This is a genomic window from Ensifer sp. Root1252 (assembly GCF_001425885.1).
GTDB classification, from domain to species: Bacteria; Pseudomonadota; Alphaproteobacteria; order Rhizobiales; family Rhizobiaceae; genus Ensifer; species Ensifer canadensis.
On the sequence record NZ_LMDT01000013.1, the window covers coordinates 1 to 56,081 of the forward strand.

General features: G+C 61.5%; 57 protein-coding genes (1 of these 57 running past the window's edge). 34 read left to right on the forward strand and 23 right to left on the reverse strand.

Features of this window, described 5'->3' with window-relative positions; all coding sequences use genetic code 11:
- From ASD02_RS16720 to ASD02_RS16750, 7 genes are all read left to right on the forward strand, one after another.
- On the forward strand, positions 1-431 hold a 431-nt coding region (locus ASD02_RS16720; protein ID WP_057258470.1), incomplete at its 5' end, for a nuclear transport factor 2 family protein.
- Positions 432-434: 3 nt separating this feature from the next.
- On the forward strand, positions 435-975 hold a 541-nt coding region (locus ASD02_RS16725; protein WP_244494229.1), incomplete at its 3' end, for a TetR/AcrR family transcriptional regulator.
- A 174-nt stretch (positions 976-1,149) separates the two neighbouring features.
- Complete coding sequence (locus ASD02_RS16730) at positions 1,150-1,623, forward strand: AraC family transcriptional regulator (RefSeq protein ID WP_082555551.1); 474 nt, start codon at positions 1,150-1,152, stop codon at positions 1,621-1,623.
- A gap of 146 nt (positions 1,624-1,769) precedes the next feature.
- Entirely contained in the window at positions 1,770-2,102 is a 333-nt protein-coding gene (locus ASD02_RS16735) for a hypothetical protein (RefSeq protein WP_156407923.1), read from the forward strand.
- Positions 2,103-2,133: 31 nt separating this feature from the next.
- Complete coding sequence (locus tag ASD02_RS16740) at positions 2,134-2,958, forward strand: LssY C-terminal domain-containing protein (RefSeq protein WP_025429584.1); 825 nt, start codon at positions 2,134-2,136, stop codon at positions 2,956-2,958.
- Positions 2,959-3,061: 103 nt separating this feature from the next.
- Positions 3,062-4,138, forward strand: coding sequence for an AI-2E family transporter (locus ASD02_RS16745; RefSeq protein WP_057213083.1), 1,077 nt, complete (start codon positions 3,062-3,064; stop codon positions 4,136-4,138).
- Between the two features lie 873 nt (positions 4,139-5,011).
- Positions 5,012-7,498 carry a hypothetical protein gene (locus ASD02_RS16750; RefSeq protein WP_057220912.1) on the forward strand — a complete coding sequence of 829 codons (2,487 nt, stop codon included), beginning with the start codon at positions 5,012-5,014 and terminating at the stop codon, positions 7,496-7,498.
- Between the two features lie 383 nt (positions 7,499-7,881).
- On the opposite strand, the gene ASD02_RS16755 is transcribed toward ASD02_RS16750, so the two are convergent.
- From ASD02_RS16755 to uxuA, 3 genes are all read right to left on the reverse strand, one after another.
- Positions 7,882-8,676, reverse strand: a complete 795-nt coding sequence (locus ASD02_RS16755; protein WP_057213088.1) for a L,D-transpeptidase — start codon at positions 8,674-8,676, stop codon at positions 7,882-7,884.
- 554 nt (positions 8,677-9,230) lie between these two features.
- Positions 9,231-9,923: an RraA family protein gene (locus ASD02_RS16760; RefSeq protein ID WP_057213090.1), complete on the reverse strand. Its 693-nt coding sequence runs from the start codon at positions 9,921-9,923 to the stop codon at positions 9,231-9,233.
- A complete protein-coding gene (gene uxuA, locus ASD02_RS16765) occupies positions 9,920-11,134 on the reverse strand; it encodes a mannonate dehydratase (protein ID WP_057220913.1) in 1,215 nt (404 codons plus the stop codon). The genes ASD02_RS16760 and uxuA overlap by 4 nt, the downstream gene beginning before the upstream one ends.
- Before the next feature lie 196 nt (positions 11,135-11,330).
- On the opposite strand from uxuA, the gene ASD02_RS16770 reads away from it, so the two are divergent.
- From ASD02_RS16770 to ASD02_RS16805, 8 genes are all read left to right on the forward strand, one after another.
- Positions 11,331-12,086 (forward strand): FadR/GntR family transcriptional regulator, encoded by a 756-nt coding sequence (locus ASD02_RS16770; protein WP_244494230.1) that lies wholly within the window; start codon positions 11,331-11,333, stop codon positions 12,084-12,086.
- 95 nt (positions 12,087-12,181) lie between these two features.
- Positions 12,182-13,147, forward strand: a complete 966-nt coding sequence (locus tag ASD02_RS16775) for a substrate-binding domain-containing protein (RefSeq protein ID WP_025429553.1) — start codon at positions 12,182-12,184, stop codon at positions 13,145-13,147.
- A gap of 60 nt (positions 13,148-13,207) precedes the next feature.
- Positions 13,208-14,743: a sugar ABC transporter ATP-binding protein gene (locus ASD02_RS16780; protein ID WP_057213092.1), complete on the forward strand. Its 1,536-nt coding sequence runs from the start codon at positions 13,208-13,210 to the stop codon at positions 14,741-14,743.
- Positions 14,740-15,735: an ABC transporter permease gene (locus ASD02_RS16785; RefSeq protein WP_057213094.1), complete on the forward strand. Its 996-nt coding sequence runs from the start codon at positions 14,740-14,742 to the stop codon at positions 15,733-15,735. Before ASD02_RS16780 ends, ASD02_RS16785 begins: the two co-directional genes overlap by 4 nt.
- A gap of 17 nt (positions 15,736-15,752) precedes the next feature.
- Positions 15,753-16,538: an SDR family oxidoreductase gene (locus ASD02_RS16790; protein WP_057213096.1), complete on the forward strand. Its 786-nt coding sequence runs from the start codon at positions 15,753-15,755 to the stop codon at positions 16,536-16,538.
- 20 nt (positions 16,539-16,558) lie between these two features.
- The gene (locus ASD02_RS16795; RefSeq protein WP_057213098.1) at positions 16,559-17,677 is read left to right on the forward strand and encodes a mannonate dehydratase; all 1,119 of its coding nucleotides are present in this window, start codon (positions 16,559-16,561) and stop codon (positions 17,675-17,677) included.
- 9 nt (positions 17,678-17,686) lie between these two features.
- Positions 17,687-18,589 carry an SMP-30/gluconolactonase/LRE family protein gene (locus ASD02_RS16800; RefSeq protein ID WP_057207643.1) on the forward strand — a complete coding sequence of 301 codons (903 nt, stop codon included), beginning with the start codon at positions 17,687-17,689 and terminating at the stop codon, positions 18,587-18,589.
- On the forward strand, positions 18,586-19,605 hold the full coding sequence (locus tag ASD02_RS16805; protein WP_057213100.1) for a hypothetical protein: 1,020 nt from the start codon (positions 18,586-18,588) through the stop codon (positions 19,603-19,605). The genes ASD02_RS16800 and ASD02_RS16805 overlap by 4 nt, the downstream gene beginning before the upstream one ends.
- Before the next feature lie 82 nt (positions 19,606-19,687).
- Here the strand turns inward: ASD02_RS16805 and ASD02_RS16810 are convergent, their stop codons facing one another.
- Positions 19,688-20,278: a 3'-5' exonuclease gene (locus ASD02_RS16810; RefSeq protein ID WP_057207667.1), complete on the reverse strand. Its 591-nt coding sequence runs from the start codon at positions 20,276-20,278 to the stop codon at positions 19,688-19,690.
- Between the two features lie 282 nt (positions 20,279-20,560).
- On the opposite strand from ASD02_RS16810, the gene ASD02_RS39210 reads away from it, so the two are divergent.
- Positions 20,561-20,722 carry a hypothetical protein gene (locus ASD02_RS39210; protein ID WP_164474919.1) on the forward strand — a complete coding sequence of 54 codons (162 nt, stop codon included), beginning with the start codon at positions 20,561-20,563 and terminating at the stop codon, positions 20,720-20,722.
- 496 nt (positions 20,723-21,218) lie between these two features.
- A complete protein-coding gene (locus ASD02_RS40420) occupies positions 21,219-21,350 on the forward strand; it encodes a hypothetical protein (RefSeq protein WP_272953725.1) in 132 nt (43 codons plus the stop codon).
- Positions 21,351-21,413: 63 nt separating this feature from the next.
- On the opposite strand, the gene ASD02_RS16815 is transcribed toward ASD02_RS40420, so the two are convergent.
- From ASD02_RS16815 to ASD02_RS16855, 9 genes are all read right to left on the reverse strand, one after another.
- Positions 21,414-22,199: a DUF899 domain-containing protein gene (locus ASD02_RS16815; protein WP_057213202.1), complete on the reverse strand. Its 786-nt coding sequence runs from the start codon at positions 22,197-22,199 to the stop codon at positions 21,414-21,416.
- A 174-nt stretch (positions 22,200-22,373) separates the two neighbouring features.
- A complete protein-coding gene (locus tag ASD02_RS16820) occupies positions 22,374-23,159 on the reverse strand; it encodes a MurR/RpiR family transcriptional regulator (RefSeq protein WP_057207641.1) in 786 nt (261 codons plus the stop codon).
- A 59-nt stretch (positions 23,160-23,218) separates the two neighbouring features.
- Positions 23,219-24,076: an inositol monophosphatase gene (locus tag ASD02_RS16825; protein WP_057213102.1), complete on the reverse strand. Its 858-nt coding sequence runs from the start codon at positions 24,074-24,076 to the stop codon at positions 23,219-23,221.
- Positions 24,073-25,182 carry an ABC transporter ATP-binding protein gene (locus ASD02_RS16830; protein WP_057213104.1) on the reverse strand — a complete coding sequence of 370 codons (1,110 nt, stop codon included), beginning with the start codon at positions 25,180-25,182 and terminating at the stop codon, positions 24,073-24,075. Before ASD02_RS16830 ends, ASD02_RS16825 begins: the two co-directional genes overlap by 4 nt.
- An 82-nt stretch (positions 25,183-25,264) precedes the next feature.
- On the reverse strand, positions 25,265-26,875 hold the full coding sequence (locus ASD02_RS16835; protein WP_082555553.1) for an iron ABC transporter permease: 1,611 nt from the start codon (positions 26,873-26,875) through the stop codon (positions 25,265-25,267).
- A gap of 20 nt (positions 26,876-26,895) precedes the next feature.
- Positions 26,896-27,912 carry an ABC transporter substrate-binding protein gene (locus tag ASD02_RS16840; protein WP_057220914.1) on the reverse strand — a complete coding sequence of 339 codons (1,017 nt, stop codon included), beginning with the start codon at positions 27,910-27,912 and terminating at the stop codon, positions 26,896-26,898.
- Positions 27,913-28,148: 236 nt separating this feature from the next.
- Positions 28,149-28,922: a sulfite exporter TauE/SafE family protein gene (locus tag ASD02_RS16845; protein ID WP_025429540.1), complete on the reverse strand. Its 774-nt coding sequence runs from the start codon at positions 28,920-28,922 to the stop codon at positions 28,149-28,151.
- A 97-nt stretch (positions 28,923-29,019) separates the two neighbouring features.
- Entirely contained in the window at positions 29,020-29,841 is an 822-nt protein-coding gene (locus ASD02_RS16850) for an MBL fold metallo-hydrolase (RefSeq protein WP_244494231.1), read from the reverse strand.
- Positions 29,842-29,901: 60 nt separating this feature from the next.
- Positions 29,902-31,383, reverse strand: coding sequence for an aminotransferase class V-fold PLP-dependent enzyme (locus ASD02_RS16855; protein WP_057213110.1), 1,482 nt, complete (start codon positions 31,381-31,383; stop codon positions 29,902-29,904).
- Positions 31,384-31,491: 108 nt separating this feature from the next.
- Here ASD02_RS16855 and ASD02_RS16860 point away from each other — a divergent pair, with 108 nt between their 5' ends.
- Positions 31,492-31,965 (forward strand): Lrp/AsnC family transcriptional regulator, encoded by a 474-nt coding sequence (locus ASD02_RS16860; RefSeq protein WP_038577978.1) that lies wholly within the window; start codon positions 31,492-31,494, stop codon positions 31,963-31,965.
- A 62-nt stretch (positions 31,966-32,027) separates the two neighbouring features.
- On the opposite strand, the gene ASD02_RS16865 is transcribed toward ASD02_RS16860, so the two are convergent.
- Positions 32,028-32,936, reverse strand: coding sequence for a LysR family transcriptional regulator (locus ASD02_RS16865; protein ID WP_057213112.1), 909 nt, complete (start codon positions 32,934-32,936; stop codon positions 32,028-32,030).
- A 110-nt stretch (positions 32,937-33,046) separates the two neighbouring features.
- On the opposite strand from ASD02_RS16865, the gene ilvD reads away from it, so the two are divergent.
- A complete protein-coding gene (gene ilvD, locus ASD02_RS16870) occupies positions 33,047-34,720 on the forward strand; it encodes a dihydroxy-acid dehydratase (RefSeq protein ID WP_057213114.1) in 1,674 nt (557 codons plus the stop codon).
- A 279-nt stretch (positions 34,721-34,999) separates the two neighbouring features.
- Positions 35,000-35,494, forward strand: a complete 495-nt coding sequence (locus tag ASD02_RS16875; RefSeq protein ID WP_234907849.1) for a DUF2809 domain-containing protein — start codon at positions 35,000-35,002, stop codon at positions 35,492-35,494.
- On the opposite strand, the gene ASD02_RS16880 is transcribed toward ASD02_RS16875, so the two are convergent.
- Positions 35,495-36,070 carry a TetR/AcrR family transcriptional regulator gene (locus ASD02_RS16880; RefSeq protein WP_057213116.1) on the reverse strand — a complete coding sequence of 192 codons (576 nt, stop codon included), beginning with the start codon at positions 36,068-36,070 and terminating at the stop codon, positions 35,495-35,497.
- Positions 36,071-36,203: 133 nt separating this feature from the next.
- On the opposite strand from ASD02_RS16880, the gene ASD02_RS16885 reads away from it, so the two are divergent.
- Positions 36,204-37,409: an MFS transporter gene (locus tag ASD02_RS16885; protein WP_057213118.1), complete on the forward strand. Its 1,206-nt coding sequence runs from the start codon at positions 36,204-36,206 to the stop codon at positions 37,407-37,409.
- Positions 37,410-37,512: 103 nt separating this feature from the next.
- On the opposite strand, the gene ASD02_RS38270 is transcribed toward ASD02_RS16885, so the two are convergent.
- The 3 genes from ASD02_RS38270 to ASD02_RS16900 form a co-directional block, all read right to left on the reverse strand.
- Positions 37,513-37,809 carry a hypothetical protein gene (locus ASD02_RS38270; protein WP_063978396.1) on the reverse strand — a complete coding sequence of 99 codons (297 nt, stop codon included), beginning with the start codon at positions 37,807-37,809 and terminating at the stop codon, positions 37,513-37,515.
- Between the two features lie 100 nt (positions 37,810-37,909).
- Complete coding sequence (locus tag ASD02_RS16895; RefSeq protein ID WP_057213119.1) at positions 37,910-38,623, reverse strand: DUF6065 family protein; 714 nt, start codon at positions 38,621-38,623, stop codon at positions 37,910-37,912.
- Positions 38,624-38,752: 129 nt separating this feature from the next.
- Positions 38,753-40,075, reverse strand: a complete 1,323-nt coding sequence (locus ASD02_RS16900; RefSeq protein WP_057213121.1) for an MFS transporter — start codon at positions 40,073-40,075, stop codon at positions 38,753-38,755.
- 264 nt (positions 40,076-40,339) lie between these two features.
- On the opposite strand from ASD02_RS16900, the gene cyoA reads away from it, so the two are divergent.
- The 6 genes from cyoA (at position 40,340) to ASD02_RS16930 (ending at position 46,800) form a co-directional block, all read left to right on the forward strand.
- Entirely contained in the window at positions 40,340-41,530 is a 1,191-nt protein-coding gene (gene cyoA / locus ASD02_RS16905; RefSeq protein ID WP_057213123.1) for a ubiquinol oxidase subunit II, read from the forward strand.
- Positions 41,531-41,562: 32 nt separating this feature from the next.
- Complete coding sequence (gene cyoB / locus ASD02_RS16910) at positions 41,563-43,566, forward strand: cytochrome o ubiquinol oxidase subunit I (protein ID WP_057213126.1); 2,004 nt, start codon at positions 41,563-41,565, stop codon at positions 43,564-43,566.
- A 1-nt stretch (position 43,567) separates the two neighbouring features.
- On the forward strand, positions 43,568-44,191 hold the full coding sequence (gene cyoC / locus ASD02_RS16915) for a cytochrome o ubiquinol oxidase subunit III (protein WP_025429525.1): 624 nt from the start codon (positions 43,568-43,570) through the stop codon (positions 44,189-44,191).
- Positions 44,188-44,595 (forward strand): cytochrome o ubiquinol oxidase subunit IV, encoded by a 408-nt coding sequence (gene cyoD / locus ASD02_RS16920; RefSeq protein ID WP_057213128.1) that lies wholly within the window; start codon positions 44,188-44,190, stop codon positions 44,593-44,595. Before cyoC ends, cyoD begins: the two co-directional genes overlap by 4 nt.
- A 15-nt stretch (positions 44,596-44,610) precedes the next feature.
- On the forward strand, positions 44,611-45,360 hold the full coding sequence (locus ASD02_RS16925) for an SURF1 family protein (protein WP_057213130.1): 750 nt from the start codon (positions 44,611-44,613) through the stop codon (positions 45,358-45,360).
- 129 nt (positions 45,361-45,489) lie between these two features.
- Entirely contained in the window at positions 45,490-46,800 is a 1,311-nt protein-coding gene (locus ASD02_RS16930; RefSeq protein WP_057213132.1) for an MFS transporter, read from the forward strand.
- 47 nt (positions 46,801-46,847) lie between these two features.
- Here the strand turns inward: ASD02_RS16930 and ASD02_RS16935 are convergent, their stop codons facing one another.
- Entirely contained in the window at positions 46,848-47,135 is a 288-nt protein-coding gene (locus ASD02_RS16935) for a barstar family protein (RefSeq protein ID WP_057213134.1), read from the reverse strand.
- A 236-nt stretch (positions 47,136-47,371) separates the two neighbouring features.
- Between ASD02_RS16935 and minC the strand changes: the two genes are divergently transcribed.
- The 4 genes from minC to ASD02_RS16955 all read left to right on the forward strand — a co-directional run bounded on the left by minC (position 47,372) and on the right by ASD02_RS16955 (position 50,482).
- Positions 47,372-48,115 (forward strand): septum site-determining protein MinC, encoded by a 744-nt coding sequence (gene minC, locus ASD02_RS16940; RefSeq protein ID WP_057207625.1) that lies wholly within the window; start codon positions 47,372-47,374, stop codon positions 48,113-48,115.
- 31 nt (positions 48,116-48,146) lie between these two features.
- Entirely contained in the window at positions 48,147-48,962 is an 816-nt protein-coding gene (gene minD / locus ASD02_RS16945; protein ID WP_025429519.1) for a septum site-determining protein MinD, read from the forward strand.
- On the forward strand, positions 48,959-49,222 hold the full coding sequence (gene minE, locus ASD02_RS16950; RefSeq protein ID WP_025429518.1) for a cell division topological specificity factor MinE: 264 nt from the start codon (positions 48,959-48,961) through the stop codon (positions 49,220-49,222). The genes minD and minE overlap by 4 nt, the downstream gene beginning before the upstream one ends.
- Positions 49,223-49,381: 159 nt before the next feature.
- Positions 49,382-50,482, forward strand: a complete 1,101-nt coding sequence (locus ASD02_RS16955) for an NAD(P)/FAD-dependent oxidoreductase (RefSeq protein ID WP_057220915.1) — start codon at positions 49,382-49,384, stop codon at positions 50,480-50,482.
- A gap of 13 nt (positions 50,483-50,495) precedes the next feature.
- Here the strand turns inward: ASD02_RS16955 and ASD02_RS16960 are convergent, their stop codons facing one another.
- Entirely contained in the window at positions 50,496-51,965 is a 1,470-nt protein-coding gene (locus tag ASD02_RS16960) for a PLP-dependent aminotransferase family protein (protein ID WP_057220916.1), read from the reverse strand.
- 74 nt (positions 51,966-52,039) lie between these two features.
- Here ASD02_RS16960 and ASD02_RS16965 point away from each other — a divergent pair, with 74 nt between their 5' ends.
- Positions 52,040-52,678 (forward strand): FMN-binding negative transcriptional regulator, encoded by a 639-nt coding sequence (locus tag ASD02_RS16965; RefSeq protein ID WP_057213140.1) that lies wholly within the window; start codon positions 52,040-52,042, stop codon positions 52,676-52,678.
- Between the two features lie 9 nt (positions 52,679-52,687).
- Complete coding sequence (locus tag ASD02_RS16970) at positions 52,688-53,251, forward strand: GNAT family N-acetyltransferase (protein WP_063978397.1); 564 nt, start codon at positions 52,688-52,690, stop codon at positions 53,249-53,251.
- A gap of 287 nt (positions 53,252-53,538) precedes the next feature.
- Here ASD02_RS16970 and ASD02_RS16975 read toward each other — a convergent pair whose 3' ends face one another.
- Positions 53,539-53,919, reverse strand: a complete 381-nt coding sequence (locus ASD02_RS16975) for a YciI family protein (RefSeq protein ID WP_025429513.1) — start codon at positions 53,917-53,919, stop codon at positions 53,539-53,541.
- 257 nt (positions 53,920-54,176) lie between these two features.
- Here ASD02_RS16975 and ASD02_RS16980 point away from each other — a divergent pair, with 257 nt between their 5' ends.
- The gene (locus tag ASD02_RS16980; RefSeq protein ID WP_210178850.1) at positions 54,177-54,356 is read left to right on the forward strand and encodes a hypothetical protein; all 180 of its coding nucleotides are present in this window, start codon (positions 54,177-54,179) and stop codon (positions 54,354-54,356) included.
- Positions 54,357-54,584: 228 nt separating this feature from the next.
- Here the strand turns inward: ASD02_RS16980 and ASD02_RS16985 are convergent, their stop codons facing one another.
- On the reverse strand, positions 54,585-55,436 hold the full coding sequence (locus ASD02_RS16985; protein ID WP_057213144.1) for an alpha/beta hydrolase: 852 nt from the start codon (positions 55,434-55,436) through the stop codon (positions 54,585-54,587).
- A 529-nt stretch (positions 55,437-55,965) separates the two neighbouring features.
- Positions 55,966-56,081, reverse strand: the 3' end of a protein-coding gene (locus tag ASD02_RS16990; RefSeq protein ID WP_057213146.1) for an RraA family protein. The gene runs 562 nt beyond the window's last position; only the last 116 of its 678 coding nucleotides appear in the window; its start codon lies off the right edge, out of view — the gene reads right to left on this strand; it ends in the stop codon at positions 55,966-55,968.

Genomic DNA, 56,081 nt, shown 5'->3' on the forward strand with positions numbered 1-56,081 from the left:
CGGCAGCGGCCAAAGTCCGAGCTGCAGAGGACGGATGGAACAGTTGCGATCCGCACCGCGTGTCCCTCGCCTACAGCGTCGACAGCTATTGGCGTAACCGCGCGGAATTTGTCCAAGGACGCGARCGTATCGTCGAGTTCCTGGCGAGGAAGTGGACAAAAGAACTCGAATACCGGCTGATCAAGGAGCTGTGGGCTCATGACGGCGACCGYATCGGGGTGCGCTTCGCCTACGAGTACCGCGACGACTCCGGGAACTGGTACCGGGCATACGGCAACGAAAACTGGGAGTTCGACGAAAACGGGCTGATGCACCACCGTTATGCCTGCATCAATGATCTGCCGATCGAAGAATCTGAACGCAAATTCTTCTGGGATCGGTCTGGGCCCAGGCCAGCGGACCACCCGGGACTTTCCGAATTGGGACTGTAGCACATGCCAAAGATCGTCGCCGAGCGCTCGGACGTAATCCCATCCCTCGCCGAGATCTTTCGGGAGTATGGCTTCGACGGTGCAAGCCTATCGACCATCACCGAAAAGACCGGCCTCGGAAAGGGAAGCCTTTATCACTTCTTTCCCGGYGGGAAGGAAGAGATGGCCGCAGCCGTGCTCGGCGAGATCGACGAATGGTTCGCGACGCAGGTCTTCGAACCGCTACGGAGCGCGGATGATCCGCGTTCCGCAATCACCAGCATGTGTAGCTCGGTTGCCGGCTACTTTCGCTCCGGCCGCCGTGTRTGCCTCATTGGCGCGTTTGCACTGGACAACGTCCGGAACCGCTTCAGCGATCGGGTCAGGGATTACTTYGCCGAGTGGCGTGGTGCGCTCGCCTCTGCTCTCGAGAGGGCCGGATGCCCTGAACGTGACGCCCTTGCGCTTGCCGAGGAGACAGTAGTTGCCGTCCAGGGGGCCTTGGTGCTCGCCAGGGCGCTCGACGAACCGGAAGTCTTCGAACGAACCAGATCGGAAGAGCGTCNGAGAGGGCCGGATGCCCTGAACGTGACGCCCTTGCGCTTGCCGAGGAGACAGTAGTTGCCGTCCAGGGGGCCTTGGTGCTCGCCAGGGCGCTCGACGAACCGGAAGTCTTCGAACGAACCCTAGAGCGGATCCAGTCCCGGCTTATTGCGGCGACCGGTGGAGACGAGCAAAGATGAAGGATCGCAAGACAAACTCCGTCGTGCTCGCACCATGGCGGCTCAAGCGCGCCGTAGAGTTCATCGAAAGGAACCTAGCGACCCCGCTTCAACTCGTAGACATCGCGCGCGCCGCGGGCCTCAGCCCCATGCATTTCGCTGCCGGCTTCCGGTTCGCGACAGGCCGGAGCCCGCATGCCTATCTGCGCGACCGTCGAATAGAGCGCGCGAAAACGAAATTGTTGAGCGAAGACCTGAGCATCGACGAAATTGCGATTGATGTCGGCTTTCGTTCACAGACCCATTTTATCACAGTGTTCCGACGTCAAACGGGGCATCCACCCGCACGCTGGCGGCGTTGCAGCGCTTGCATCGGCGAGCCGTCCGAAGTTGTATGGCGGATGTCTCGTGGCACACATACGAACTGCGCTCCGGTTATCGCTGCTCCAGTCTCGACATCAGCTCTCGCGCTGCGACAAGATCTGCTGTGACGGCTCATTCCATGAACCTCGAGCAGACGTCAGCGACGCTTTGCTCCATCAAATGCCGGGACTAAACATCTCGCTTCCTTGCAGAGCTTCCAGGCTCTGCTCGACCTCAACGCGCAGCACGATAACGAACGATAGGTGCTCGCATGATGAGCCAGAAACGAATCTTCGGCCTCTCCACGGTCGCAACACTCCTGCTCGGCGCGGGCGTGGCGCTCTATGCCGAGCCGGGCGTTGCGGTCTTCAATCCAACGCAGGCCGGATCGACGACGGGCCGGATCAGCGATCCGGCCCCGCAACGGTTCGAGGTTGCTCAGGCCCAGACCGGCGGCGGCTCGACGCTGCCGGGCGGTGCATCCTCGCTCAACGAGACCCGCGCTTCCCCAAAGAACAATATCGTTTCGACGACATGTGGCGTAGAACTTAGCCTACAGCGTCTCTGTTCGGCCGGCGGGACAAGGTACGAGCAGCGAAGTCGATAGCGAACCAAGGTCCTGCACGGGATAAGAAATTTTGAGAATGCTTACGCGCCTTTTCCAAAGGTTTCTCATCTTCTGTCTGGGGGCAGTTAGCGTTTGGCTGATCGTCTTTGTCGTTTTTGACACTGCGGACCACAGACTTCCCTGGATCCTGGCGGTAGGTCTTACCTATGGGCTTGCTGCCTACGTCATTTTGCCAAACGTGGTCCGAATGGGCTTAAAGATTCTCCACCGGAGACTCATCCCTAGATACACCATCACTGGCGACGGCTTGCCCGGGGATCCAGTGAATCTCGTGCTGATAGGCACTCTTCAACAACTTTGCGATGCGTTTGCAACAGCGGGCTGGTCAACAGCCGACAGTTTGGGGGTTGCAAGCTCGTGGCGAATGGTACGAGCGTTTCTGCTCAACACTCCGTATCCGACGGCTCCTTTCAGCACGCTCTATCTCTTCGGACGAAAGCAGGACATAGGTTTCCAGCAGCCCATCGACAACAGTCCGCGCAAGCGCCACCATATCCGCTTCTGGGCGCTGAGCCCCGCTCATACGGGCGACGATATCACAGCAGCAAGCTTCTGGCTGAATACGGATAGGCCATCGACTGATCAGCGCGTCTTGTGGGTTGGGGCGGGCACCAGGGATACTGGATTATCGCTGACCAAACTGACGCTCCAAGTGACACACGCTACCGATTCAGATACGAATGCTGAACGAGATCACATAGTCACCCAGTTGAAGTCAAAGCGGGTGATCGGGGATGTCGTCTTGCATCAATCCGGCTCACGTCTACAGACCGGAAAGGTCAACCATTACATTACCGATGGTGAGATCGCCTTCGCCAGCTTGATGGATAATTGACAAGGAGGATCCTTACCGTCTCTACCCTCCTTGGATCCGAGGATCGATGCGCTGAGATCAGCAAAGTCCGGCAGAACTCGAAACAAGACTGCGCAGGGGTCCCATGAGAATTGTGCAACCAGCTACATTCTGGATTGCGGTTTCCGCAGTCGCCTTGGTTGCACTAGTGCTTTTGCGCGAAATCCTGCTGCCATTTGTTGTTGGCGCATTGCTCGCCTATCTTCTCGTTCCCGCAGTCGACAGGTTAGAGCGGTTCGGGATCAATCGAAGCTTTGCGGCACTAGCCGTCATCTTGCCGCTGATCGTGGGTATTATCGCGGTCATGCTGGTTATGTTCCCGGTTATCATTGGTGAGCTTAGATTTTTTATTGATGAATTTCCCCGCTACATCACGCGTCTGCAGTCCCTTATGACTGAAGCAAGCGGACCCTGGATGCATGACATCATGGGTGAGAATCTTCACATCGAGCAATCTTCCGTCGATGTCGTGAGGGCGATGGGCAGCAAATGGCTCGACGGTTTCCTCAGTTCGCTGTGGTCGAGCGGACGAGCATTGATTTCCCTTCTTTCGCTCCTCGTTGTCACTCCAATCATCGCCATCTATCTCGCCATTGACTGGCACCGAATGATTGCGACAATTGATGGCTGGCTCGCTCCGGAGTACCGCGATGATGGTCGGGCGCTCGGGCGCGAAATCCACGATACTGTTGCCGGCTTCGTGCGCGGTCAGGTTGCCATCTGTCTCATTCTTGCCGTGCTTTATACGGCAGCGTTGAAGCTGACCGGACTCAACCATGCCATTTTGATTGGTATAGCTGCAGGCCTCATCAGTTTCGTTCCCTACCTTGGGGCAGCCACCGGTATCTTGATATCGGTATGCGTTGCGGTGGACCAGTTCTGGCCCACTTGGGCACCTGTCGCTGTTGTGGGGGGCATCTTCATTGTCGGTGAAATGCTTGCCGACTATGTTCTGTCTCCGCGCCTCATCGGTCGGCGCGTCAACCTCAATCCAGTCTGGATGATGTTTGCGCTATTCGCCTTCGGGTGGTTATTCGGCTTCATCGGTGTCTTGCTGGCGATACCTATTGCGGCTTCGCTGGGTGTGGTCCTGCGCTTCGCGAGACGGAAATCACTAGCAAGCGCAGGTCACAACGTTTTGAACAGTCCAGGTACTGAATAGTGAACCCATCACGCCGGCGACGCTGTCAGGCCAGCCTTAACAAGAGCGAGCAGCGCCACGCCCTCACCCAGGCGATAATCGCTGCAGTGATTTGCGACCTGATGGAATTTGCTTTGGGGCAGGTTGCAAGCGCTCCGCCGGTCCGATCGCGAAGTCTTTCAGTTAGACAGGTACCCATCAGGTCGTGTCACCATGAAATCATTCAGAGTGTCTGTCCCAAGCCAAGGACGATCCAAAAGCAGTTGCCGATTTCAGTGCAGGGATCGCAGCATATCAAGCCAACGATCTTCCACTCGCCTTCAAAGAGTGTCGCCTGACACGCGCTGCGATCTCGGGATCAGCTGCGGGGCCAACATAGGTTAGCACGATCGCGAACGCGTTCACCCACCTGCGCACGGGCCGGTCCGCCCGACAACAGGCTTGCGCTGCTCACCGCCATCTTGGCGATGGCATCAATCTCGGCCTGACCCGCATGGCAGATGTTTCTCCAGGCCCGACGATGCGGCAGCCTACGTAGGCTCATGAATGGCACATCCGGGTCAATGCTCAAAGAAACCTGGCCCTCACGGCGATCTGGGGTACATTAATGGTCTTGATCGCAATCTCCGGCTGCATTATTGCGCTAGGCGAAACTGTCTTCAGCCGGGCGCTCAAAACATCAATCGACGATGTGCCGCCCTTGAAGATAGGCAGAGCGCCAAGACCGACTTAGAGGAACTTCACTCTCGCTGGTCGCTACGCCTGTTGGACTGGTCGACGGGCGCCGTAGCATGATTGCCAGTTCATCTGCCTTCATTCCGGTTAGTGGCCTAGCGCGCATCTAGGCGACGTCGCGGTTGCAGCGGTTTCAACGAAACATTTCGGGACGGTCTGATGTCGAAAGGCAATCGTTTCGCAGTGATTGCAATGGACCGTCGTGATGTCGGTCGCAAAGTCGCCGTCACACAGGGAGGCGGTGAAAGGATGGATGATTTGGAACAGGTAAAATCGGTCACAGGAAAAGGTCGGCGCAAGGCGCTGTGGTTGAGCGCCGCGTTTGTGGCGGTGCTGGCTGCCGGGGCGACGGGTTACAAGATCACGCTGGAGCGCGGCGTCAAGCAGCATATCACAGCGCGCGGGGGAACAGTCGGCTCCGTCCATGTGGATTATCTCGGCCGATTTCATCTGCGTGACGTGATGCTGCCGCTAAAGGACGGCCTTAGCGCAAAGATCGCCGGCATCGACGGTCGCCCAAAATTTCTCTTCCTGAATGCCGAGCTCGAGATCGCCAACCTGAGCGCCGAGCTTGCGGGTTACAAAATCGCTGTGCCGCGCGCGAGTGTCGAGCAGCCAAATTTCGACCGTCAGACGGTCGCCGAGATATTCGCAAACAAGAGCGGTCTGTCATTGCCGGAGCGTATCCAGCGCTTCCAGGCCAATCGCATCTTTCTGCCCGAGGTCGCGATGACCAAGATCGTTGAGGGGGATGAAGACAGGATCGTCTACAAAAACATCGCGCTCGAGGATATCAGGGATGGCCGCGTAGCACGCTACAGCTCATCCAATGCCAGCCTGGACATGCATGTGGCTGAGGCGACTGAAGACGGGAAGACGAAAAACGCGCGCATGAACGGCTCATTTGGGGCGATGACCGGCAAGGACCTGGACGTGGCCTATGCGGCACGTCTGTATACGCAAGTGGCCGGGCCACAGGACAAGCAGGCCAAGGCCCTTTACGGCCCCTTGTCGATCAAGGACGTCACTCAGACAATAGGCGAGGGCAGCTTCCAATATGGTGAGTTGCGCAGCAATGGTCTTAGCATTCGTATGCCGGCTGAGCCGCTTTTGGACACGCTGAGCATGCTGCGTTCGGTCAAAGCCCCCGACGAATTGCCTGCTGCCGAACGAAACGCCTTTTACATGAAGGTTCTCTCCCTGCCCGATATGATTGGCCAGGGCGATATCCAATTGCTTGGACTCAAGGTCAAATCCCCGGGCAAGGACATTGGCAAGCAGATCAGCCTTGATGTCGAACGCACGTCGCTTCACCTGAACGGGCGCGAAGTGAACGCGAGCCTCAACGGGATCTCGATGGAAGAAGGCGATGATCATTTCCGGCTCGCTGAAGCCAGCGTCAGCGGTTTTTCCTGGCACCCGACAATGGAGGCGTTGAAACAACTCCTTGTTTTGAACGAAGATCAGGCTCAAGAATTTGCCTATTCCACATTGCTGCCCGAGTTCGGGACATTCCGGCTTGCCGGTCTCGATGTCGATCTGCCGAGCGGGCCGGCCGACGTTGAAGAGATCGCAGCGGTCGATGACGAGGCGACGGCGCCGAGCGAGACGACGTCTGACGATCGTCTGGATGCTGCAACCGCTGCACCGGCAATCGACGCGCCCGATCCCAGCGATAGCAGCCAAGGCAGCGATGTCGCCGTTGAGGGCGCGGACGCCGGGCCCGAAGTCTCAGCTGTACCGGTTGACGCGGACAAGGACGGTTCGGCCATCGATGATGGCGCAGACGCTGCGGCAGATGTGGCCGCTGCTGAAATTGCGGACGATGCTGCCGATCAGGCGAGAGATCCTGATCCTGTGGATGGTGCCGGTGACGATGCCCTTCCTCAGACTGCGCTCAACGATGATGCAGGTGAAGTTGAAGCCTCTGAAACAATGTCGTCGGACATCGCATCGCTCGTTCCGCAGCGCGTGAAATTTTCGCTGAAATCTTATGAAGCGGCGCTCGGCAAACCGTACAACGGAATCCCTACCGATATTCGTATTGTCTACGAGGACTTGAGTGTCCCGATGCCGCCAGACGCCAAGGACGAGACGTTTGAGCAATTGCGAAAGCTCGGCTACGACAAGCTCACCTTGTCGGCAGGGGTTGAGGGACATTGGGACGAAGCGGGCAAAAGCTTCGTCATCAAGGATATCTCCCTTGGGGGCGAAGGGATGGGCAGTGTTTCGCTGTCTGGTGTCTTGGCCGGCGTCTCAAACGATTTGTTTTCTGCTGACACGATACGCATGCAAACCGCAGCACTCGGCGTTACTGCACGGGAATTGAAGCTCCGGATCGAGGACAAAGGGCTCTTCGACAAGGCGCTGACTTTGTATGCCCGGCAAAACGACATGACGGCGGAGCAGGCGCGCGGCATGCTGGTGCTGGTCGGATCCACCATGCTGCAGCAGTTCGTGGCCGATCAGCCGAAGCTTCAAAGTGTCGCCGGGGCAGCCTCAACTTTCCTGGGAAGAGCGGGGACATTCACCCTGTCTGTCAAATCGAAGGACGCCGCAGGCATTGGTGCGATTGAACTGATGACAGCCTCCGACGATCCGGCAGGTTTCCTGGAGCGGCTCGATATCGAGGCAAAGGCCGAATAGATCCTCGTCAACGCAGCGCCGGCAGTCGTTTGACGTCGGCGTTGCATCTTGTTGCGTATGGGATCGAAACCCATGCCTATGTATTTCGTTTTTCCGGCAGCACTGCTTTCGACGGGCGCATCGGATTACCGCGTTGGGTTAACATGTTGTTGGCTGACATCGCGCCTGCAACGGACCGACGCTTGACCCCTCGCTCTTGCGGCTCAAGAGGCGTTGCGTCCTCAGACACTAGGAGAGATCCGGGACGCCTCCCTCTAAAGATCGCGGTCAGAGAGCTTGTCGCGAAGGGCAGACGGGTGCGGCAGGATTGAACGACTGAATTTTTTTGGTAGGGACTGTCGTGGCTCTTCTCGATTCCCTACTCGCTCGGCGCGAAGCGCCTTTCACGCCACCACAATCGGGACTTTGGTCGGCGACGCCTTGACCCGGTTGTAGAGGTCGATGACGTCCTGGTTGATCATGCGCACGCAACCGGAAGATGCCTGAGTGCCGATGGTCCACCATTCGGGTGAGCCGTGCACGCGATAGCCAGTGTCGTGGCCGTCCTTGTAGATATAGTGTGCGCGGGCGCCGAGCGGGTTGTCGAGGCCACCCGGCTGACCGCCCGTCCATTTCACCAGCTCCGGCTTGCGTGCGATCATCTCTTTGGGCGGCGTCCAGGTCGGCCATTCCTTGGTGTACTGGATCTCGGCGCGGCCGCTCCATTCGAAGCCGGCCTTGCCGATGCCGACGCCGTAACGGATCGCTTCGCCGCCTTCCTGCACCCAATAGAGATGCCGCTCGTTGAGCCGCACCACAATCGTGCCCGGCGCCTCGCCGGTCGGATCGATAACGATCTGACGGCGGAATTCCGGCCTGATCTTCTGGAATGGAACTGCCGGGATCACGAGGCCATTGTCGATCAGCGAGGCATACATCGTGCCGTTATCGGTGATGTTGCTGTCGACGCTGAGCGGTGGGATCGAACCGGTCGGCATGCGGTCAACGCCCCCAGGCGGCATACCACCCGACGGCTCGATTGATCCCAGCTCCGGGAATTCGAGCGTCTGCGAGCAGCCGGAGGCGCCAAGCAGTGTCATGACACCGAGGCCCGAAAGCACGGCGCGGCGGGAGACGAAGTAGCCGGACTCCGGTTTGGTGGCGCCGGAGGACAGCGCCTGATCTTGCGGCTTACGCATGCACTCATTACCCCAAACGAACGGTCGGCATCATGCCCACCGGATGGGCCGCATTTTCACAATTCGTAGTTAAGAAAGCGTGAAACCATTGCCGGCCGTGCCCCACCCTTCGGCGCGTTCGACATGCCGCTCGTGCGCCGGTGGTGATGATGTCGGCGACATTTGTCAGCGTGCCCGCATATTTCCTTCTGTTGATGTCTCCGTTGTGGTGGATCGGCGGCTCCGCATTTGCACAGCCTCAGCGCGGGCTTCCTGTTCGATTATCTCTGCTATGCCACGGTTCATCATCTCGTGCATTATCGACCGGGACGCCAAGGATCGCTGTTTTTCACGCTCAAGCGACGCCATGCGCTGCACCACCACGTGACGCCGGAGGGCAATTTCGGTGTGACCTCCGGCCTCCGGGAATGGGTGTTTGCAACCGACATCCAGCCGCGCCGTAATCCACGGCGCGCCCAACCCAACGGGCGTCACCTCGCAGAGAGATGGACGCGTTCGTGCCATAGATTTACCGCTCGTAAGGACGATGACGACGTCGTCCCGCCACTGAGCGGCTACATGACGCCGAAGCGTTCGAATGCCTCGACCGTGGACATGCCGGCCTCGATGGCAAGGCGAACCTTGTTTTCAGTTTCTGCCTTTTCGAACGCCAGCGCGATCGCTTCCCGTTCCGCCTCGCGCGGAATGACCAGAACGCCGTCGCGGTCGCCGAACAGCATGTCGCCGGGCCGAATGCGGATGCCGCCGATCTCGATCGGAACCGCATAGTCGACGACCTTGCCGCGCGGTCCCTGATCCTGAGCATAGGATCCGTAGCAGAAGGTCGGGAAATCGAGGGCGAGGATGCCGCTGCTGTCTCGGCAGTATCCGTCGCAGATCGCACCTGCGGCTTTCAGCTGAATCGCGCGTGTCGACATCAACTCGCCCCAGACAGCGTAGCGCGGCGAGGCGCCTGAACATACGTAGATTTCGTTGGGTTTCAGGCTGTCGAGCGCATGGAACATCAGGCCGAAGGGCTTGGAGCTGATCTCGGCGTGGCCGCCGGCTCCCGCGGTCGCAAAGAAATCCGCCTCAAGCACCGGCATGGCACGGCCGACTGTCACCATGTCGTCGCGCAGGGCCCGGATCTTCGGCGGCAGGAACTGATGCTGCAGCCCCATCGTATCAAGAATATCGCCGACAACGGCGGTGAAGAGCCGGCTTCGCATCGCCGCGAACAAGTCGGCATCGTCTTCAAAAGTCTTCATCGTGTCACCTGTTTGTTCCGTGCGGCCTCGACCGCTGAAATGCCGTGCATCACGCCGCGGATCTCGGCGAGCCCCTTCAGTCGGCCGATGAGCGAGTAGCCGGGATTGATCCGTTCCTTGCCGATGTCGTCGGCAAGCAGATGCCCATGGTCTGGACGAACGGGGATCTGCCAATCGTCGCGCCCCTCGGTACGCCGGCGCTCTTGCTCCTCGAGAAGGGCGAGAATGACGGCCGGAATATCGCTCGAGCCACCAAGATGGTCGGCTTCATGAAACGACCCGTCAGCTTCGCGCTGAACGTTGCGCAGATGGGCGAAATGGATGCGGGAGCCGAACTCACGCACCATGGCCGGCAGGTCGTTTTCGGCGCGGGTGCCGTAGGATCCGGTGCAGAAGGTCAGGCCATTGGCGGGACTGTCGGCGGCTGCCAGGATGCGGCGCGCGTCATCCGCAGTGGATACGATCCGCGGCAAGCCGTAGAGCGGGAAGGCCGGATCATCAGGATGAATGCAGAGCTTCACCCCGACCTCCTCGGCGACCGGCACGATCTCGCGCAGGAAGCGTGCGAGGTTTTTATGCAGGTCCTCGGCGCTGACGCCATCGTACTCCGCGAGCGCTCCAAGAAAGCCGGCGCGATCGAACTTGCGCTCGGACGCCGGCAAGCCGGTAATCAGATTGCGTTCGATCCGGTCGACCTTTGCAGCATCCATTGTTGCAAAGCGAGCTTGTGCCGTGTCGATCTGGGCGGGCGAATAGCTCTGCTCGACGCGCGGCCGTTTCAGCACAAAGAGATCGTAGGCGGCGAAATCGATAGCATCGAAGCGCAGCGCATATCCGCCGGTCGGCAGCGGATGCATGAGTTCAGTGCGGGTCCAGTCAACCACCGGCATGAAATTGTAGCAGACCGTGCCAATGCCGCAGCGCGCCAGCGCGCGCATCGTGTCCTTGTACCAGCCGATGTAGCGTGCGCTGTCTGACGATGCCAGCTTGATCGAATTGTGCACCGGAATGCTCTCGACCACGCTCCAGCGCAGACCCGCAGCCTCGATCAAGCCCTTGTGCTTCAGGATCTGATCGTCTGACCAGGGCGAGCCGTCATAGACGTGATGAAGCGCTGAGACGATGCCTGTCGCCCCTGCCTGCCTGATGTGGCTGAGCGGCACCGGGTCATCCGGGCCATACCAGCGAAAGCACTCTTCCGTCGGCCTCATCTCTTAAACTCCTGCGATCTCGGGATGATCTCTATTGTTGGACCAGATAATGCATTAAGGGTCGGCGTGGGCGCAAATTCAAGCGAAAATACGCTTACATCGTCGTTTTTCTGAAAGGATGGCGAAAATTCTGACGCTACCCTTGACTTATCATTCAATCTGGACCAACAAATAGAACCGCACACAGGAGGAGAGCGTGGCGCACAATTTGGCAAAACCGGAGCATTCGACAGGTGTCGAGCCAGCTGAGGTCGGCAAGACGTCGGCGGTCGACAGGCTCGTCGAACAGATCAGGGATCTGATTGCCGAACGCGGCCTCGGGATTGGCGATGCGCTGCCGACCGAGCGCGATCTTGGTGAGCAGTTTCAGGCCGGACGGAATACGGTTCGCGAGGCGCTGCAGGTGCTGCGCGCCTATGGCCTCGTCGAAACGCGGCCCAAAGTCGGTGCCGTCATCAGCGGTGGTCATGGCGAGGCGATCCGCCGGCTTTTTGCCTTTCACAACGGCATATCGCCCGATTCCTTCCGCGATCTTCAGGGTTTCCGCCGCATCATCGAGACCGGCGTCGGCGACCACATCATTCTTCATGCAAGCGAAGCCGACCTCGACAGGCTGGAGGCGGCCAATGCTCGCATCCGGACGGCTGAGAGCGTCGAGGAAGCGGCCCGCTACGATTACGAATTCCACGAGGCCATCGTCGAACTGTCAGGCAACAGGACAACCCTTGCTGCCTACCGGATGATGCGCACCGTCATCGAGGAAGTCATGCGCCTCGGCAAGGCGGAGCGGCCGGTCCAGTCGGCGACCTACGAGGCCCATGCCGAAATCATCGGCGCGCTGAGGGCGCGCGACCGAATTGCCTATGCCTATCTCATGAGCCGCCATCTCGAATTCGGCCTCAAATTCGTCGGCGCGCCGACCAGTGGACAGTCCGCCGCGACCAAGACTTGAGGCTGCGACGGCATCGTGTTCCGCATTCAGTCAGAACCGGCCCCTTAGCCCGCGGGCCGGCAACACGATCAAGGGCATAGGGGAGGAGACCCGTTATGATCAAAACAAAACGCCACGTCCTGACGCTCGCAACACTTCTGGTGAGTGTCAGCTTCGCGCCGAGCGCGGTTCTTGCCGACGGCAAGGCCATCGCCGGCATCGTCTTCCAGCAGGACCAGTATTTCCGCGGCATTCAGATCGGGATGGAGAAGGCGGCGGAAGCCGCCGGCGACGAACTTCTCGCCGGAAACAGCGACAGCAAGCTCGAAAAGGAAGCGCAGCTGATCGACACCTATATCGCCCGCGGCGTCAACTCGATCGTGGTCGCGCCGCTGTCGGCCGACGCGTCGGTTCCCGCGCTCAAGAAGGCACGCGATGCCGGCATCACCGTGGTCACCTACGGCACGTCTGCCAATGGTGACGTTGCCCAGGCGACGGTGACCAGTTCGGACCGCGATATCGGCATCGGCACCGGCGAGGCGGCCGCCCCGTTTCTGAAAACCCTCGGGAATGGCGAGAAGGTCAAGATCGGTACGCTCGCCTTCAAGGCGCTCCTGCCGGAACAGTCGAACGCTCGTGTCGACGGCTTCCTTCACGTGGTGTCCTCTCAGGTCGAGATCGTCGCGCAGCAGGATGCCTGGCTCGCCGAGAAGGCCTTGGCTGTTGCCAGCGACATGCTGACCGCCAATCCGGATATCAAGGTGATCTATGCCGCCAACGAAGGCGGCACGATCGGCGCGGTCCAGGCGGTGAAGAAGGCCGGGCTTGAGGGCAAAGTGTTCGTCTTCGGCACCGATGGCTCCGAGCAGCTCGCCAACATGCTTCTCGACAAGGACAACGTGCTCCAGGCAACGACGGCGCAGCAGCCTCTAGAGGTCGGCAAGCAGGCGATCGAGGCAGCGCAGAAACTGCTCGAAGGCAAGACGTTCGAGACCAAGGTCAATGTTCCCGTCCTTCCCTTGACGCGCGCGAATGCCGACGGGGTCGCCGCCTACAAGGAAGGCCTGAAGGCTCTGAAGTAAGGTTGCGTGGCAGGGCCACTCGGCCCTGCCACCATTTTCTGCGCCAACCGGGAACCACCGATGACCTACTCTCAGCCCCGGACAGATACCGCCCAAGGGCGGCTCGAGTTCCGATCCGTCACAAAGCGTTACGGCCCGACGGTTGCCCTGTCGGAGTTTACCCATGATTTTACCCCAGGGCGCGTTCATGCCCTGATGGGAAAGAACGGCTCCGGCAAATCGACCCTGATCAAGCTTCTTGCCGGCGTGACCGAGCCCACCTCCGGCACGATCAGCGTCAACGGAAGAGACCAGAGCTTTACTTCGCCGCACGACGCGTTTGATGCCGGCATTGTCACGGTGCACCAGGAACTCTCGCTGGTTCCCGAACTGTCCGTCGGCGAGAACATTTTTCTCGGTCGCCTGCCGCACACCAGGCGCGCGGGCTTGCGTGTCGTCGATTGGAAGGGTTTGCACAAGCGCGCGACCGAGCTTCTGTCCGACATGGGGCTCTCGATCGATTCCCGCCAGCCGGTCTCGGGCCTCAGCGTCGGGCAACAGCAGGTCGTCGAGATCGTCAAGGCGATGTCCTTCAACCCATCGATCCTGCTGCTCGACGAACCGACATCGGCGCTCGCCTCGAAAGAGGTCAAGCAGCTTTTCGCGCTGATCGAGCGATTGCGGGCACGCGGCGTGACGATGATCTACATCACGCACCGCATGAGCGAGCTTTTCGAGATCGCCGACACCTGCACCGTCATTCGCGACGGCCACTATATCGGTGCCGTCGAGATGTCCGTGACCTCGCCCGCCGAGATCGTCGGCATGATGTTTGGCGACGCCGCCCGCACGAAACGGCCGCCGCGCCAGGTGATCGACAGGCTCAAGCCGCTGCTCGAAGTGCGCGGCCTGACCCGTGCAGGACACTTCAACGACGTCTCCTTCGACCTTTATCGCGGCGAGATTCTCGGGATCGCTGGCCTGCTAGGCTCGGGCAGGACCGAGTTGATGCGCGCGATCTTCGGCGCCGACCGGACAGACGCCGGCACGGTGCACCTTGCCGGGCAATCGATGACGGGCGCCACGCCGCGCCAGATGCGCGCCGCCGGTCTTGGCTATACGCCGGAGAACCGCAAGGAGGTCGGTCTCGTGCAATCGCTGCCGACGGCCGACAATCTCTGCATGGCAAGTCTCGGCCCCATTGCGCGAAACGGACTGATCTCCCGTCGCCGCGAACAGCCACATGTCGATCGGCAGATCGCCGATTTGCATATCAAGTGCGGCGATCCGGAATTGCCGGTGTCTTCCCTGTCGGGCGGCAACCAGCAGAAGGTGGTGATCGGCAAGTGGCTGAACAGGGCTCCCTCGGTGATGTTCTTCGATGAGCCGAGCCGCGGCGTCGACGTCCAGGCCAAGCGACAGATCTTCGACATCATCTGGCAAAAAGCCTCGGACGGCCTGGCAAGCATCTTCGTTTCGACCGAACTCGAGGAGGTCCTCGAAGTGGCAGACCGCATTCTCGTGATGCACCACGGTAATGTGGTGGCGGAGGTGGATCCCACTAGGACCGATCTTACCCAACTCTACGGCCTATGCATGGAAGGGGCCTCCCAATGACACTTGTCAGCCAACAAACAGCTGAAGGCGGCGGACAGAACGTCTCGCTGCGTCTCCTCAAGACCTATCCGATGGAGATTATCCTCGCGGGTCTGGTCCTGTTCCTCATCCTGATGGCGCCGGGCTTTGCCTCGACCGCCAATATCCTCAACGTGCTGCGAACCGTGGCGATGCTGGGGATCATCGCCTTCGGCATGACGGCCGTGATCATTTCGGGCGAGATCGATCTTTCTGTTGGCGCCGGGGTCGCACTGGCGGGATGCATCGTTGCCTGGTTCGCCGACGCCTACACGGACGCAATCGGCGGCTGGAACGCCGTTATCCTCGGCTTTGCCGTCGCGCTTACCGTCGGCTTTTCGCTTGGTTACCTCACCGGCCGCTTCCGGCAGTGGTTCAACGTCCCGACTTTCATTACCACGCTCGCTTTGTTTGCCGCCCTTCGCGGTGTTGCGAACCTCATCACCGGTGGATTTCCGCTGTCGACGTTTCCGACCGGCTTCGATTTCCTCGGTGGCGGCTACCTCTTCGGCATTCCCTTCCCGGTCTATATTTTCGTGCTCACCTTCGCGGCCATGCACTTCCTGATGAAATACACCAGCTTCGGCCGCGAGGTTTATGCCGTCGGTGGCAACATGGAGGCGGCTCGGCTCTCGGGTATCGACATCTGGAAGGTCAAGGCGCTGACGCTCGGCCTCACCGGCGCACTGACGGCGATTTCGGGCACGCTGATCGCCTCGCAGATCGGAGCCGGTACCGGCACGACCGCCACCGGCATGGAGCTTGACGTAATTGCGGCCGTCATCATCGGCGGCACCTCGCTGTTCGGCGGCAAGGGCCGCATTTGGGGAACCCTGATCGGGGTGCTGTTTCTCGGCTGCATCTCCAACGGCATGACCCTGATGAACGTCAGCGAGTACTGGCAGTACGTCGTGCGTGGCGGGATCATCCTTGGCGCCGTGCTTCTCAATCAAGTCCTGGAACGTGTGCGTTAGGGAGTTCGGAGCCGATCATGACTGAATTTGCAGGAAAAGTGGCGCTGGTTACCGGAACCTCCGGTATCGGGCTGGCATCGGCCATAAGGCTTGCCACGGCCGGCGCCAAGGTCTTGGCTTGCGGCAACGATGCCGCGGCCAACCAGACGTTCGACCGGATCGCACAGGAGCGTGGCCTGGCAATGGCCTCACGATTGGTCGATGTGTCGGTCGAGGCAGATGTGGCGGCTGCCGTCGCGGCGGTTGTGTCGCGCGATGGTGGTCTTGATATCGTCGTCAACGCCGCCGCCGTTCATCCCTTCGGCACCGTGCTCGACACCAGCTTCGAGACTTGGAACCGGTGCTTGTCCGTCAATGTCGGTTCGATCTACCTGACGGGGCGCTTCGCCATCCCCGAGATGACCAAGCGCGGCGGTGGGGCGATCGTCAACATTTCCTCGGTCCAGGGCCATAGCTGTCAGCAGAATGTCGCCGCCTATGTCGCCACCAAGGGCGCCATCCATGCGCTGACCCGCGCGATGGCGCTCGATCATGCCGACCTCAAGGTGCGGGTGAATTCAGTCAGCCCCGGTTCCGTCCGCACTCCGCTCCTGTCGCTGGCCGCGCGCACCTATGGCGGCGAGGGCGTCAGCGAGGAGGAAGCCTTCGCCCGCTTCGGCGCCGCCCATCCGATTGGCCGCATCGGCGAGCCGGAGGAAGTCGCGGACCTCGTCGCCTATCTCGCATCCGATCGTGCCGGTTTTATCACCGGATCGGACTTCCGCATCGACGGCGGGCTCACCGCCGGCATCGGCGTGAAATAATCGCACAGGGAAAGAACAAGATGAAAATCGGCCTTGGCCTCTATCGTGAACAGCTCACGCCCGACAACTACCGCTTCGCGCTCCAGTCCGGCGCAACCCACATCGTCGCGCATCTGACCAACTATTTCGCCGGCAAGGATCCGAAGATCGACAGCGGCGACAATGGTGGATGGGGCGATTGCTCCACCGACCGCATTTGGACCTATGAGGAGCTGTCGGCTCTGGTTCGGGACGTGCGGGCAGGCGGGCTCGAACTTGCCGCCATCGAGAATTTTTCGCCGCGCTTCTGGCACGACATCCTGCTCGACGGACCGGAGCGCGATGCGCAGATCGACGCGCTGAAGCAACTGATCCGCGATGCCGGGCGCGCAGGCGTTCCCTGCATCGGCTACAATTTCTCGCTCGCCGGCGTCTATGGCTGGACCCGTGGCCCCTATGCGCGCGGCGGTGCTGAATCCGTCGGCTTCGGCGTCGAAGATGCGCCGGGCGCCGTGCCCGATCCGGACGCGCCCATCCCCGACGGCATGGTCTGGAACATGCGGTATCGCCGCGCCGTGCCCGGCGCCAAACCGGTATCGGTCAGCAACGCCGAGATCTGGGATCGCCTCTCGCGTTTTCTGAAGGATGTGGTTCCGGTCGCCGAGGAAGCCGGTGTCATGCTCGGTGCTCATCCCGACGATCCGCCGGCCGAGGCGCTGCGTGGCACGGCCCGGCTCGTCAACCGGCCGGAAAAGTACGATCGGTTGATGTCGATCGTCGATTCCCCGTCGAACGGGCTGGAGTTGTGCCTGGGCTCGCTTCAGGAAATGCCCGGCGGCGATATCTACGAACATGTCCGCCGTTTCGCGCGATCAGGGCGCATCGGCTACATCCACTTCCGCAATGTGAAGGGCAAGATGCCGCGCTACGTCGAAACCTTCGTCGACGAAGGCGATATCGACATGGCCGAAATCGTGCGCATCCTGCGCGATGAAAACTATCAGGGCGTGATGATCCCCGACCATACGCCGGCAATGACCTGTGCTGCCTCTTGGCATGCGGGCAAGGCCTTTGCGCTTGGGTACATGCGCGCGTTGGTGCAGAACGCCCATGCCCTCGGACCGTCGCGGTCGCTTGTCCACGATCTCGCGGCTGAATAGGAGGCGCGGATGGTGAGGTCGGTTACCTGTGTTGCCCCGGTCGGCGACAAATGCGGCGAGGGCGCCGTCTGGTCGGCATCCGAGCAGGCGCTCTACTGGAGCGACGTCAATCGATTTCTCGTCCATCGGTATGATGAGGCGAGCGGTTCGGTCCGCTTTTGGATATTCGACGAGCCGGTGGTGGCGGTCTCCCTCACCGACGAGCCAGGGCGGTTGCTTCTGGCGCTAGCCTCAAAACTCGTCTGGTGGTGGCCGGAAACCGACCGGCGCGAGGATCACGGCTTCCGCTTGCCCGGATATCCGCGCGTGCGCCTGAACGACGGTCGTCCCGACCCGGCGGGAAACTTCTGGGTCGGGTCGATGAAGAACAATGTTCTGCCCGACGGCGAGCTTGGCGAGACGGCAGAAGGCGAGGGCATCCTCTACCGCATCGCGCCTGATGGAACGGTGAGCGAGTGGCGGCATGGGCTCGGCATCTCCAACACGCTTTGCTGGAGTCCCGATGGCAGCACCTTCTATTTCGGTGATACGCTCGCCAACGAGATCTACGCCTTCGATTACGCAATAGCGGACTGTTCGATCTCGAACGAACGGACATTCCTTGCTGACTTCTCCCGCGGTTCACCTGACGGCTCGGCGATCGATAGCGATGGCTATCTCTGGAACTGCCGTTTCGGCGGCGGCTGCATCGCGCGCATATCGCCTGAGGGTTCCGTGGCGGAGATCATCGAAATGCCGGTCACCAATATCACGACCTGCACCTTCGGCGGTGCCGACCTGAAGACGCTCTATGTCACGACGGCCAGTATCCTCTCAAAGCCCGGGGAACGGCTCGCCGGCAGCCTTTATGCCCTGACGGTCGACACCCCCGGACTGGCGGAGAACCGTTTTGGCGGGGCGGCATCGAGATGACTGAGACGACAAGGCGCGGCCTGGCCTGGGCGCATGGATGCCTGGCGGTGCAATCCCTGGGCGGCATGCTGGGGCCGGTCACTTTCCTTTTGCCTGATGGACGACAGGTAAGCCCGCTGCATGTCGCACCCTGGGGTTCGGATCCCGACAGAACGACGCTGCCGCCGATCCTGCAGGAATTGCGCGGCGAATGGCCCTGCGTGCCCTTCGGCAGCGACGGCTCGCGCCCGCTGCCGAAAGGCTGGTCGGACGCTGGCGAGACCTTCGCTGGAGCGGATGTGCCGCACGGCCACGGCTCGAACGCACATTGGAGTTGGGGCGACTGCGACGAGCGGCAGATCGTCCTGACGTGCAGCTATCCGGACGGCCATCCCGTGCGCCAATTGCGCCGGCGCATCGTGCCGGACCCGCGGGCCGCCGCCGTCGACATCACGCTCGAGATCGAGGTGCGGCGACCCTGCAGGCTGCCGATCGGCCTGCACCCCACCTTCCGCCTGTCACCCCGGCCCGGATCGGTCAGGCTCGAGCCCGGAGCCTATGGCGAGGTTCGCAGTTTTCCCGGCGACGTGGAGCCGGTGGCGACGCTGTTTGCGCCGGGCGGACGATGGTCGAAGCTTGAGAGCGTCGACGCCCGCGATGGCGCCACCATCGATGCGGCGTCCGTTCCGCTTGACCAGAATGCCGAGGAACTGCTGCAGCTGGTCGGCATCGATGGCGCGATCGCCTTGCACTACCGTGACGAGGGGTTTCGTGCCCGCCTTGAATGGCAGAAAGAGCATTTCCCAAGCCTGTTGCTCTGGTACAGCAATCGCGGCCGGAAGGCCTATCCATGGGATGGGAAACATCTCGCCCTTGGCGTTGAGCCGGTTTGCTCGGCCTTCGATTTCGGCCCGGCGGTCTCGTCAGCCGACAACCCCTTGGCATCGCCAGCCGCGCCCACGTCACTGCCCTTCTATCCCGATCAGCCGTTCGTCACGCGCTACCGGATCTCGGTCGAGGCCGCACCCATGGGGTGAAGCCATCATGGGGTGAAGCCATATCTCGCGGGCGATCTGGTGTATCGGGCTGAACCACTCCGGGCATGCCTGCCCAGCGGGCTTATTTTTTCCGGCAGGTGCAAGGGTCGTAGCCGTTGGCAAACAGCCGTCCGGCCCGCATGCCGATCATGGTCGGAATGTCGCGGACCTGCGAAATGCCCAGAGACCCGGCAATCGCAATCGCTGCCTCGGCACAGATCGCCGCGTCCTCGGCAGCGTTGTGATGTGCGAAGGTCAAGCCGAGATGACCGGCCAGGATGTTTAACTTGTGCGATCCGAGATGCGGCCAGACCTTTTGCGCCATCTTCACCGAGCAGAGATAGGACAGTTCCGGATAATCCTGCCGGTAGAGATCGAGACAGGAGCGCCAGACGCTGAAGTCGAAGGCCGCATTGTGGGCGATCATGGTGGCGCCGCGAAAGTCGTCGGCGAATTCGTCCATGACTTCGGGAAACTCGCCTGCGTCCTCCACATGCTCCGGGCGGATGCCGTGGATTGCGATGTTGAAGGAGGAGAAGCGCATGGTCTTCGGACGGATGAGCCGCTCCTCGATCCGCACGACCCGGCCATCCTCGACCCAGGCCAGACCGACCGAACAGGCGCTGCCGCGCTGCTCGTTGGCGGTTTCGAAATCAATGGCGATGGTCTTCAACGTGGTGTCCCGACTGGTCTTGCGCGGCAAGGGTAAAGCCCTACAGCATCCTTCGCGCGCCCTTTGCACGCAGGAAGTATGCTGTAGCGGTGTGCGGGCGATTCGGCAAAGAGTGCAAAGGGTTCCGGTCAGTCGACCTGGCGCTCGCGACAGCTGTGATCCTGCGCGAATACCACTTGCGTTTCCCGTCAGCGTAGGAGAATCTCCGGATCAGGACAAAACAGGCTTAGGTCGCTGCCGGATACCCCAGGCTGCAACGGCAGCCCCCAAGTGGAGAAAACCATGCCCACCAGATTTCTTACGGCGATTGCAGTCACGGCACTTCTGGCGATCTCAGGATGCGCGACCAGTGGCTCCGGCAACACGACCTACGCGCAATCACAAGGGGTCGACCCCGATATCGATCCTACCGGCACCGGCGATGAAACCATGGACGCCGACTAGCCGGCTACTACCGCATGTTTCGTTAAATCGTATTCGCTTTAAGGATAAAAACATGGAACAATTCAAAGTCCTACAGCGACCTTTGCACGTTTAAAAAGACGCGCGGCGCTGCAGAATGTCTCCAGTTTAGACTGAGTGGCAGAAACGCTCTACCTCCTTGTTCTTAGACGTTCCTGTCTAAGAGCCGCTTCGCACTTTTTCCTGGAAGTGCTGTAGCACCCTACCTTGTCCGCTTCCCTTCGCCCGTTTCTCGTGGAGGGGGCGGGCGAGTATCGATGCCGCAATGCTTGTCCAGGCCTGAAGAGAGCGCTCCGCTGCAGGGCATGCCGATGAGGCCGGCCGTTCCGCGCCGGGAAATAGCAAATTCTAAACATCCCCCGAACAGGTGCAGAACGGTTCGGGTGCGGAACATGTCCTGCGGTCGCTGCCTAACCAATTGGGAGAGGAACATTTCTCTCGTCTCGATTTCCCCACATTGAAGGCTTGATGTAAGGCGATGGACAAAACCGGTATCGCCTTCCTCATCCTTATCTGCGTGCTCGTCGCAATCGCGCTGAGCATTCTCGCCATCAGGCCGGGCGCCGACGTCGCTCCGCCCCCGAGCCCGACAATCGTTCCCAGCAATTAGCGAAACGAAGGCGACGCCCCACGACCCTTGCCGCCAGTTTCGCCTTGTCTACGATGCTAAAGCTCAAGGCTTGTTGCCCGCCTGTCGGTCGCGGAACGCCGCTTCGCCCGCGTCCGACACTTCGACCCATTTCTTGTCGGGCGCGGCATCTGCGACGTAACTGTCGTTCCAGTTCCACCACTTGTAGGTTGGCGTCTGCGGATAGCCTTGCGGTGAATCCTCCCAGACCTCCTGCCGGCCCAACGGTGTGATGTCGAGGTAGTTCCAGGTGCTCCCCATCTGTTCGTCGCCGCGGTTGTTGATGAAGTAGGTGCGGAACACGCGCTCGCCGTCGCGATAGAACACGTTGGTACCGTGCCATTCGGCCACGCCGAAGTCGGCATCGAAATCGTCGGTGATGGTGAACCACGGTATCTCCCAGCCCATGCGCGCCTTGAGCCGCGCGATGTCCGCCTGCGGCGCGCGCGAAACGAAGACGAGCGTGGTGTCGCGGGCGTTGAGGTGGGCGACGTGGGCAACCTGGTCGGCGACCATGGAGCAACCTCTGCAGCCATGATCGGGCCAGCCGAACACGCCCGGTTCGAAGAAGGCGCGATAGACGATCAACTGGCGCCGGCCGGCAAACAGGTCGGTCAGGCTGGCTCTGCCCGCAGGGCCGTCGAAGGCATAGGCCTTTTCAACGGCCATCCATGGCATTCGCCGACGCTCGGCGGCCAGTGCGTCGCGGGCGCGGGTCTGGGCTTTCTCCTTCACCAGCAGTTGCTGGCGGGCTTCTTCCCAGGCTTGTGGAGATACGACCGGTGGTGTCTGCATGGCGGGGTGTCCGCCTTTTTCCGCTGATGTCGTCATGGCGCTTGAAACCTCCTCGTTGGCACGGGCGACTTCGCCCAAGATTGTGCGCTGTTGCTCAGGAGGTAGTTTCGCACCGAAGCCGAAACGATGGGAGTAACAAGTATGACGGCATTCCGGTCGCCGTCGTGCCGGGCATCACGACGGCGACCGGAGCGCCTCACCCGGCGCGGTTCAATCGGCCTTGTCGAGTTCAGGTGCCAGCAGCGCAAAGAGCACATCCAGCATCACATACATCGGCGCGCGGCCGGTGGGCACGATGAGGGGGCCCGCGGATGTGCGATAGGCATTGAGATTGATGTTTTCGTCAGCAAGCGAGGCGACGATGGAGCCGCCGGGAGAGATGGCGACGACGCGGGCGCCCGACTTCTTGGCGATCTCGATGTTGGAAATCAGGTAGCTCGTGCGGCCTGAGAAGGAGAGGACGAACAGCACATCTGAGGGGGAGAGGCGCGCAGCCGAGACCATCTGCAAGGTCGGATCGGAATAGGCGACGCTCGCGATCCCGAGAGAGGCCATGCGATGCTGCGCTTCGCCTGCCAGAAAGCCGGATCCACCATAGCCATAGACGTCGATCCGGCGCGCCTTCGCCAGAAGGTCCACGGCGCGACGCAGGGAATCGAGGTCGAGGTCATGCCGCGCCTCGCGCAAGGCTTCTGCTGCGCGGTTGAATATGTCGTCCACCATACCGGAGAATGGATCGGTCCCGCTTTCGGCCACGGCTGCCGTGGACTGGCGAACGGCAAGCTGCTGGGCGAGCTTCAGACGGAAATCCGGAAAGCCATCGCAATCGAGCCTGCGGCAGAAGCGGATGATCGACGGCTCGCTGACCTTGGCGACGCGCGCCGCATCCGTTATCGACCAGGTGATCGCCGTGCTCGGCGTGTCGAGGATCGCTTCCGCGATCCTGCGCTCGGCGGGCGTGAACTGGGACAGGGATTGCCTGATCAGATCCAGCATGGGACCCATCGTATTGGCAGCTTGAGTGCACGTGTCATAAAGCGTCTTTCGCAATTGGACTACAACTTGCCATCTGCCATCAGCTTCGACAGGCAGGACGATTGATAGTCAAAACCGGCCTGCGCGACAACGAGCCTTTTCACCGCTCCAAGCGCTTGTTCGCTCGGCTCGATACGCTGCCCGTTTGCGTCTTGAGCGATAATCTGGCCGGAGGCTGCGGCAACCAGCTGAAGGCCGGCTGCAATGTCCCAGGCGCTGAACTTGGACTCATAGGCGATGGCGACCCGCCCGACCGCTACATAGGCGAGGTGGAGCGCGCAGGAACCCAGCCGCCGAACGGCGCGAAACGAGGTGACGAGATCGGCATAGGCCTCGAGTGCCGCCAGATCGGGCCGCTCGCCCTCATAGGGGGCGTTGCTCAGCAGTTCGACGTGACGGTCGCTACTTGCGCGCGAGAAGGGCGAGACGATGTCGCCGTTCAGCGTCAGACGCCCGGCATTCGCCATGAACAGCTCTTCCCGCATCGGATCGTAGACGATACCGCAGACCGGCTCACCGGCATGGTAGGCGGCGATCGAGACACAGAAGAACGGCAGGCCGGAAGCGAAATTGCTGGTGCCGTCGATCGGGTCGATGATCCAGGTCGTCTCGCTTTCACCTTGCCAGCCGCTTTCCTCGCCGAGGATGCGCGATTGCGGCAGACGCGACCAGATGATGTCGCAGGCGGCCGCCTCCGCCGCCTTGTCGCAGGCCGTCACGATGTCGAAGAAGCCTGCCTTCTGCTCGGTCTGCAGGTTCTCGGGGCTTGCTTCGATGAAGCCCTTGCGCGCCACGGCACCTGCTGCAAGCGCGGCCTCCCTGGCAACGCTTACGATCGTCTCGTGGAGATCGCGGAGGATGGGTTGATTGATGGTCATGCAGCTTTTCCCAATTCGGCGGCTTCATTGTTCGGCAGGATCCAGACCGGCCGAGTGTCGACCGACAGGCCCAGCATCTGGCCGACTTCGGCCACGCCCGTGCGGTAATAATTGCTGTCGAGGAAGACGCATTCCTGGCCGCCCTCCAGATCGGTCAGGTATTCGACATATGCGCCCTGGAACACCACGCGGCGCACCTTTGCCTGCGTCGCGCCCTTGGCGTCGACACGGATATGTTCCGGTCGCACGACGCAGCGCACCTGTTCGCCCGGCTTGAAGGCACGGTTGCCGCGCGGCAGCGTGAAGGCGACCGTGGAGGCAATGCGGATCGACACCGTGGATTCATCCGTCGTTTCGACGCTGCCTATCAGGATGTTTGCTTTTCCCATGAATTCGGCGACGAAGCCGGTGCCGGGACGCGAATAGACGTTGAGCGGGGTGTCGTCCTGTTCGATGACGCCGTTGCGCATCACCACGACCCGGTCCGAAATCGCCATGGCCTCGCTCTGGTCGTGGGTGACGTAGAGGCTGGTGATGCCGAGGCGAAGCTGGATGGCGCGCAATTCGTCGCGCATGCGTTCGCGAAGCTGCGCGTCGAGGTTGGAGAGCGGTTCGTCGAACAACAGCACTTTCGGCTGGGTCACGACGGCACGCGCAAGCGCCACGCGCTGCTGCTGGCCGCCCGAGAGACGTGACGGCGAGCGGTCGGCGTAGGTTTCGAGCGCCATCGTCGCAAGAACGGAGGAGACGCGATCCTTCATCTCATGCCGCGGCAGGTTGAGAAGACGCACGCCGTATTCGACGTTTTCGCGTACCGTCATATGCGGGAAGAGGGCGTAGCTCTGGAACACCATGCCGACATTGCGCGCGTTGACGGGGACATTGGTGACGTCGCGTCCGCCGATGGTGATGGTGCCCTCCGAGGGCGTCTCGAAACCGGCAAGCGTGCGAAGAGTCGTCGTCTTGCCGCAGCCCGAGGGGCCGAGCAACGTCACCAGCGTACCTTCTTCGATGACGAGGTTGAGACGGTCGACCGCAAGGCCCGCGGCCGTACCGGAAGCACCGGGGAAACGCTTGGAAATATTGGAGAAGATGACTTTCGACATGGGATTACCTCTTGGGCGATGTCGACGACAGGAGAAGCTGCATGAGCGCCAGGATGGCGAGCACGACGAAGACGAGGATGCTTCAGTAAGCCGCTGCGACGCCGATCTTGAGCGTTTCCACCTGCGACAGGATCGTGACCGTGATCAGCGTCCAGTTGGCCGAAACCAGGAAGATCACCGCGCTCAGTGTCGTCAGCGACCGCGTGAAGGCATAGGAAAGTGACGTGAACAGCGCCGGCTTGAGCAGTGGCAACGTGATCTGGAAGAAGGTCCGCGTATTGGACGCGCCGAGCGTCATCGAGGCTTCCTCGATCGACTTGTCGATCTGGCGAAGCTGGTTCGAGCCTGCCTCGATACCGACCTGAAGGTTCTTCACCACCATGGCGGCAACCACGATGAAGGCGGTTCCTGTCAGGAGCAGCGGCGGCGCGTTGAAGGTGCTGACATAGCCGATACCGAGGATGGTGCCCGGTGCGGCGAAGGAAAGGAGCGTGCCCCAGCGCAGCAGGAAGCTGCCGGGAAACGCCTTCCTGACCAGCAGATAGGCGATCAGCATGCCTGCAATGGCCGTCACAGGCGTGGCGACGCCGGCCAGCAGCAAGGAGTTGGCGAGCGTCTGGAAGCCAGCGGTGAACACCGTTGCGTAGTGGTCGGTCGTCAGCGTGTTGTCGATGCCCGGCAGGCGGGTGAAGGAGACGTAGATGACCGTCAGATAGAACAGCAGGATGGCAAAGACGATAGCGTAGCAGAGGATCGAAAGCGGCAGCACCACGGCCATGCCGGAAATGCGGATCGTCTGAGCCGTCGGCTTTCCGGTTACGGTCACGTAGCTTCGCTTGCTGACCCAGTAGCGGTGGATAAGGAAGGCTGTGATCGAGGGAACCAGCATGAGGCTTGCGAGCAGCGCGCCGGAATGCAGGTCGAAGTAGCCGACCATCTGCGAATAGGCTTCGACCGCGAGTGTGTTGAAGTTGCCGCCGATCAGCATCGGGTTGCCGAAATCCTCGACCGATTTGACGAAGACCAGCAATCCCGAGCTCAGGATCGCCGGCGTGACGAGCGGCAGCGTCACCCGTGAAAAGGTGATCCAGCGTGAGGCGCCGAGCGTGGCGGAAGCATCTTCAAGCGCGCTGTCGATCGATTGCAGCATGCCGCGGATGTTGAGATAGGCGATCGGCGTGAAGGCGAGCGACTGGATCAGAACCAGACTGTGAAAGCCGTAGACGTTTGCGTTGCGTATGCCGAGCAGTTCGCGGGTGATGAGGCCCGAGCGCCCGAACAGGATCACCACGGCGAGCGCCATGACGAAGGGTGGAGAGATGATCGGCAGCAGCGCCACGCCGTGCACGAAGGTCTTGCCGGGCATGGTCGTGCGTGTTGCCGAGAAGGCAAGCACGAAGCCGATCACGGTGGCGATCACTGCTGAAGTCGCGCCGAGCAGCAGCGTGTTGAACAACGATTCCCAGACAAAGGATTTCGACAGGACGTCGGCGAGGGCGGCGAGATCGAAGCCGCGGTCGGTGATCACAGCCTGCTTCAGAACGGTGAAGATCGGCAAGGCGGCGAAGACGAGCACCGAGAGCGTGACGACGGCGAAAATGCCGAACAGCCAGGGATCGACGACGATCTTGCGCAGGAAGGCCGGCGATGCCCCCGTCCGCCCGGACGGGGTCGCTTGCGAGACGAGGGTCATGGCGGGGCTCCTTGCCGGCGTTACTTGGCGTCAGCCTTGTGGCGTACGTCGTTTTCATAGCGCTCCAGGAGGCGAGCGCGATTTTCGCCGGCCCAGCTGAAGTTGTAGTCGATCATCTTCACGTTGGAGAGGTCGATCTTGGCTTCAGGATTCTTGTAGCCCGGCACGATCGGCCCGCAAAACGTTGCGCCGATGGCGGCCTGGCCCTTCTCGGTGAGCACCCAGTCCAGGAAGCTGGCGGCGGCCTTCGACTGCTCCTCGGATGCGTTGGCGATTGCCGCTGCCGCATTCACCTCGAAGCCGGTGCCCTCTTCGGGAAACGCGTAGCCGACGGGATAACCCTGCGCGAGTGCGGCCTCGATATCCTGAGTATAGGCCATGGCAAGCGCGATCTCGTTGTTGGCGACCATGCGGGATGGCGCGACGCCGGAGCGCGTGTACTGAACCACGTTTTCGTCGATCTTCTTCATCAGCTCGAAGACCGGCTCCTCGCCGAAAAGCTGGACCATCGAGGCAAGAGCCACGTAGGCCGTTCCCGAGGATGCGGGGTGGGCAAGGGCGACGCTCTGCTTGAAGGCCGGGTCGGCAAAGGATTTCCAGCTTGTCGGCGGCTTGGCGCCGGTCTCGTCGAGAACCGCCTGGCTGTAGGCAAAGACGATCGGCGAGATCGAGATGGGGGTCCAGCGGCCTTCCTTGTCGGTGTAGCGCTGGTCTACCTTGTCGATGCCGGCGTTCTTGTGCGGCGCGAGCAGGCCCTCGTTGGCGGCCTGGATAAAGTTGTCGGCCGCACCTGCCAGCCACAGCCCAGCCTGGGGATTGCTCTTTTCCGCGCGGATGCGGGCGAGGATTTCGCCGGCGCCGATGCGCACGAACGGTGCTTCGATGCCGCTATCGTCCTTGAATGCCTTCAGCACGGAGGCGCAATCGTCTTCCGACATCGGGCAATAGACGGTCATTCCGGCAGCATAGGCACTGCCGGTCGAGAAAACTGAGCATAGGGAGACAAGCGCTGAAGCCAGCGCGAAACGGCGTGACATATTGATTTCCTCCAGACGATCGCATCGGCCTCTCCCGAGAACCCTGCCTGGGCCTTCGTGGTCTCACTCGCCGTGCGTCCTCATCGTGATAATGAACAAATCTACATATGTAAAAAGAAATGTAGATTAGCTACATTTGTGGCCGAACATGAAGCCGAGGATAGAGAATTTCCGGCAAACAGGTTGTTCGGTCCGCGTGTCGTCGAAGAGCCATACGCGCCGCGCCGACGGCCCTATCACCATGCGTAGAACGCCAGACCAATGGCGACGGCGAAGGTGAGGGCTGCAAACAACAGGTTCAGCGTCGATTGGTACTTGCTGAAACTGTGGGCGGCGCGACAGCCCGTAAGCGCGCCAAGGGCTCCGCCGCCGATGAAGGAGAGAGCGAGTGGCCAGTCGACCAGACCGGAGAAGGTGTAGCTTGCCCCGGTTGTAAGGCCGAAAGCGGTAATGGCAACCAGCGACGTGGCGATTGCGTTGATCGTCGGCATGCCGGTTGAAACCATCAGGCCCGGAACGATCAGGAACCCGCCGCCGATCCCGAAGAAGCCTGAGATGATGCCGGTTCCGGCGCCAAAGGAGAGCACCTTCGGTGCGTTTCTTGGTGTGCAGCTCGACGCCGGATCGCCAACCATGTGGCGCCGCCGCAACATGGTCACGCTGACGACGGCCATCAGTGCCGCGAACAACAGCAAGAGCCGCTGGCCATCCAGCGCCTTGCCGAGTGCTGCGCCGATCCAGGCGCCGCCGATGCCGGTGACGCAGTACATTGCCGCGCAGCGCCATTTCACCGTCCCGTGCCGCGCATGCATTGCCAGTCCCGAAAGCGCATTGGCTGCGACTGCGACGGCGCTCGTGCCGATCGCCACGTGCACGTTGCTCACCCCGACGACTTGGACGAGGAGGGGCACGGCGAGAATGGAGCCGCCGCCGCCGAACAGTCCGAGGCTGAAGCCGACGAGACCGCCACTCAAGGCTGCCAGAATGTATTGGACGAGGTCTAGCGTCATCATTCGGCGCCGGGCTGGGGGGCGAACGCTGTCGCCCGAGATGCACCGAAGCCGGAAGATGGCCGGGACACGGAACGTGCCCGCGAACGGGGCGCCGTCAGGACCATGCGGCACCTTGCAGGGCGTCGATGGGGAATTTCAGGTAGCGCCGGCCGTTTTCCTCCGGCTCCGGAAGCCGGCCGCCGTTGATATTGACCTGCAGGGCATGGAGGATGAGCTTGGGCATCGGCAGCGTTCGGTCCCGTCCCTCGCGGAACGCGACGAACTCGCTTTCGCAGACATAGCGTGTCAAATGGATGTTGTCCGCCTTCTGCAGTGCAACAGTGCTTTCCCAGCGCGGTTCGCGTCCACCAGGCTGATAGTCATGGCCGACGAAGATACGGGTATCGTCCGGCAGGGCCATGATGTCGCGGATGCTCGCCCACAGCGCGTTGGCGCTGCCGCCGGGGAAATCGGTGCGCGCGGTTCCGCTGTCCGGCATGAACACCGTGTCGTGCACGAAGGCAGCGTCCCCGATGAGGTAAGTGATCGATGCCAGCGTGTGTCCCGGCGAAAACATCACCCCGGCCTCGAGACTGCCGATCCGAAACGTATCGCCACGATCAAACAGCCGGTCCCATTGCGATCCGTCCGTTTTCAGGCCTGGCCAATTGTAGATGTCGGCCCATAATTTCTGGACCTTGACGATCTGCGTGCCGATGGCCGTGGGCGCGCCGGTTTTGGCCTTCAGATAGGCGGCGGCGGAAAAGTGGTCGGCATGCGGATGGGTATCCAGGATCCACTGGACGTCCAGGTCCTGCGCTCGCGCGAAGTCGAGCAGCCGGTCGGCATTGCCTGTCGCTATCGCGCCGGATTTCTCGTCGAAGTCGAGCACCGGATCGATGATCGCACAGGCCCGCGTTTTCGGGTCGCTGACCACATATTGTACGGACCAGGTTCGCGGGTCGAAGAAAGCCGCAATGTCAGGCCTCGCCATGCCTCAGGCCTCCGCTGCAAGCGCTGCACGCGGGAAGAAGATGGCGCGCGCCGGGTCGAAATCGTAGTGTTGCTCGTAGCTGGCTGCGTCGGCGGCGAGCTTGGCGACGGCGTCGAGGATGAACGCCACCTCTTCGTCGGCGAGCAGGACGCTGAAGTTCAACCGGACAAAACCCGGCTTCAGCATTTCCTGTCCGGCAAGGATGGCGTCGCGCAGGCGTTGCGATTCCTCGTCATCGATGCCGAGCAGCCGGTGCACATAGGGACCGGCACAGGCGCAGCCACCGCGCGCCTGAATGCCGAAGCGATCGCTGAGCATGCGGGTGACGAGCTGCTGGTGGACATGGCCGCCCTTGCCGTCCTTGACGCGGAAGGAAAAGATCGGCAGCCGCTGTGGCCCGAGAGGACCGAGCAAATCCAGCCGCTCGATGCCTTGCCATGCGGCGATAGCGCGACGGGTCAGCTCGGCGTTTCTGGCCTGCATTGCCTCGGCACCGATCGCTTCCTTGACGAGGAAAGCGAGTGCGGCGCGGATATCGCCGACGACGTTCGGCGTGCCGGCCTCCTCGCGCGCTTCCAGGCTTTGGCTATAGTCATGGCCGGTGGGCGAAACGAACTTGACGGTGCCGCCGCCGGGCCAGGATGGCTTGGCGGTGACGGCCGCGTCACGCCGCAGGATCAGAATGCCTGACGTGCCGGGACCACCGATGAACTTGTGCGGCGAGATGACCACGGCGTCGATCGCGGCAGCGCCGTCGGGCGACATGTCGATCGGCAGGTAGGGCCCAGCACCGGCATAGTCCCACACCATCTTTGCGCCTGCCGCCTTCGCGATCCGGGTGACGGCCGCAACATCGGTGACGATGCCCGTGACGTTGGAGGCGGCGGAGAAGGCGCAGACGACGAGATCGGCCGGTTGCTTCAGCGCGTCGTCGAGTGCGACGAGATCCGGCCCGCCGGCAGGGCACTCGGCGATCTCGACCACCTCGGCGCCGCTTTCGCGCCAGGGCAGGATATTGGAGTGGTGCTCATAGGGCCCGATCAGGATGCGCACGCGCCGACCGGTGGCGACCGCCTCGGTAACACCCAGCAGGCTCACCAGCCGATTGATGCCGGCGGTGGCGCCGGAGCCGGCGAAAATGACGGCATGCTCAGGTCCGGCGCCGCAGCAGGCGGCGATCACAGCGCGCGCATCGCGGCGGAGCCTGGTCATCGAGCCGCCGCAGTAGGACGCCTCGGTGTGGCTGTTGGCATAATAGGGCAGGACCTGTTCGAGGATGAAATGCTCGATCTGCATCAATGCCCGGCCCGATGCGACATAGTCGGCATAGACGAGGTTCTTGACGCCGAAGGGACCGTCGATCTTTGCAGTCTTGCCGACGAGCCCAGCCCGCAGGTCAGCGATTGCGTTGTCGCCGGCGAGGCTTTCCCGAAATGCTTCGAGCGGGCCGGTAAGATAGGGCTGGCGTGGGCACGGCGTCGTCATCGTTTCCTCCCGGAGTCGGACAGACGATAAGTCTAATCGATCGGTTGCATGCAAACTTCATCATTCTTATGCTTCTGCGAGTCAAAATCGGGTCATGTGATCGCTGAAATGGAAAAGATTGACGAAATTGATATGCGGATCCTGTCCTGCCTGCAAAAGGACGGCACGATTTCGCAGCGTGATCTGGCCGACCGAGTCGGACTGTCGCAGAACGCCTGCTGGCGGCGCCTGCAACGGTTGAACGCCAGCGGGCTTGTGCTTGGTACCCATGCCGCAATCGACGTCGCAGCGCTCGGCTTCGACCTTACCGTGTTCGTGATGATCCGCACCCGCCATCATTCCAAGGAATGGGCCGACAACTTCCGCAAGCATGTCGAGCGTCTGCCGGAGGTGACGGACCTCTACCGGATCGGCGGCGACTGGGACTATCTGATCAAGGTGGTGACGCGTGGCATGGCTGGCTATGACGCCTTCTACCAGAAGCTCATCACCGATTTCGACCTGATGACGGTCACCGGCTTCTTTTCGATGGAAACCATCATCAGCAACCGCATGCCCGACCTGCGCGGCCTGATGCGGTAGCGTGCAGTTGATGTTCCAGGGATGCCGTTGCGCTGCGCGCCCTACCAGCCGACAACGCGCGGTCACCTGTTATCGGCCGGTACCGCCGCGGCAAGGAAGGTGTCGAGTGCCGGATTCTGGTCCGAACTGCGCCACGCAAGGCCGGTTTCCACCTCCGGTACGCTGCCGGCCAGCGGCAGATAGGTTGCCCCGCGCCGCTGAAGATTGGTCATCGATTGCGGCACCAGCGCCACCCCCAGCCCGGATGCGACCAGACCGACGATCGTCTGCATCTGGATGGCTTCCTGATAGGCGGTGAACGCCAGCCCATGTTCGGCGAAATATCCCGAGACGATATCGTGAAAAGCCGGTGCCGCCCGCCGTGGAAAAACGATGAATGGCGCCTTGAAGAAGTCGGCTGGCTCCAGGATTTTTCCAGCAAACCCCTTTCGTCCTTCGTTGATCCAGGCCGTCGGCACCGCGGCAACCAGCGGTTCCCGCAGCAAAGCCTGGTAGGAAAGGGCAGGATGAAGCGACGCTTGGCTGGGGGCAATGATCAGCCCGACATCGATTTCTTCGTCGAGCAACGCCTCGATTTGGATATCGCTGGTGGCTTCGCGCATCGTCAGTTCCACATGCGGATAGGCCGCGCGATAGCGGCTGACCATGTCGGGCAGAACGCTATAGTCGGCTGTGCTGACGAAGGACAAACGCAGGTGGCCGATCTCGCCGCGTGACAGCCTTTTTGCGGTGTCGGCAAGGCCGTTCGCCCCGTCAAGCACCTGGCGGACATGGGCGAGCCATTGCCTGCCGACGGATGTCAGTTCCACGTTCCGCTTGGTGCGCTTGAACAGCTGTACCTTCAGCTCCCCCTCCAGTGCCTGTATCGATTGGCTGAGCGGCGGCTGGGTCATGTTGAGGCGAGCGGCCGCATGGCCGAAATGCAGCTCTTCGGCGACGGCGACGAATTGGCGAAGTTGCCTCAAATCCATGATGCATTCCGATTGATATGTTCTACGACTTATTTGTGCGAAAAAAGTATATTTCACAGGCCTGCTGAACGCCAGTAAACTCGACCTTGAATGAACCGAGGGAGCAAATCATGGCCTACAACGAGCGCTCGAAACACATCACGCAAGGTGTCGCGCGATCCCCCAACCGGGCGATGTATTATGCGCTCGGCTACGAGAAAGCCGATTTCGACAAACCGATGATCGGTATTGCCAACGGTCATTCGACGATCACGCCCTGCAATGCCGGGCTGCAGCCGTTGGCCGACGCCGCTGTCGCTGCCATCAAGGCTGCCGGTGCAAATCCGCAGATCTTCGGCACGCCGACGATTTCCGACGGCATGTCGATGGGCACCGAAGGCATGAAATATTCGCTCGTGTCCCGCGAGGTCATCGCCGACTGCGTCGAAACCTCGGTGCAGGGGCAGTGGATGGATGGCGTGCTCGTGCTCGGCGGCTGCGACAAGAACATGCCGGGCGGCATGATCGGCATCCTCCGCGCCAATGTTCCGGCGATCTATGTCTATGGCGGCACGATCAAGCCTGGCCACTGGAAGGGGCAGAGCCTTTCGATCGTCTCCGCCTTCGAAGCCGTCGGCGCCTTCATGGCGGGCAAGATGAGCCAAGAGGATTTCGACGGCATCGAACGCAATGCCTGTCCGTCGACCGGCTCCTGCGGCGGCATGTACACCGCCAACACGATGAGTTCGTCCTTCGAGGCGCTCGGCATGTCGCTTCTCTATTCCTCCAACATGGCCAATCCCGACCGGGAGAAGACGGACAGTGCCGCTCAGTCGGCTCAAGTCCTGGTCGAAGCGGTCAAGAAGGGCATCAAGCCCAGGGACATCGTCACGCGCAAGTCGATCGAAAATGCCGTTGCCTTGATCATGGCGACGGGCGGATCGACCAATGCCGTGCTGCACTACCTCGCCATCGCGCATGCGGCAGAGGTCGAGTGGACACTCGACGACTTCGAACGCGTTCGCTGCAACGTGCCCGTCCTCTGCGACCTCAAACCGTCGGGTAGATACATGGCCGTCGACCTGCACCGGGCGGGCGGCGTGCCGCAGGTGTTGAAGATCCTTTTGAATGCCGGCCTTCTGCACGGCGACTGCCTGACGATCACCGGCAGGACGATCGGTGAGGAACTTGCAGATGTTCCGGACCAGCCCCGCTCAGACCAGGAGGTTATCCGGCCCTATGAAAGACCGCTCTATCGCGAGGGGCATCTCGCCGTGTTGAAGGGAAATCTTGCCGAAGGCGGTGCTGTCGCCAAGATCAGCGGGTTGAAGAGCCCTGTCATGAGCGGCCCTGCGCGTGTGTTCGAGGACGAACAATCGGCAATGGACGCCATATTGTCGGACAGGATCAGGCCCGGCGACATCCTGGTGTTGCGATATCTCGGGCCGAAAGGTGGCCCGGGAATGCCGGAGATGCTCGCACCGACCTCGGCGATCATCGGCAGGGGCCTTGGCGACAGCGTCGGTCTCATCACCGACGGCCGCTTCTCGGGCGGAACCTGGGGCATGGTCGTCGGCCACGTCACGCCGGAGGCCTTCGAAGGCGGCACGATTGCGCTGGTGGAGGAGGGCGACCGGATCGTCATCGATGCCCATCGGCAGTTGCTGGAACTCGAAGTGGATCCGGAAGAGCTGGCAAGAAGGCGCACCCAGTGGCGGCAGCCGGAACCGCGCTACAAACGCGGTGTGCTGGCAAAGTTTGCCGCACTGGCCCGCCCGGCCAATGAAGGGGCGGTCACTGGCTGAGTGGCACCTCGGGCGGCAGGGTCGTCGCTGAGGCGTGCCGGGTTCTCCAATTCCCCATTCTGTGGTTTCGACAGTCTGAAGAGAGGCATAGGCGTTTCAGGCCGATGCCCTCATCGAAAGAGCAACGCCGCCTGGCCGCGACTTTCAGACACCAGCCTTTTGCGCCCAGCCAACGCCCGCAGGCGCTGCCGACCCTGCTTGTTAAAAACAGGCTAACGGTACGAGAATGTGACTTTACGTATATTTGAAATAGGGGTTGGCCGGCACGAAGGTTCGTTGATGGATACGGTGATCCTCGGTTTGGCCATCGCGCCATTTGCCGAGCCTCACCGCTCGACAGGCGGGTCGCATCCCGTTACATCGCTCGCCATGGAACTCCGCTTCGACCGCACCGCCTTCTTGTTTTCCATCCTTCTTTTCGTCGTCCTCGTCGTGCTGGCGACGCGTGGGGCCGGATGGGGTTGGGTCCGCAGTTTTTCCGGCGATGTCCTTGCCGTGATGTGGGTGTACTGCACGCTTGCATCGGCGGTGAAAGCTCGACCCCAGCTGCTCGCCGGTATCGCCTTCCTGCTAGGCGTGGCGATCGAGCTTGCGCAGTATCTGGCGGCCAGTTTCGATATCCGCATTTCCAATCCCGTCTTGAGGATCGTGCTTGGAGCCACGCCGGACTGGTGGGATGTGCTCGCCTATGCGCTGGGTGCGGTCCTCGTGTTGGCCATCGCAATGCTCGGCCGCTTCCGGCACCGCCGTCACGTCGGTGCATACGCGCTTTGATCAGACGGAAGCGGGCGCTTTCGAAACCAGTCCCATTGCGCCCGAGACCAGACGCGCGACATGTGCCGTATCCGGCGCCTCGCCGAAAAGGATGCGGTACATGATCGGTGAGACGACGCGGTCCATGACGGCGTCGACCTCAGGAAATGCTTCGCCACGGTCCGCAGCGCGTGCTGCGATCACCTCGATCTGCTGCTTGGTGAAGTTGCAGCACTGATAGGCGCCGCTCCCGTCCTGCGCCGCCAGCACGTCGCGTATCATCTCGCGCCCGGGTTTCGAGGACATCTCCTCGGCATATTGGACGGCCCAGGCGAGGAGATCTTCGCCACCGCTTCCGGTATCGACGGGTTCCATGTCGGGCTTCAGCCGTTCGACAGCGACATCCGCCAGGAGTTCCTGGATGTCGCCCCAACGGCGATAGATGGTCGAGGGCGTGACGCCCGCTTCGACGGCGATCATCGGAATGGTGATCTCCGTGCGCTCCATTCGTGTCATAAGGGCCTGCGCGGCCCCGTGCACCGATGCCTGCACCCTGGCGCTTCGCCCGCCCGGACGGGGACCTTCCCTGCCTGCCATTTCGACCCTTCCTTCGGTGTGCTGCGCATGGATCAGAAACTTTCACTGCACCATAAACGCAAATTATTTGCTTTTATGGGCGTTCGTCCCTACATCGCCTAAACGCAACGATTTAGCGTTAAGGGTTATATAGATGTTCTCCTCTGCCAAATCCAGTGAGAGTGACGGTCCGACCGCCAACCCCATCGCCTTCCACGCGGTCACGCTTGCCACGTTCTTCGGCGCGTCGGCGGCACCGACACCGCTTTACCGCATCTACCAGGAGAGCTTTGCTGCCTCGCCTGTGATGATGACCGGCATCTTCGCGGTCTATGCCTTCGCGCTTCTGTCCGCGCTGCTGATCGCCGGCTCGATATCCGACCATCTCGGCAGGAAGCCGGTGATTTTCGCCGCGCTGCTTCTCGAAATCGTGGCGATGGCGCTCTTCGTTCTCGCAGACGGACCGTCCTGGCTGATCGCCGCGCGTATCGTCCAGGGGTTTGCGACCGGCATCGCCGGCGCCTCGATCGGTGCGTCGCTGGTCGACGTCGATCGCGGCAGGGGCCAGCTCGTCAATTCGCTCGCGCCGCTGATCGGCATGGCCGTTGGCGCATTGGGCACCAGCGCGCTCATTCAATACGGGCCGTTTCCGCTTCACCTCGTTTATGGCCTGCTCCTGATCGGCTTTGCAGTGCAGGCAGCGGCGATATGGCTGACGCCGGAGACGGGCGGCAGACGCAGCGGCGCGCTGTCTTCACTGAAGCCGACGATCGCCATTCCGCTTCAGATCAAGCGACCGCTGGCACTGGTGACGCCGATCAACATCGCCAACTGGGCGCTTGGGGGCTTCTATCTCTCGCTGATGCCCTCGCTCGTCGCGTCCGTCACCGGCAGCCGGGCGCCGCTGACCGGTGGAGCCGTTGTCGCCACGTTGATGGCAGCCGGTGCCGTCAGTGTCTTTCTACGCCGTGCATGCAGTCCCCGGGCAAACGTGGCCTTCGGCGTCTCGGCCACGACCGCCGGCATGCTCATCGTGGTTGCCGGCACGCACCTCGCAAATGTGCCGGTCATGATCCTTGGCACCTTGCTGACCGGAGCCGGTTTCGGCACCAGCTTCCTCGGCATCATGGGATCGATCATGCCGCTCGCCAAGGCGGATGAGCGCGCCGGGCTGCTTTCCGCCTTCTACATCCAGAGCTATCTTGCCTTCAGCCTGCCGGCGATGGCCGCTGGGTTTCTCGCCAAGACACTGGGCTATCAAACGACCACCGACATCTACGCCGCCGTCATCATCGTCACCGCGGTTGGAGGGCTGATGGCAAGCCGCGAGCGCCGGGCAGGGGTGTCGGCGGTTTCGTGATTGATCGTCGACGCCTGAGTTCGAGCGAGGAATGTGTTTCACGATGGAATAGAGCTTCGTGACGCCCGTTATTCCTTCGGACCGGGGATACCGGTTCGTTTTTTCAAGAAGGAGTCACGGGCATGAAGAACCACTGGAAACTGAGCGCCGCCCTTATCGCCTGCGTAACCGCCCTTGCCGGCACTGAGGCGCAGGCAAAGCAGAGCACCGCGCCGGTGCAATCCGTCGGCAGGCAGGCGGGCGGCCACAACGACAGCACGATCATCGTTGCTGGCAACAGCTCCTCCAACTCGTCGAGCAACTCCAGCTCGAATTCATCATCGAACAGTTCGTCAAATTCGAGCTCCAATTCCTCATCGAACAGCTCGTCGAACTCCAGTTCGAACGGCTCAGACCGCACGTATCGCTCCGGCAAGCTGTGGCATACGCGCTGACAGACGATCAAAAAAATTGAGCGGGGACCGGTGGACCGGTCCCCGCTTTTTGACGTTGGCAACAGGTCAGCGCGTGGCCCGTGCCATCTTTCGATACCAGCCAGGACAGGCGATCGTGTTTCGGTAGACCGCGTTGCGGATCGCCGCTTCTTCGTTCGTTTCAGCCCGAATGTCTGCCTTGATCGCGGCATCATCCCGACGAAAAGGAATGATCTGAACGAGCGGCGTGCCCTTCTCGATCACGTGGACACCGTCCGGTGCGGTCGCGAAGAACGGGAAGTGGATGTTGGCGGAATAGGTATCCGTATCGACGACACCGGCCACGCACTCGAATGGCTGCGCCGGTCGGTTCAACGGTGGCACGAACAGGCGGCTCCAGCCGGGAGGGGTGCGGATGGACCAGTAGTTGTGAAACTTGCAGGGCGGGCTCGGTTCCTTCGGGTTGCCGGCAACCTGGTGCGCGCCGTGATTGCTGACCATCACCTTGTCGAATTCCCAGCCAGCCTCGACGTTTCGCCCGTCGTCGCGGATTTCGAGACGCACCGTGGCGGCCAATGGCAGGATCCAGCCTGATGTCATCGCGTCCAGGAATGGCAGACAGCGCTTGATGGTCAGGCCGTTGTCTCTGGCGGAAAGGTGCTGCGGGTCAACTGCGGGCAGCCTGCGATACCATTCCGGCAGACTGGTTTTGGCAGCCACGGGCGGGGCGATGACACCCAGGTCTTCCGGCTGGCAGAGGAATTGGATGCGTGGCGGTTCTTTCTTCCAAAAGTGCAACATGCTCGTTCTCCGTTCGGATGGGCGGAAGAACGGTCGGCGTCGGGGATTATTCCCCGTTCATTCAGAAGAACGCAAAGGCAGGCTGGACGGCAGCGTCAGATGCGGGGTCGAGCCGCCCCCAAGGGCGGTTCAGTTCTGGTCGAGCGCCCGGGTGAGGCTGAGCGCTACCAGCGTGCAGATTGCACCGGAGATCAGATAGCCGCCGATGAAGACGATGCCGAAGCTGGTCGCAAGTCCAAGCGCCACCAGCGGTGCGAACGCCGCGCCGACGAGCCAAGCCAGGTCGGAGGTGAGTGCCGCTCCGGTGTAGCGGTAGTACTGGGTGAAGCGCGAGGAAACAGCGCCGGAGGCCTGGCCAAAGGTGAGGCCGAGGACGCCAAAGCCGATCAGGATATAGGCGTCCTGTCCGGCTCCGCCGGCGTCAAGAAGGAAGGGTGCGGAGAAACTGAAGATGGCGATCAGTGTCGCGCCGATCATCAGCTCGTTGCGGCGGCCGACGCGGTCGGCGATCAGGCCCGACACGATAATGCCGATCACGCCGACGGCTGCGCCTGCGACCTGGACCAGCAGGAACCGGGCAGCCGACTGTCCGCCATTCAGGATGACCCAGCTCAGCGGGAAGATCGTCACCAGATGGAACATCGCAAAGCTCGCCAAAGGCACGAAGGCGCCGAGCACCACGTCCAGAGCGTGCTTGCTCAGCATTTCGAACACCGGCCGGGCTTGCAGCTCCTGTGCGTCCATCGCCGCGCCGAATTCCTTGCTGGCGACGATGCGCAGCCGGGCAAACAACGCCACGACGTTGATCGCGAAGGCGACGAAGAAGGGATAGCGCCAGCCCCAGGAGAGGAAATCCTCCTCGGAAAGATTGGCAACGAAATAGCAGAAGATGATGCTGGCGAGCGCAAAGCCGATGGGTGCCCCGAGTTGCGGGATCATCGCATACCAGCCGCGGTGGTTCGGGGGCGCGTTAAGGTTGAGCAGGGACGCAAGTCCGTCCCATGCGCCGCCGAGAGCAAAACCCTGTCCAAGTCGGAAAAGCGCCAGCAGTGCCACCGCCCAGTAACCGATCGTCTCATAGCCGGGCAGAAAGGCAATCGATGCCGTCGAGCCTCCGAGGATGACAAGGGCGATGGTCAGCTTGGTGCCGCGGCCGTAGTTGCGGTCGATCCACATGAAGACGAGGGAGCCGACCGGGCGCGCGATAAAGGCCAGCGGAAAGATCGCAAACGACATCAGCGTGGCTGCGACCGGACTGGGAGCGAACGGGAAGATGAGCTTCGGGAAGACCAGGATCGAGCCGAGGCCGTAGACGAAGAAGTCGAAGAACTCCGACATGCGGCCGATGACCACGCCAATGGCGATGCTGCCTGGCGACAGTGGCTTGTCGTCATGGATGCGGCGGGCGTCCCGCTCAAGGCCTGAAGACGTAGGATTGACGACCGAGCTCATGAATTCCTCCCGGCGATTTGTGCCGCCTCGTCGAAATGTTGATCAATCAACGCCCGAGATCAAGGAAGCGGCGAAAAAAAACGTAAACTCGTCGGCATCTTCCCAATGGTCAGCCGGCGAGGATGCACTAGATTGGGCACTTGCGGACGTCGCTGTCCATTCTGTTGCGATGCGACAGAATGCTGCAGTGCGACGAACGACCTCATTCCGCCGAGCCCGATACGCGATTAGTGCCGACTAGACAAAACGCAAATGGAGCCCGAAATGCCCACTCCATTGAAGCTCGCCGGACGATCGGCCGTTCTTCTATCGACCCTGGCCCTTGCCGGGTGCGACCTGGTCGTGATGTCGCCCTCCGGCGACATTGCGGCACAGCAGAGAGATCTGATCGTCGTTTCGACGATCCTCATGCTGATCATCATCGTGCCGGTGCTTTTCCTGACGCTGTTCTTCGCCTGGCGCTACCGCCAGTCCAACACGGCCGCCAAGTACGATCCGGAATGGCATCACTCCACCGGGCTGGAAGTCGTCATCTGGTCAGCGCCGCTGGCGATCATCATTGCGCTCGGGGCCGTCACCTGGATCAGCACCCACAAGCTCGATCCCTACAGGCCGCTCGACCGGCTTGACGCCAATCGGCCTGTTCCCGCCGAGACGAAGCCTTTGACCGTCGAGGTCGTGGCGCTCGATTGGAAATGGCTGTTCTTCTATCCGGACTACGGAATCGCCACCGTTAACGAGATGGCAGCACCGGTGGACGTGCCAATCAATTTCAAGATCACCGCATCCTCGGTGATGAACTCCTTCTACGTCCCCGCCCTTGCCGGCATGATCTATGCAATGCCGGGCATGCAGACCAAGCTGCACGCCGTTATCAACAAGCCGGGTGAGTATGAAGGCCTGTCGTCCAACTATAGCGGCGACGGCTTCTCGCACATGCGCTTCAAGTTCCATGGGTTGGACCAGGCGGGCTTCGATCAGTGGGTCGCAAGGGTCAAGCAGAACGGCACCATGCTCAATCGCGACGCCTACCTGAAGCTCGAAAAGCCGAGCACGAAGGAACCGGTCCGCTACTATGCTGGCGTCGAGAACGGGCTTTACGAAGCGGTGCTGAACATGTGCGTGCGCACGGGCCAGATGTGCATGAACGACATGATGCACATCGACATGATGGGCGGTGCCGGCGTCGAAAGTCATGAGAACCGCGCCAAGCTCGAGCACGACAACCGTCATGCCGGGGAAACGGGCCATGCGGGCGAAGCCGCACCCGGCGCCACCTTCCCGGCGACGGGCAATCCTTCGAAGAGCGAAGGGCCGGCCGAAGGTATCGACAAAGAGCCGCAGTCGATGAACCACGACATGCACAACACGCACGGCGACCACGCAGCGCCTGCCGGGAACCAAGCCGGCCCGGCGCCTGCACAGTTGAACAACGCCGGCACCACGAAGCCCTGAGGCCCGCATTTCAAGAGAATTTGGATAGCCCTATGTTTGGTAACACCAACCTCACACAATTCATCTTCGGGCGGCTCACCTGGGAAGCGATCCCCTATCACGAGCCGATCCTGGTCGCGACGTTCATCGCTGTGGCGATCGGCGGCATCGCCGTCCTGGCGCTGATCACGAAATACAGGCTCTGGGGCTACCTCTGGACCGAGTGGTTTACCAGTGTCGATCACAAGAAGATCGGCGTCATGTACGTGATCCTGGCGCTCATCATGCTGCTGCGCGGCTTTGCCGACGCGATCATGATGCGCCTGCAGCAGGCGATCGCCTTCAACGGCAACGAGGGCTATCTCAATCCGCATCACTACGATCAGATCTTCACTGCCCACGGCGTGATCATGATCTTCTTCATGGCCATGCCCTTCGTCACCGGCCTGATGAACTATGTCGTGCCGCTGCAGATCGGCGCGCGCGACGTCTCCTTTCCGTTCCTCAACAATTTCTCGTTCTGGATGACGACGGCCGGTGCCGTGATCATCATGATGTCGCTGTTCGTCGGCGAATTCGCGCGCACCGGATGGCTTGCCTATCCGCCGCTGTCGGGCGCCGATTATAGTCCCGGCGTCGGCGTCGACTATTACATCTGGGGCCTGCAGGTCGCGGGTGTCGGAACGACACTATCGGGCATCAACCTGATCGCGACCATCGTCAAATTGCGTGCGCCGGGCATGACGCTGATGAAGATGCCCGTCTTCACCTGGACGTCGCTCTGCACCAACATCCTGATCGTCGCCACCTTCCCGATCCTGACCGCGACGCTGGCGCTGTTGTCGCTCGACCGCTACGCCGGCACCAACTTCTTCACCAATGACCTTGGTGGCAACCCGATGATGTATGTGAACCTCATCTGGATCTGGGGCCACCCGGAAGTCTACATCCTCATTCTGCCGGCCTTCGGCATCTTCTCGGAAGTCGTTGCCACCTTCTGTGGCAAGCGGCTCTTCGGTTACGCCTCCATGGTCTATGCGACCTGCGTGATCATGATCCTGTCCTATCTCGTCTGGCTGCACCACTTCTTCACCATGGGGTCCGGGGCATCGGTCAACGCCTTCTTCGGCATCACCACGATGATCATCTCGATCCCGACGGGGGCGAAGATGTTCAACTGGCTCTTCACCATGTATCGCGGCCGCATCCGCTACGAGGTGCCGATGCTGTGGACCGTCGGCTTCATGGTCACCTTCGTCATCGGCGGCATGACCGGGGTCATGCTGGCCATCCCGCCGGCAGACTTCGTGCTGCACAACTCGCTGTTCCTGATCGCGCACTTCCACAACGTCATCATCGGCGGCGTCGTGTTCGGCCTGATGGCCGGCCTCGTCTACTGGTGGCCGAAGGCCTTCGGCTACAAGCTCGATCCGTTCTGGGGCAGGATGAGCTTCTGGTTCTGGCAGATCGGCTTCTTCTTCGCCTTCATGCCGCTCTACGTGCTCGGCCTGATGGGCGTTACCCGCCGCGTGTCGCAGTTCGAGGATCCGTCGCTGCAGATCTGGTTCGTCATCGCCGCCTTCGGCGCCGTGCTGATCGCGCTCGGCATCGCCTCCTTCATCGTCCAGCTCGTCGTCAGCTACCTCCGGCGCGATCAGCTGCGCGACACGACGGGCGATCCGTGGAACGCCCGGACGCTGGAGTGGTCGACCTCCTCGCCGCCGCCGGATTACAACTTCGCCTTCACGCCCGTCGTGCACGATCACGACAGCTGGTACGACATGAAGACTCGCGGCTACGAGCGTCCGCTCGGCGGCTTCAAGCCGATCCATATGCCAAGGAATACCGGAACCGGCGTCATCCTCGCGGGTCTCAGCGTCGTCCTCGCCTTCGCGCTGATCTGGTACATATGGTGGCTGGCGATCGTCTCGTTCGTTGCCATGCTGGTCGTGTCAATCGGCCACACATTCAACTACAAGCGGGATTTCTACATCCCTTCCGAGACCGTCACCGCAACCGAGGACGCCCGGTCCGAACTTCTGGCGGAGCGCACCTGAGATGGCGAACAAGACCCAAGTCGAAGCAACCGAAGCGCCGCAGTTCTATCTGGAGGAAGAGCACCATCCGGAAGGCAGCACCATGCTGGGCTTCTGGATCTACCTGATGAGCGACTGCCTCATCTTCGCCGTCCTCTTCGCCACCCATGGCGTGCTCGGGCGGAACTATGCGGCCGGTCCGTCGCCGGCCGATCTGTTCGATCTGCCGCTTGTTGCCATCAACACGGCAATGCTGCTGTTCTCCTCGATCACCTATGGTTTTGCCATGCTCCAGATGGAGCGCAACGCCAAGATGGAGACGATCTTCTGGCTTGGCGTGACCGCCGTGTTCGGCCTGGCGTTCCTCGGGCTGGAACTCTACGAGTTCTATCACCTGATCCTTGAGGGGGCAGGCCCGACACGCAGCGCGTTCCTGTCGTCGTTCTTCACGCTCGTCGGCACCCACGGCCTGCACGTCACCTTCGGCATCATCTGGATCGTGACGATGATGGTGCAGGTCAAGATGCATGGTCTAATCCCCGAGAACCGTCGCCGCCTGATGTGCCTGTCGATGTTCTGGCACTTCCTCGACGTCATCTGGATTGGCGTCTTCTCCTTCGTCTATCTGATCGGAGCCATCGGATGAGCTCACAGCCAAACAGCCTCACCCATGAAGATGCCGGCCAGGCCCATCACGGCCACAGCCACGGCCACCAAGCCGGCCACGGCTCGTTCAGAAGCTACATGATCGGCTTCGCGCTTTCCGTCGTCCTGACCGCCATTCCCTTCTGGTTGGTCATAGGCGGCGTGTTCGATAGCAAGCTGACGACGGCCGTCTTCGTCATGGGCCTCGGGGCCATCCAGATCGTCGTGCACATGACCTTTTTCCTGCACATGAACCCGCGTTCGGAAGGCGGCTGGACGATGATGGCGCTGATCTTCACGCTCATTATCGTCGGCATCGCGCTCGCCGGCTCGCTGTGGGTCATGCACCATCTGAACGTCAACATGATGCCGATGACGCACGAAATGATGAAGAACATGCCATGACGGCCCGTTGACGGCATGGCGATGAATGGGGGAGCGGCGAAGATCGAAGTGGGGGCAGAGCCTGTCCGCGCTCGCACCATTTTCACCGTCGCCCTGTCGGTGCTGATGGTGGCTTTCTTCGCCCTCGGCTCCTGGCAGGTGCAGAGGCTCTTCTGGAAGCTCGAGCTGATTGCCCGCGTCGATGCCCGGGTTCACGCCGAACCTGTTCCGGCTCCGCCCCCGGCCGAATGGCCCGGTATCAGCGCGGAAAAGGACGAATACCGTCGCGTGACCACGACCGGCGTCTTCGAGCACGAGAAGGAAGTGCTGGTCCAGGCGGTCACCGAGCGTGGCGCCGGCTTCTGGGTGATGACGCCGATCGTCCAGGACGACCGGTCGACCATCCTGATCAACCGTGGCTTTGTTCCGCTCGATCGGCGCGATGCTGCCGCCCGCTCCCAGAGCCGGACTTCCGGTGTTGTCGAGGTTATCGGCCTCTTGCGAATGCCGGAACCGGGTGGCGGCTTCCTGCGTTCCAACGACCCGACAGCCGATCGCTGGTATTCGCGTGACGTCGTTGCGATCGCCAGGGCCGAGGACCTGGCGAATATCGCACCTTATTTCATCGATGCCGACGCCACGCCCAATGCGGGTGGTCTCCCTGTCGGCGGGCTGACGGTAGTCAGCTTCCGCAACAGTCATCTCGTTTATGCGGTAACCTGGTATGTGCTGGCACTGCTGAGTGCGGCGGGCATCGTTGTCGTTTATCGCTCGCGGGCGGGCTGAAGGCTTGGCGATTGTGCGTCGGCGCGGATAGGTTTCACGAAAGACGGACATCTCTCGGGTGCGATACCGCAGATGCATCCTCGCCCGAACAGCCGCGCCACCGATTAACGATAAGCACAAAGGCCTCCCATGCAGTCAGTCAGCATCGAACAGGGCATCGAGGCCGCCGGCGTCGGGCTGTTCCAGCGTCGCCTCTTCGTCATCTTCGGCCTTGTCTGGGCGGCAGATGCTATGCAGGTGCTGGCAATCGGTTTCAGCGCGCCGTCAATTGCTGCGACGTTCGGCGTCACCATCCCGCAGGCTCTGCAGTCGGGCACGTTCTTCTTTCTCGGCATGCTCGTCGGTGCCTTTGTTTTCGGGCGGCTCGCCGATCGCATCGGCAGGCGACCGGTGCTGTTCATCGCGATCATCATCGACGCAATTTTCGGCATCGCGTCGGCCTTTGCACCCGACCTTACCTGGCTATTCGTGGCCCGTTTCCTCACCGGGCTTGGGGTTGGCGGCACGCTGCCGGTCGATTACGCCATGATGGCTGAATTTCTGCCGGCCAACCGACGGGGGCGCTGGCTGGTGCTGTTGGAGGGGTTCTGGGCCATTGGGACCGTTGCACTGGCAATCCTGGCGCTTGTGGCTGGCAGTCATGGCAGCGAGGCTTGGCGGACCATCTTTTTCATCACAGGCATTCCGGCGTTGATCGGTGTCGTCCTGCGCTTCTACGTCCCGGAATCGCCCTTTTACCTGAACCGGCAGGGACATTCGACCGAGGCCCGCAGCGTGTTGCAGCGCATCGCCGGGGCGAACGGACGGGATGTGACGATCCCGCCGATCGTCCCTCAGGCTGCCGAGCGCAAATCGATCACAGCACTTCTCTCGCCTGCGCTTCGCCGCCGGACGATCTTTCTGATGTTGGCGTGGCTGCTCATTTCCATATCCTACTACGGCATCTTCGTTTACTTGCCGGTCAAGCTTGCCGGCGAGGGCTTCGGTTTCATACGCGGCGAGGTTTTTCTCGTCGTTCTGGCGATCGCCCAGCTGCCCGGTTACGCGTTGGCTGCCTATGGCGTGGAACGCTGGGGGCGGAAGGCAACATTGATCGGCTTTCTCCTCCTCAGCGCGGCCGGCTCCCTGGCCTATGCTCTTGGGCAGAGCACGGAGCTTGTCGTTGCGGCCACGCTGTTGATGAATTTTGCCCTTTTGGGCACGTGGGGTGCGATCTATGCGTTGACGCCGGAAATCTATCCGACGAGCCTGCGCGCAAGCGGCATGGGCACGGCCGGCGCAATCGCCCGTGTCGGCGGGTTGCTTGCGCCGTCGATGGTTGCCCCGATCATGGCGACCAGTTTCACGACCGCGCTCGGCGTCATTTCGGGCCTGTTACTGCTTGCGGCGCTGAGCGTGTCGCTGATCGATGCCGAACCCCGCAACAAGGGTCTCGCGTGAGAGGTGAGATGCAGCACTGTTCCAGTGCTCGCCTTTGATGATTTCGACTACTTGAACTCAATCACGACGACGGTCGCGGCCCGCGCGATATTCTGCAAGGCATCCAACAGGGATACGCCACTACCGGTCTTGATGTGGCTGAGCGTTGCTGCATTTTTGAACGTCAGTTTGCATCGCCCGGGATAGCCCGGCCCGCCGCCCTCGACCGCGTCCCAGAACGCGTCGAGGTTGCAGCCAAAGTCTCGACCAGCCGCAGGATTCGTCACGGCAAGGTAGCGGCGCCAGAGATCCGCATCGGTCGCAATCCCCTGACAATCGATGACAAAGTGCTTCATTCATGCTGCTTTCGAGAAGCCGCCGTCGGCACCAATAGGGCACCGGCGTGCCCGGTTCAATCGGCCGTGGTGCACCCGATGGCAGATCATTCGCGATGGAGCGTACAAGGGATTGCTTGCCGAAGTTGTGTCGAGGCAAGCCGTTCGAAAAGCCCGCCTGCGAGAAGCGGCAGCCGCCTGTTAACCAATTGTTAACCATCCGTCGCCTAGATCACGGCAACGAAAAATTAACGAAGATGATCAAAGTGCTAACAGACGCTCGTTCGATCCGTATCAAGGGCCGCTCGTTCCTGAGCCTCGCGCTGTCGCCCGAGCTTCCACTCGATTCGTGGCTGACGCGGCTCGACGATCTGGCCGCTCGCTCGGCGGGTTTTTTTCTCGGCCGACCGGTAGTGCTTGATATCGTCGACCTCGAAATCGACCGGCCGCAGCTGAAGGGCCTGCTCGAAGAACTCGCCAGCAGGAACGTCCGCGTCCTGGGCATCGAGGGCGGACGTCCCTCGCTGTTCGAGCCGGGCATGCCACCCTCAATGAGAGGCGGGCGGCCGGCGCCGGAATTCGAGGCGGCAGCGGGCGAGTTGATCGCCGGTGAGCCGAAGGCACCTGAGGCTGTCTCCGTCATCGGCCAGGAAACGCCGGCGGCCAGAGCGAGCGCGTCGATCATCGTCAGGGAGCCGGTTCGTTCCGGACAATCGGTGATCTTTCCGGAAGGCGATGTCACCGTGATCGGGTCGGTCGCATCCGGCGCCGAAATCATCGCCGGCGGTTCGATCCATATTTACGGAGCGCTCCGGGGGCGGGCGCTGGCGGGTTCCGTAGGTAACACCTCGGCGCGGATCTTCTGCCGCCGGCTGGAGGCAGAACTGCTGGCCATCGACGGTGTCTACAAGACCGCCGACGACATGGCGTCCGAGCTTCGTGGACAATCGGTGCAGCTTTGGCTCGAAGACGACTCGATCATGGCAGAGAGACTTAACTGAGCCGGTGCCGGCCAGGAAACAGGAGCGGAAGATGGCGAAAGTAGTTGTTGTTACATCGGGCAAAGGCGGCGTCGGCAAGACGACGTCGACCGCTGCTCTCGGCGCAGCGCTCGCGCAGCGCAACGAGAAGACCGTCGTCGTGGATTTCGATGTCGGCCTGCGCAATCTCGACCTCGTCATGGGTGCCGAGCGCCGTGTCGTCTATGACATGGTCAACGTCATTCAGGGTGACGCCAAGCTGCCGCAGGCGCTGATCCGCGACAAGCGCCTGGAGACGCTCTTCCTGCTGCCGGCATCGCAGACCCGTGACAAGGACAGCCTGACGCCGGAAGGCGTGGAACGTGTCATTAACGACCTGAAGAAGCATTTCGACTGGATCATCTGCGACAGCCCTGCCGGGATCGAGCGCGGTGCAACGCTTGCCATGCGCCATGCCGACATGGCCGTGATCGTGACCAATCCGGAAGTTTCCTCGGTGCGCGACTCCGACCGGATCATCGGCCTGCTCGACGCCAAGACAGAGAAGGCCGAGCGGGGAGAACGGGTCGAGAAGCACCTGCTCCTGACCCGCTATGACGCCCTGCGCGCCGAACGTGGCGACATGCTGAAGGTCGACGATGTCCTGGAGATCCTGTCGATTCCGCTGCTCGGCATCGTTCCCGAGAGCATGGACGTGCTCAGGGCATCCAACATCGGCGCCCCGGTGACGCTCGCCGACAGCAAGTCTGCGCCGGCGCTTGCCTATCTCGACGCCGCTCGCCGGCTTGCAGGCGAAACCGTGCCGATGACCATCCCGGGTGAAAAACGCGGTCTGTTTGGCAAGATCTTCGGACGGAGGGCAGCATGAGCATTTTCAGTTTCTTCAAAAAGCAGAGCTCGGCCCCGACGGCGCGTGAGCGCCTGCAGGTCCTGCTGGCACATGAGCGCGCCTCCGTCGGCCAATCGGATCTCGTTGCGCTGCTGCGGGAAGAGATTCTTGCGGTCATCTCCAAGCACGTTCAGATCGACGACGACAAGGTCACAGTCAAGATGGACCGCGGCGAACACGTGACGACGCTGGAAGTCGACATCGAGATCCCGCTCGCAGCCGGTGCACGGGCAGCCTGAAAGCGGGTCCGCAGCATATGACGTCAGGCAGCAGGGGATATCGATGGTTCAGATCATCCGTTCCTGTGCTGCCTGACGTATCCCGTCATGCTGTGCTACTGCATCGTCTTGCAGCGCCCTTGGCGTCCCATTTGACGCGCGACGCTGTTGAGGTCCGCTATGTCCCATGAGCAAGTGGAATGCATTGTCGCGGGAGCCGGCGTCATCGGGTTGGCCGTCGCTCGCGCGCTTGCTCAAGCCGGCCGTGAGGTGATCATCGTCGAAGCGGCCGATCGTATCGGCAGCGTAACGTCGTCGCGCAACAGCGAAGTGATCCACGCCGGGATCTACTATCCGGCGGGCAGCCTGATGGCGCGCTTGTGCGTCGAAGGCCGGGCCCTGCTCTATGCCTATTGCCGCGAACGCGGCATCCCCCATCGGCAATGCGGAAAGCTGATCGTGGCGACCTCGGCCTTGGAGCTCGAGCAGCTCCCCGATATCGCGGTGCGCGCGGCGCAAAATGGCGTGCCGGATCTCCGGCAAATCTCGGCCGCGGATGCGCGCGTCCTCGAACCGGCGCTTGCCACCACCGGCGCGCTGCTGTCGCCGGTAACCGGCATCATCGACAGCCACGCGTACATGATGTCGCTGCTTGGCGATGCCGAGAATGCCGGCGCGGTCTTGGCGCTCAACAGCCCCGTCGAGCGAGGCAAGGTGACCGATGGCGGTATCGTCATCGACGTCGGCGGCGCCGAACCCATGAGCCTTGCCTGCCGGCTGTTCGTCAACGCCGCGGGCCTCGGCGCACCGATGCTGGCGCGCCAGCTTGAGGGCATGCCTCTCGGGCTCGTGCCGAAAGAGTACTATGCCAAGGGCGACTATTTCTCCCATGTCGGCAGGGCGCCGTTCTCACGGTTAATCTATCCCGTGCCGGTCAAGGGTGGACTCGGCATCCATCTAACCATCGATATGGCCGGCCAGGCCCGTTTCGGCCCCGATATCGAGTGGGTCGATACATTGAGCTATGACGTCGATCCGGCGAAGGCCGCATCATTCTACGCCGGTGTTCGCCGCTATTTTCCTGGCCTGAAGGACGGCGCGCTCGTGCCGGCCTATTCCGGTATCCGGCCAAAGATCGTGCCGCCGGAGGTGGCAAGCCAGGACTTCGTCGTGCAAGGACCAAGCGTGCACGGCGTGCCCGGACTGATCAATCTGTTCGGCATCGAGTCGCCCGGCCTCACCGCATCCCTAGCGCTGGCGAAGCTGGTGGCAGAAATCTAGGCCTGTGGGCAACTCAACCGTCGTTTGGGCCGCAGGACAGCTCGCCTAATCCGTAAACGACGGATGCCAGCTTTTCCGTTCCCCGGCGCAATTCGTCCGGTGTCAGCGAGGCATAGCCGAGCACCATGCCGGCCCGGTCCGGTTTGCGTTCGAGATAGAGCGGCGACACGGGGTAGATGCCAATCCCGGCAGCCCCCGCGGTTTCGATCAGCCGCGTCTCATGCTGTGCGCTGATCTCACGGAACCAGACGACGACATGCAGCCCGGCCGATGTGCCGACGATCTCTAACTGTTCGCCAAAGCATGATGTCAGTGCCGAGATCAGGGCGGCGCGACGCTCGGCATTGGACCGGCGCATCCTACGGACATGCCGTTCGTATGAGCCTGCTTCCAGTAGGATTGCGAGCGCCTCCTGCTCAAGGCTCGGGCTATGCCGGTCGGCGATCTGCTTGCATCGCGTGAAGACCTCGATCAACGGCCGGGGAACCACGAGATAGCCCAGCCTGAGGGCCGGCGAGAGCGTCTTCGAGACTGTGCCGACATAAATGACCCGGTCACGATCCGCTTGAAACAGCGGCGGTATCGGCTTCACGTCATAGCGGTACTCGCCGTCGTAGTCGTCCTCGATGATATAGGCTCCGACCGCATAGGCCCATTGCAGCAACGCGTCCCGCCGGCTCTGCGGCAGGACGCCACCGAGCGGAAACTGGTGGCTCGGCGTCACGTAGGCGAGCGCTGATTTTCCACGGGACGGCAGGTGCTCCACGACAAGGCCGGCACGGTCGCAGGGAGCGGCAACGATTTCAGCGCCGGCGGCGACCATGACGTTGCGCGCCATGGCATAACACGGTTCCTCAACAATGACGCGATCGACGAGAACGCGGGCGCAGAGATCCAGCGCCTGTTGCGAGCCGGAAACGACGACGATCTGATCGGCGTCGCAGCGGATGCCGCGCACACGCCAGAGATAGCCCTGAAGTTGTTGTTTCAGGGCGGCGGAGCCGGCCGGATGCTCGTAGGAAAGGCTATCACGGCGGCGCAGCAGCGCCGCATTCATCGCCCGCCGCCACAGCAGCGTCGGAAAGTCGGCGGCGGCAATATCGCCATAGCGAAAATCGAACTCCAGTGCCGGCCGCCTCTCAGCATAGTGGATCGGAAGCTCCATCAGCCGGGCAGCATAGTCCGACATCGGCCATTCCAGGCGATGCTCAGCCTGTCGGCTGTGTCGCGTTCCTGGCCCGGCCATATCCGAGACGATCGACGCCGAGCCCTGGTGGCTGATCACGTAGCCCTCGGAGACGAGCTGGTCGAAAGCGGCCGTGACCGTCGTGCGCGACACGCCCAGTTCCTCGGCGAGCGCACGGCTCGATGGCAGCCTGTCACCGGGCGCATAGACGCCAGCACCAATCTGCTCTTGCAGCTCAAGGTAAATGCGGCGGGCAGCGCCCGTGCGTTGTGATCTCCCACCGCTCAACTGGCCCAATGAAAATCTCCGAAACTGGACGTTTATTTTGTGCCAGTTAACGCCGATGCTGCGCGAAGTTCAAGGAGAGTTCCATGTACACGCCGCCAGCTTTTGTGGTCGACGACACCAGCGAAATACACGCGATGATGCGGGCATGCCGCATCGCCAATTTTATCACCGCGACGGCGCAAGGTCCCTTGGCGACACCGCTGCCGATGTTGCTCGACGCTGAGGAGGGAGAAATGGGTACGCTTTATGCCCACCTCGCCCGCCCCAATCCGCAGTGGCAAACGCCCATGATTGGCGATGGCCTCGCTGTCTTCATGGGTCCCGACGCCTACATCACCCCGGCCTGGTATGCAGCGAAGGCCGAGCATGGAAAGGTGGTTCCGACATGGAACTACACTGCTGTTCAAGCAAAGGGCCCGGTCGAGTTCTTCGATGATCCGGCCCGGCTGCTCGATGTCGTCAAGCGGCTCACTGATCTCCACGAGGCGGCGGCCGCAAAGCCGTGGGCCGTCAGCGATGCGCCTGCGGCTTATATCGCAGCGCAATTGCGCGGCATCGTCGGTATTCGAATGCCGATCACGCATCTGACAGGCAAACGCAAGCTGAGCCAGAACCGTCCAGAGCCGGACAGGATGGGCGTCAGGAACGGCCTTTCGGAAAGTCATCGCGATTTCGACCGCGCAATTGCGGACATGATCCCCGTTCCATCATCATCATCATGAGACAAGAGCATGTTCAAGTCTGATTTCGATCCACAACCGGCATTGAGCGGCGAGGCCATCTTCCTCAGGCCGCTGCGGCCGGAAGACCTCGAGGGCCTTTACTCCGCAGCAAGCCATCCCGACGTCTGGGCAGGGCATCCAGCAACGGATCGCTACAAGCGGGAGAAGTTCGAGCCCTACTTCGCGTTGTTGCTTGCAAGCGAAACGACGCTCGTGGCGATCGATCGGCAAAACGACAAGATCATCGGATGCTCCCGCTACTACGTCGCTCCTGACATGCCGGACAGCATTTCGATCGGTTTTACTTTCCTCAACAAAGCCTATTGGGGCGGCGGCACCAACTTCGACCTGAAGCGGCTGATGCTCGGCCATGCCTTCGGTACCTATCCGGAAGTCTGGTTCCATATCGCGCCGACAAACATTCGTTCGCAAAAGGCGACTGCCAAGCTCAGTGCGGCACATGTCTATGACGCGATATTGGACCTCTCGGGCACGCCGTCGCCGTGGATGTGCTTCCGGCTGCGGCAGGACGATTGGAACCGTGTCGTCGCCGGCAGGGCTGAGGTCGCTTGATCCGCTTCGTTGCCGCGGTCAGGCTTTTCCCGGCGTCGAAAGTCAGTGCAAACAAGCGCAAACCCCGAGGATTTCCACTCGTAGAAGGTTTTTCTGACGCTGGCCGGAAGGGCGTCTCGTCTGGAGGCGATCGGCGAGGTGACCTCTGCGATGGCAACCGTCGCATCGCTGTTTGATCGTGCGCAGCTGGCACTTCATAGCCTCGAGCAGGTCGCAACGGCTGACGCAAGAAGAACGGACTAACCATATCGGAGAGCTCCGTTTTCATTGTAAGTCAATACTTACGGTTATTCTTCCTTGAAACCCAATGACGCGCCGGGAAGGTAAAGCGAAATCGGCCGGATTTCGTAGGTGGCCGTCGGGTTGGCGCGACGCAGATCACGGGCTGCCGCAACGGCTGCCTCAAGCGTTGGAAAATCCACGACGTAGAGACCGAGCAATTGTTCCTTGGTTTCGGCAAAGGGGCCGTCGATGACAATGCCCTCGCCTTTGCCTCGCAGCGTCACTGCATGCTGGGTGGGGCCAAGCCGTGCCGCGGGGCCTAAGGATTTTTCCCGCACGAGGCGGTCATTGACCTGGAGCAGGTCGGTCATCAGGGCCGCGTCCTCCTCCTCGGTCCAGGATTCGACCACTCCCTCTTCGTGATAGGCGAGGATGGCGTAATACATCAAAACATCTCCCTTGCGCGTTTTCGGTTTTCGCTCAGCCAAACAACCATCGGGACGTATTTGGGTGAGCGCCGCCGCGAATATATGGCCGGATCGGCGCGCAGACTATGGGCATGCACGTTTCAATTGAAGGAACGGTTCGAGGCGAAAGCGCTCACGCTTCAATAAACTGTCGCACAGGAGGGGTATCGGAGACCGCGAAGCAATCTTGACGTCCGCGCCCGCCCATGACGGCGCCGACGTTTGATGGGTATGACATGCGCACGTCTCGAATACTGGCCGGATTGATCGAACGACACGACGAGCTGGAGCTCAAGCTCGATTTTCTCGAGTGCACCAGCACCGCTCTCAGCGATGATGGCACTCTTGCCGAGTTGCGACACACGCTCAAGGAAATCAGGCGAGATATTACCCGCAACAGAACCCGTTGTCGCTGACGTTCATCAGCGCGGACCTTGATGTTGGCGCAGGCGCCTCGCTGTCTCATCGCCAAACGGCGAGAGCACGCAGCACACGTTGTCGGCGCTGCGCACTTTCGACGGATATTGTGCAGGCGGGATACTGCCTTCACCGAGAGCGCATCTGGTTTCGACGAGGTAGCAGAAACGCTCTATCTCTTTGTTTTTGCACATTTCCAGGAAAACCGCCTCGCACTTTTCCTGGCTTTAGTCCGTGTGTCTGACAATGGCCGGGATGATGATACCCCAATCGGCCCTGTGAAGTTCATGCCCGCCGCCGGCGATCGGAAGATATTCGGAGCCGGCCACAACTTCGGCAATGGCCATCCCATGCTCGACCGAGAAGATCGGGTCGGTGGTGCCATGGATTACCAGCAGCGGCGCTTCGAGCGATTTGAGCTTGCCTTTGACAGTGTCGCCGCCCTGAAGCATGAAGTGGTTCGTGGCGGAGAGTAGGCCGCCCGAGCGATCATGATCCCGCTCGATGAAGGCACGGATCCGGTTCGCGTCATGGGGGTGGGCTGTGCTCGCGACCATGCGGGCGTCCTTCGTCATGAAATCGATCACTTGTGTCCGATCCGACCAGTCAACGCTTTCGGCCGCAGCGACGTGTTCCATATAGTCAGCGCTTATCGGTGGAAGCTCAAGCTCGAGTCCCATTGGCGTAGTGCTGACAAGCGTCAGCGACGACACCCGTTCCGGAGCGGACAACGCCAGGATCTGAGCGATCATGCCGCCGAGCGACATGCTGACGAGGTGAGCCGATGCAATGCCATAGGCGTCGAGCACGGCAACTGCATCACCGGCCATGTCCTCCATCGAATAGGGAGGATTGCCGGGGGCATATTTGGTGGAAAGCCCCGTATCGCGGTTGTCGTAGCGGATGACATAGCGCCCGCTTGCCGCCAGCTTGCGGCAGAATTCGTCGGGCCACCACATCATCGAGGCCATCGCACCCATGATCAAAAGCACCGGCGGCGCTAAGGGATCGCCAAAGGTCCCCGTGGCGATGGTGACGCCGTTGCCGCCTACGACATTCTTGGACGTTTCCTCGGCCATGGGCCCTGCTCCTCGCTGTTGCACCAGTGGCGGCCAGGGCTGCTGCCACGAGCAGGAACTGGCGTCGGCGATGTAGGTATCTACAGCGCCGCGCGGCATATTAGACGCGCAAAGGTCGCTGTAGCACTTTGAATTGCTGCATGCTTTCATCCTTAAATCGAATGGGATTTAAGGAAACAGCGTGCTTTTCATCGTCGGCTCCCTCGCGACATCTAACGTCGGCATGGGCAGACACTACGGCTCCCGACCTTCGCGCTCGAGAGAGGAACTGGCCAAAATAGGGGCATTCGTGCCAGAGCGCTGTAAGTCGCGCAGCTTTTGTTAGGTCGCGTCTAGACCGGCGGGTCCACGAGGCTCTGATGGCGGAAGGCACGGGCGTCGCAGACGCCGCGTAACGGGGCGCTTGGCCGACAACCGGCTGGCGGCCACGTCGATCACTGCGTTGTTGAAACGGTCGGGCAGTTATCGTCGTAAAACGACCGGGTGGGGAACCCGGTCGTGTTTGGTCCGCGCCTTTTGATCGAGCAGGCTAGTCGACCAGGGCGCAGCCCAGCCGCTCGAGTTCCCGGTCCACCCAGGACCTGTCCATCGTTCCAGAAAGCGTCGCCGCCATCTGCTTGGCCTCGGCATCCTGTTTGGCCCGGG

Coding starts and splice junctions, on each gene's coding strand:
- ASD02_RS16730 (WP_082555551.1), top strand. CDS start 1,150: ATGAAGGATCGCAAGACAAACTCCGTCGTGCTCGCACCATGGCGGCTC.
- ASD02_RS16735 (WP_156407923.1), top strand. CDS start 1,770: ATGAGCCAGAAACGAATCTTCGGCCTCTCCACGGTCGCAACACTCCTG.
- ASD02_RS16745 (WP_057213083.1), top strand. CDS start 3,062: ATGAGAATTGTGCAACCAGCTACATTCTGGATTGCGGTTTCCGCAGTC.
- ASD02_RS16750 (WP_057220912.1), top strand. CDS start 5,012: ATGTCGAAAGGCAATCGTTTCGCAGTGATTGCAATGGACCGTCGTGAT.
- ASD02_RS16755 (WP_057213088.1), bottom strand. CDS start 8,676: ATGCGTAAGCCGCAAGATCAGGCGCTGTCCTCCGGCGCCACCAAACCG.
- ASD02_RS16760 (WP_057213090.1), bottom strand. CDS start 9,923: ATGAAGACTTTTGAAGACGATGCCGACTTGTTCGCGGCGATGCGAAGC.
- uxuA (WP_057220913.1), bottom strand. CDS start 11,134: ATGAGGCCGACGGAAGAGTGCTTTCGCTGGTATGGCCCGGATGACCCG.
- ASD02_RS16775 (WP_025429553.1), top strand. CDS start 12,182: ATGATCAAAACAAAACGCCACGTCCTGACGCTCGCAACACTTCTGGTG.
- ASD02_RS16780 (WP_057213092.1), top strand. CDS start 13,208: ATGACCTACTCTCAGCCCCGGACAGATACCGCCCAAGGGCGGCTCGAG.
- ASD02_RS16785 (WP_057213094.1), top strand. CDS start 14,740: ATGACACTTGTCAGCCAACAAACAGCTGAAGGCGGCGGACAGAACGTC.
- ASD02_RS16790 (WP_057213096.1), top strand. CDS start 15,753: ATGACTGAATTTGCAGGAAAAGTGGCGCTGGTTACCGGAACCTCCGGT.
- ASD02_RS16795 (WP_057213098.1), top strand. CDS start 16,559: ATGAAAATCGGCCTTGGCCTCTATCGTGAACAGCTCACGCCCGACAAC.
- ASD02_RS16800 (WP_057207643.1), top strand. CDS start 17,687: ATGGTGAGGTCGGTTACCTGTGTTGCCCCGGTCGGCGACAAATGCGGC.
- ASD02_RS16805 (WP_057213100.1), top strand. CDS start 18,586: ATGACTGAGACGACAAGGCGCGGCCTGGCCTGGGCGCATGGATGCCTG.
- ASD02_RS39210 (WP_164474919.1), top strand. CDS start 20,561: ATGCCCACCAGATTTCTTACGGCGATTGCAGTCACGGCACTTCTGGCG.
- ASD02_RS40420 (WP_272953725.1), top strand. CDS start 21,219: ATGGACAAAACCGGTATCGCCTTCCTCATCCTTATCTGCGTGCTCGTC.
- ASD02_RS16815 (WP_057213202.1), bottom strand. CDS start 22,199: ATGACGACATCAGCGGAAAAAGGCGGACACCCCGCCATGCAGACACCA.
- ASD02_RS16820 (WP_057207641.1), bottom strand. CDS start 23,159: ATGCTGGATCTGATCAGGCAATCCCTGTCCCAGTTCACGCCCGCCGAG.
- ASD02_RS16825 (WP_057213102.1), bottom strand. CDS start 24,076: ATGACCATCAATCAACCCATCCTCCGCGATCTCCACGAGACGATCGTA.
- ASD02_RS16830 (WP_057213104.1), bottom strand. CDS start 25,182: ATGTCGAAAGTCATCTTCTCCAATATTTCCAAGCGTTTCCCCGGTGCT.
- ASD02_RS16835 (WP_082555553.1), bottom strand. CDS start 26,875: ATGACCCTCGTCTCGCAAGCGACCCCGTCCGGGCGGACGGGGGCATCG.
- ASD02_RS16840 (WP_057220914.1), bottom strand. CDS start 27,912: ATGTCACGCCGTTTCGCGCTGGCTTCAGCGCTTGTCTCCCTATGCTCA.
- ASD02_RS16845 (WP_025429540.1), bottom strand. CDS start 28,922: ATGACGCTAGACCTCGTCCAATACATTCTGGCAGCCTTGAGTGGCGGT.
- ASD02_RS16855 (WP_057213110.1), bottom strand. CDS start 31,383: ATGACGACGCCGTGCCCACGCCAGCCCTATCTTACCGGCCCGCTCGAA.
- ASD02_RS16860 (WP_038577978.1), top strand. CDS start 31,492: ATGGAAAAGATTGACGAAATTGATATGCGGATCCTGTCCTGCCTGCAA.
- ASD02_RS16865 (WP_057213112.1), bottom strand. CDS start 32,936: ATGGATTTGAGGCAACTTCGCCAATTCGTCGCCGTCGCCGAAGAGCTG.
- ilvD (WP_057213114.1), top strand. CDS start 33,047: ATGGCCTACAACGAGCGCTCGAAACACATCACGCAAGGTGTCGCGCGA.
- ASD02_RS16875 (WP_234907849.1), top strand. CDS start 35,000: ATGGATACGGTGATCCTCGGTTTGGCCATCGCGCCATTTGCCGAGCCT.
- ASD02_RS16880 (WP_057213116.1), bottom strand. CDS start 36,070: ATGGCAGGCAGGGAAGGTCCCCGTCCGGGCGGGCGAAGCGCCAGGGTG.
- ASD02_RS16885 (WP_057213118.1), top strand. CDS start 36,204: ATGTTCTCCTCTGCCAAATCCAGTGAGAGTGACGGTCCGACCGCCAAC.
- ASD02_RS16895 (WP_057213119.1), bottom strand. CDS start 38,623: ATGTTGCACTTTTGGAAGAAAGAACCGCCACGCATCCAATTCCTCTGC.
- ASD02_RS16900 (WP_057213121.1), bottom strand. CDS start 40,075: ATGAGCTCGGTCGTCAATCCTACGTCTTCAGGCCTTGAGCGGGACGCC.
- cyoA (WP_057213123.1), top strand. CDS start 40,340: ATGCCCACTCCATTGAAGCTCGCCGGACGATCGGCCGTTCTTCTATCG.
- cyoB (WP_057213126.1), top strand. CDS start 41,563: ATGTTTGGTAACACCAACCTCACACAATTCATCTTCGGGCGGCTCACC.
- cyoC (WP_025429525.1), top strand. CDS start 43,568: ATGGCGAACAAGACCCAAGTCGAAGCAACCGAAGCGCCGCAGTTCTAT.
- cyoD (WP_057213128.1), top strand. CDS start 44,188: ATGAGCTCACAGCCAAACAGCCTCACCCATGAAGATGCCGGCCAGGCC.
- ASD02_RS16925 (WP_057213130.1), top strand. CDS start 44,611: ATGGCGATGAATGGGGGAGCGGCGAAGATCGAAGTGGGGGCAGAGCCT.
- ASD02_RS16930 (WP_057213132.1), top strand. CDS start 45,490: ATGCAGTCAGTCAGCATCGAACAGGGCATCGAGGCCGCCGGCGTCGGG.
- ASD02_RS16935 (WP_057213134.1), bottom strand. CDS start 47,135: ATGAAGCACTTTGTCATCGATTGTCAGGGGATTGCGACCGATGCGGAT.
- minC (WP_057207625.1), top strand. CDS start 47,372: ATGATCAAAGTGCTAACAGACGCTCGTTCGATCCGTATCAAGGGCCGC.
- minD (WP_025429519.1), top strand. CDS start 48,147: ATGGCGAAAGTAGTTGTTGTTACATCGGGCAAAGGCGGCGTCGGCAAG.
- minE (WP_025429518.1), top strand. CDS start 48,959: ATGAGCATTTTCAGTTTCTTCAAAAAGCAGAGCTCGGCCCCGACGGCG.
- ASD02_RS16955 (WP_057220915.1), top strand. CDS start 49,382: ATGTCCCATGAGCAAGTGGAATGCATTGTCGCGGGAGCCGGCGTCATC.
- ASD02_RS16965 (WP_057213140.1), top strand. CDS start 52,040: ATGTACACGCCGCCAGCTTTTGTGGTCGACGACACCAGCGAAATACAC.
- ASD02_RS16970 (WP_063978397.1), top strand. CDS start 52,688: ATGTTCAAGTCTGATTTCGATCCACAACCGGCATTGAGCGGCGAGGCC.
- ASD02_RS16975 (WP_025429513.1), bottom strand. CDS start 53,919: ATGTATTACGCCATCCTCGCCTATCACGAAGAGGGAGTGGTCGAATCC.
- ASD02_RS16980 (WP_210178850.1), top strand. CDS start 54,177: ATGCGCACGTCTCGAATACTGGCCGGATTGATCGAACGACACGACGAG.
- ASD02_RS16985 (WP_057213144.1), bottom strand. CDS start 55,436: ATGGCCGAGGAAACGTCCAAGAATGTCGTAGGCGGCAACGGCGTCACC.